This is a genomic window from Cyanobium sp. LEGE 06113 (assembly GCF_015207615.1).
The window spans coordinates 56,274-109,484 of the sequence record NZ_JADEWM010000006.1 but is presented as its reverse complement, the minus strand read 5'-3'; the positions used below and the strand labels follow the sequence as shown (position 1 = coordinate 109,484).

The following is a 53,211-nucleotide window of genomic DNA, read 5'->3' as shown; positions in this document are numbered from 1 at the left end:
GGGAGGCGGGGGCCATCAGAGCGGCACCGGAGCGGTGGGGTAGAGCGGCAGCACCGGCTGCCAGGGCGCCGGCACAGCAGCGGCGTGGGCCTCGGCGCTCAGGTCAAGCAGCTGCACCACGTCGCGCTCCACATCCACCTCCGCCGCCAACACCGGCAGATCGGGCTCCGCAGCGCGCAGGGCCTCGCTGTCCTCATAGAGCCGGGGCTCACGCCGTTGCGCCATGCCCCCCAGGGCTTCGGGGCAGGGACCATAGACACCGGCCACGACGCCCCGGCGCGGCAACGCCTGGCTCAGCCAGGTGGGCCCGGCCAGGTGCAGGCGCCGGGCCACCAACAGAAAGCTGCCCACGCCATCGAGGGGAATCTCCAGCTGCTGGGCGAGGGTGCGGGCCAGCACCACCGTGAGCCGGGTGCCGGTGAAGCCGCCCGGCCCCGTGGCCACGGCCAGCCGCGCCAGGGCTGGCCAGGACTGGGCAGGCAGCAGCGACTCGACGCTCTCGAGCAGGGCGCCGGAGAGATCCCGGCCCAGGGGGAACTGCCGCACCTGGTCAGGGATGTCGTCCTCAAGGCTGCGGAGGCCGACGCCAAGCACCGGGCTGGAGCTGTGCAGGGCCAGGAGCCAGCTCATCGAGGGCAGGCCTCCCCGGGGCGCAGGCGCTGCCAGCGGCCGGGATCGGCCGCGAAGGAGTCGCAGGCCCGCACGTCCCACTCCACGCCCACACCCCCGGCCGCCAGGTCGAGCACCTGCACGTGGATGCGGGGCTGGGAGGGGCGGAAGTCGGGCTCGGCGCTGAGGTGGGGCACACCGTGCTGCCGCTCCACCGCGTGGTAGGCCTGACAGCGGTCGACCCAGCGGCAGTTCACGCAGATGCACATCCCGGCCAGGCCGCGCCAGGCGCCCATTGTGGCGGGCAATCTGCCGGCTGACGAGCGGGCGGTGCGGCTGTGGGAGCGGCTGGCGCCCCAGCACTGGCCCGTGCCCCCGGACCACTTCCCCGCCGGCTGCGCCCTGGTGGGGGGAGCCGTGCGCGATGCCCTGCTGGGCCGCCTGGCGCCCTGCCCCGACCTTGACCTGGTGGTGCCGGGCCCAGCGATCAGCCTGGGGCGGCAGCTGGCCCGCCGCTGCGGCGGCACCTGTGTGGTGCTGGACTCCGAGCGCGACATCGCCCGGCTGGTGCTGCGGGGCTGGACCCTCGACCTGGCCCGGCAGGAGGGCAACAGCCTCGAGCAGGACCTCCGCCGCCGCGACTACACCGCCAACGCGATCGCCCTGCCCCTGGCCCCCGGCAGCCCCCTGCTGGATCCCACCGGCGGCCTCGGCGACCTCAGAGCCGCTCGCCTGGCCGCCGTGAGCGAGGCCAACCTGCTGGCCGATCCGCTGCGGCTGCTGCGCGGTCTGCGCCTGGAGGTGGAGCTGGAACTCGTGCTGGAGGCGCGCAGCCGCAACTGGATCCGGCGCCACGGGGCAAGGCTCGCCGAGGTGGCCGGCGAGCGGGTGCTCACCGAACTGGAGAAACTGGCCACGGCCCCCGGCGGCGAGCGGGGCCTGGCCGGATGTGCCGGGCTGAGTCTGCTGGCCCCCTGGGGGGCCGATGCCACGGCTGAGCCCGTGCTGCTGAGCCTCAGCCTTGAGCAGGCCGAGGCCTGCGGGCTCGGCAGCGCGGCTGCCTGGGCCCTGCCGCTGGCCCGGCTGGCGGCGCTGCTGCCGCCTGAGGCCCTGGGCCAGCTCCGGGCCAGCCGTCAGCTGCAGCAGCGCAGCGGACGGCTGCGCCGGTGGTGGCGGCGGCTGACACAGGCCGCGGCGGGAGCCGCGCTCACGGAGGCCGAGCAACTTCAGCTGCACCTGGACCTGGAGGCAGACCTGCCGGCCCTGTTGCTCTTCCTGCCGGCGCCCCAGGCGAAGCAGCAGATGGAGCGCTGGCATCTGGCGGAAGACCCTCTCTTCCACCCCAGCTCTCCTCTCAACGGCGTGCAGCTGCAGCAGGCCCTCGGGCTGGCGCCGGGGCCCGAACTGGGAGTGCTGATGAGGCATCTCACCCAGGAGCGGGCCTTCGGCCGGATCCCGCCGCAGGATCCGGCGGCCAGCAGGGCGGCTCTGATCGCCGCCAGGGCCTGGCTCGACCGGCGGCATGGTTAACTTCCAGATGTCATAGGCGTGTGTCCGAGGTTTTCCTCGCCTGCGAAACGTTTTCCTATCCCTTCCCCTGCCATGAGCATTCGTCTCTACGTCGGCAACCTGCCGCAAGCTTTTGATGCCAAGGAGCTCGAGGCTCTGTTCACGGCCATCGGGGAAGGGGTGCGCTTCAAGGCCGTCAATGATCGCGACACGGGCGCCTGCCGCGGTTTCGGCTTCGCCAACGTGGACGACCAGAAGCTGGCCGACGCCGTGATCGAGCAGCTCAACGGTAAGGACTTCGGTGGCAACACCCTGCGCATCGAGGTCTCCGAGCGCCGAGACGCCCGTGCCACCGCCACCGCCGACCGCCGTGGTGGCACCGGCAGCGCCCCCCAGCGCAAGGCCGTGAACAAGGTGGTCCACGCCGACCAGGTGGACAGCGAGGCCCCCGACCCCCGCTGGGCCGGCGAGCTGGCCAAGCTCAAGCAGCTGCTCGACAACCAGAAGGCCGCGGTCTGAACGCGGCTGGAGGCGGCCGGCAGCCATCCGTTCCCCGCCCCAGCCCGATGGTCACCTCTCCCTACCCCCCGGCCTGGCTGGCGGCCATGACCTGGCGGGGCTGGCGGGTGGCCTATCTGAGCGCGCCGGCCCTGAGCAGCACGCCGGCGGCGCCGGTGCTGCTGATCCATGGCTTCGGGGCCTGTAAGGAGCACTGGCGTCACAGCGTGGAGGCCCTGCGGCAACAACGGCCTGTGTATGCCCTTGACCTGATCGGTTTCGGGGCCAGCGACAAGCCCCGCTCCCGCCTGGGCGACGAACCCGAGCTGCCGGGCTCCCTGCGCTACGGCATGGAGCTCTGGGCCGATCAGGTGGTGGCGTTCATCGCCTCCCAGCAGTTGGACACGGTGCAGCTGGTGGGAAACTCCATCGGCGGCGTCGTCGCCCTGGCCGCCGCTGCCAAGCTGGAGCGCAGTGGCCGGCCCGCCCTGGGCGTGGTTCTGGTGGATTGCGCCCAGCGCGCCCTCGATGACAAGCGCCTGGTGGACCAGCCCGCAGGGCTGCGCCGCCTGCGCCCGGCCCTGAAAAGCGTGGTGCGCCAACGCTGGCTGACCCAGTTGCTGTTCCGCTCCTTCGCCCGGCCGGAGGCGATCCGCCGGGTGCTGCTCCAGGCCTATCCCAGCGGCCGCAACGTGGATGAGCAGCTGGTGGCGTTGCTTCTCACCCCGGCCCAGCAGCCCGGCGCCAGCGAGGCCTTCCGCGGCTTCGTGAATCTCTTCGACGACTGCCTGGCCCCGGACCTGCTGGACCAGCTGGCCACGCCCGTGACCCTGATCTGCGGTCAGGCAGATCCCTGGGAGCCAGTGGCCGAAGCCCGCCGCTGGCAGCGCTTCGCCTGTGTGCGGCAGCTGCATGAACTGCCGGGGCTGGGCCATTGCCCCCACGATGAGGCCCCGGAGCAGGTGAACCCGTTGCTGCTGGAGGCCCTAGCCGAAGCGGACCAGGGACTGAGCGCCCCGGCTGGTTAGCGCACCTGGGCCACAACGAAGGACAGCGGCAGGTCGAGCAGCTTGCCGGTGCGGGGCACATAGGCCCGCTTGTTGAACACGTCGTAGTTCTGCTGCTCGATCACATCGAGAATGCCGCGGTAGAGCCGCAGCGAGGCCCACACCGGCCAGCGGGCATCGGGAGCCAGCCAGCGCACGCCGGCCTCCGAGCGGGCAAACCACTGACGGGCCCGGGTCACCTGGAAGCGCATCAAGGCCCGCCAGTTGTCGTTGAGCACCCCCGCCAGAAGCTGCTCCTCGCCGTAGCCAAACCGCGCCAGCTCATCCTGGGGCAGGTAGATCCGCCCGCGGCTGCGGTCTTCGCCCACGTCGCGCAGGATGTTGGTGAGCTGGTTGGCGATGCCCAGGGCCACGGCCGCATCCGAGGTGTCTGGGGCAGCACTCCAGGGGGCCGACGTGTAGGCGGCGTCGCGGCCCATCACCTCCTGGGTCATCAGGCCCACCGTGCCGGCCACCCGATAGCAGTAGAGCTCCAGCTCGGCAAAGCTGGTGTAGCGCTGCCGGCTCAGGTCCATGCGCTGGCCCTCGATCATGTCCAGGTAGGCCTGCAGCGGCTGGGGATAGCGCTCAAGGGTGTCCTGCATGGCCAGATCCAGGCCGTCGTGGACCACCCCGTTGAACAGCTCCCTGGTGCGCAGCTCCCAGGCATCGAGACGCTCAGCCAGCTCCTGCGCGGAGCGCGCCTGGGCCTCGGCGCTGTCCATCAGTTCGTCGGTGCGGCGGCACCACACGTAGATCGCCCAGATCGCCCGGCGCTTGGCCGGAGGCATCAGCAGGGTGCCCAGATAGAAGGTCTTGGCCCACTCGGCCGTCTCCTGCCGGCAGTGTTCGTAGGCCTGAGCAAGGCTGGGGAGCACCACAGGTCGGCTGGGACGCTGGCCATGGTGGCAGAGCTGGGCGGTCATCCCCGCACCAGCCGCTGTGGACGGCAATCGAGCGTCATGGACGAGGAGGACAGGGCGAGACCCTCGGCTGCGGCGTGGCGGGGGGACAGGGCCTGGGGGGAAGCGGTGGTGATGGCAGAGCGGCCGGGGAGCAGGGGGCGGACCCGGGGTGGCACCGGGGCATGGCCTGGAGCGGAGCTCCGCACCAGAATCGTCAGGGCACCATCCTGACCCACGCTCCGCCGCCCGTTCAGGCTGCCGGGCTGAGCTGGCGCCCGGCAGGGGAGGACTGGAGCCCTTCAGCGGCAGCCGCCACCGCCTGGGCGCACTGCTTGCCACTGAGCACCGCCCCCTCCATGGAGGCCAGATAGCGCTGCATGGTGTAGTCGCCGGCCAGAAAGAAGTTGGCGATCGGCGAGGCCTGATCCGGGCGCAGTTTCTGGCAACCGGGCACCGTCTTGTAGACGGACAACGGCGTTTTGACCACGATCGACTTACGCAGCTGGGCCTGGTTCTCACCGGTGAAGTGCATCGGGAACAGGCGCTTGAGCTCCTCCATGGTGGCCGCCACGATCTCCTCATCCGGCCGGCCGATCCAGTCCTTGGCGGGGGCGAACACCAGCTCCAGCATCGAGCGGTTCGGATCTTCGTATTCGCGGCAGGTGTTGCTCATGTCGGCGTAGACACTGAGCAGGGGGCTGCGGCTGAACAGCAGGTGATCGATCGTGGTGAGCTTGCGGTCGAACCAGAGGTGGATGTTGATCACCGGCACTCCCTTGAGGCCATCGAGTTTCTGGAAGTACGGCATGGCCTTCCAGGGCTCCGGCAGCAGCAGCTTGAAGGGATCCACCGGCAGGGCACTCACGTAGCATCGGCCTCGAGGGTGTAGGCCTGCTTGCCGTTGATCCCGGCGATGCGAAAGCCCTGAACGGTGCCGTGCGGGTTCAGGGCGATCTCCCTCAGGGGCGCGTCGAGATGCACCTCGCCGCCGCGGGCGGTGACGTAGTCAACGATCGGCTGACACAGGCGCTGCGGTGGGTTGCCGTCGAGGAAGGCCATCTTGGAGCCATCGCCCTCCTGCAGGAAGCGATTCAGGGCGGTGAGCACCACGGTGCTGGAGATCTCATCGGGATCGATGAAGTTCAGCGCCTTGGCCATGGCGATGAACACCTCATCATTCACCCGCTCTGGAATGTTGTGGATCTGCAGCCACTCAGTCCAGGAATACTTATCACACTCTTCCACATAACCTTGCCCCCGCAGCATGGCCGGCACCAGGCCCAGCCCGAAGGAAATCTTCTCCGGCCAGGTGAGCATGTCGTTGTTGCCCAGAATCGCGGCCACACCGTTGAAGGGTGCTGGGATCTCCGGAAAATCAAACCGGCTGTAGGTGCCTGGCGTTTCCTTCTGATTGAAGATCATCGAGTGGCTCTTCCACTGCAGCCGATCTTCAATGTCCAGCTCCTTGAAGAGCTGGCGCATGTTGCGGTAAGCCCCGAAAAAGATGTGCAGCCCGGTCTCGTACCAGTCGCCGTCCTCGTCCTGCCAGGCGGCCACCTTGCCCCCGAGCACGTCGCGCGCCTCCACCACCACCGGAGTGTGACCGGCATCGCAGAGGTACTTGGCCGTGGCAAGACCCGCCAGTCCGGCACCGGCGATCGCGACCCGCATAGCCCAGGGAACAAAGAAGGTCAACCATAAAGGTGGCTGCCTGAGCAGCGCGGCGCCGGGGCCACGGCTGGCCGCGCCCAGGTGTTCCTAAAGTCGAAGCGTTGGCTGCGCCCCACATCCCCCCCCATGGCTGATTCCAGTTCCGCAGCCACGCTGCTGAAATCCACCACCCGCCACGTGCGCCTGTTCACGGCCCGGCTTGAGGGACAGGACCTGGTGCCCGACCCCAGCCAGCTCACCCTGGACGTGGATCCCGACAACGAATTCGTGTGGGAGCCGGCGGTGCTGGAGAAGGTGCAGCAGCACTTTCGCGAACTGGTGGCGGCCCATGCCGGCGCCGAGCTGAGCGAATACAACCTGCGCCACATCGGCTCCGAGCTGGAGGGCCAGATCCGTCAGCTGCTCCAGGCCGGCGAGCTGCGCTACAACCCCGACTGCCGCGTTCTCAACTACTCCATGGGCCTGCCCCGCACGCCTGATTCCCCGTGACTCGCGCCCCCCGCCGCTACGACGACGAGCGCCCCGGCGCCTACCGCCGGGCCGATACGCGACCGACGCGACCGGGAGATCGCTTCGACGACCGTGCCGGCCCTGATCGGTTTCGCCGCGACCGTGCCGGGCGCGATTCCGGCCGCTACGAGAGCGATCGCTACGAGGCGGAGCTGAACCGCAGGCGCGGCGGCGGTGGCGGCGGCGGCAGACCCGGTGGTGGCGGGCCAGGAGGCAGTGGCTCGGGGGGCGGCGTGCCGATTCAGCTGAACGTGGCCACCGTGGCCGTTCTGGCCGGTGTGCTGGTGGTGGGCATCGGCATCGGTACTGGCATCTCCAGCACCACCCAGGGCAACCAGGGCAACATCGCCAGCTCCCAGCAGCTCGACATGGCCGTGCCCGATCCGGAGTTCTGCCGGCAGTGGGGAGCCAGTGCCTTCGTGATGGACATCGAGCTGTACACCACGATGAACCCCAGCACCAGCTTCGTCACCCAGCCCGCGCTCAGGCCCGGCTGTGTGATCCGGCGGGAGAACTGGAGCGTGCTGGAGCGGGAGGGCGCCGTGACCGCCGAGCAGATGCGCCAGTGCAAGCAGCGCATGAACACCTTTGCCTATGTCGGCTCGGTGAAGGACCAGCCGATCGTGCGTTGCGTCTACCAGACCGACATCAGCGAGAACAAGTTCCTCACCAAGGGCGTGGCCGACGACACGGTGGGCATCACCCCTGAGGCCGACCAGTTCTGAGCCTGAGCCGCCGCTAGGTGGCGGCCGCCGTGGGGCTGGCCTCAGGGGCAGGCTGCTGCAGCGGACGGCGCAGGGGGCTGTCGGGGCTGGCGAAGGCGGGCAGCACCTCCTGCCGGAAGGCCTCCGAGGCCCTCGAGCAGTAGCGGGCCGGGTGGCTGATCAGTTTGAGCTGGCGACGCACCGACAGGTCGGCCACCTGCACCCGATGCAGGGTGGAGGCTGAGAGCTCCCTCTCGATCGACACCACCGGCAGAAAAGCCGCCCCCAGGCCCGACTGCACGGCGTTCTTGATCGCCTCGAAGGAGTTCAGTTCCATCTCGATCTTGAGGCGGCTCAGATCGAGGCCGGAGCGGGCCAGCAGCTGGTCCACCATCTTGCGGGTGGTGGACTGGGCATCGAGACAGACAAAACCCAGCCGGTAGAGGTCTTCCTTGGTGAGTTCCTGGAGGCGGGCGAGGGGATGCTTGGTGGGGAGCACCAGGGCCAGTTCATCACTGGCGTAGGGCACCACCTGCAGCAGCTCGTTGAGTTCGGGGGGCAGCTCGCCGCCGATGATGGCGAGATCCAGCTGGCCGTTGGCCACGCTCCAGCCGGTGCGCCGGGTGCTGTGCACCTGCAGCTGCACGGCCACATCGGGGTATTTCAGCCGGAACAGCCCGATCATGCGCGGCATCAGATAGGTGCCTGTGGTCTGGCTGGCACCCACCAGCAGGGAGCCCCCCTTGAGGTTGTGGAGGTCCTCAAGGGCGCGGCAGGCCTCCTGGCACTGGCTCAGGATCCGATCGCAGTAACTGAGCAGCAGATGCCCCGCCTCGGTGAGCTGGGCCTTGCGGCCGCCACGGTCGAACAGGGACACGCTGAGCTGCTTCTCCAGGTTCTGGATCTGGAGACTCACGGCGGGCTGGGTCACATAGAGGCTGTCGGCAGCCTTCTTGAAGCTGCCCTCACTGGCGATCGCCCGCAGGATCCGGAGCTGGTCAAGGGTGAAAGGCAGATCAGCCATAGGGCCCGCCGGCCAGCACCAGGGTGCAAGCCGCGACTCTAGGGGGCCTGCAGGACGCCAGAATCGCCAGCTTCACAACTTCCTCGGCCCGTGCCTCCAGCTCCCTTCACCACACCAGCTGGGTGATGCTGGCCCTGCTGCTGGCCTTCGCCGTGCTGCACAGCGGCGGCGCCTCCCTGCGCCAGTGGGGCGTGGCCCGCATCGGTGAGCGGGCCTGGCGCCTGATCTTCGCCGCCCTCAGCATTCCTGCCGCGGTGGTGGTGGTGGGCTACTTCCTGGCCCACCGCTACGACGGCGTGCGGCTCTGGGACCTGCAGGCCCAGCCCTGGATCGTGCCCGTGGTGTGGGTGGGAACGGCGATCAGCTTCCTGTTTCTCTATCCCGCCACCTACAACCTGCTGGAGATCCCGGCGCTGCTGAAGCCCCAGGTGCGGCTGTACGCCACCGGGATCATCCGCGTCAGCCGCCATCCCCAGGCCGTGGGCCAGGTGCTCTGGTGTGCCACCCACCTGCTCTGGATCGGCACGAGCTTCACCCTGGTGACCTGCGCCGGCCTGATCGCCCACCACCTGTTCGCGGTGTGGAACGGCGACCGCCGCCTCCACAACCGCTTCGGCCCCGCCTTTGAGGAGCTGCGCGCCAGCACCTCGATCCTGCCCTTCCGCGCCGTGCTCGACGGCCGCCAGCGCCTGGTGGCGTCGGAGTTTCTGCGCCCGGCCCAGCTGGGCATCGTGATCGCGGTGGGTCTGTTCTGGTGGTCGCACCGCTTCATCGGGGTGGGGGCCACGGCCTTTTCCCGCACCGCCCTGGGGCACTGGCTGGCCTGAGGCCAAACCACCAGGCCGTGCTGGCAATCCCCCATCGGCAGCGGCGCTCCCGGGCGCACTGCCTACACTCGGCCCAGCCCGTGCCCGCCGGATGCCTTCAACCGCTGAACTCGCCTGGTTGATCCCGGTGTTGCCCCTGGCAGGAGCCTGCCTGGTGGGCCTGGGTCTGATCAGTTTCAACCGCACCGTGAACCGGCTGCGCAAACCCGCCGCCCTGCTGCTGATCAGCTGCGTGGGCGCTGCCGCCGTGCTCAGCTTCGCCGTGCTGGCGGAGCAGCTCTCAGGGGCGGGCCCCACGGAGATCCTGTTCAACTGGGCCAGCGCCGGCAGCTTCAACCTGCAGATGGGCTTCCGCGTCGATCCCCTCGGCGCCGTGATGCTGGCCCTGGTCACCACCATCGCCCTGCTGGTGATGGTGTATTCCGATGGCTACATGGCCCACGACAAGGGCTATGTGCGCTTCTTCACCTACTTGGCCCTGTTCAGCAGCTCGATGCTGGGGCTGGTGATCAGCCCCAACCTGCTCGAGATCTACGTGTTCTGGGAGCTGGTGGGCATGTGCTCCTACCTGCTGGTGGGCTTCTGGTACGACCGCGACGGAGCCGCCAACGCCGCCCAGAAGGCCTTCGTGGTGAACCGGGTGGGCGACTTCGGCCTGCTGCTGGGGATCCTGGGGCTGTTCTGGGCCACGGGCAGCTTCGGTTTCGAGGAGATCGGCACTCGCCTCAGTGAAGCCGTGGGGGCGGGCACCATCAGTGCGGGCGTGGCGGTGATCCTGTGCCTGCTGGTGTTCATGGGGCCGATGGCCAAGTCGGCCCAGTTCCCCCTGCACGTGTGGCTCCCCGATGCGATGGAGGGCCCCACGCCGATCTCAGCCCTGATCCATGCCGCCACCATGGTGGCTGCTGGGGTGTTCCTGGTGGCCCGGCTCCAGCCGCTCTACGACGCCTTCCCGCTGGTGAACCTGGTGATCGCCGTGGTGGGCACCATCACCCTGTTTCTGGGGGCCTCCATTGCCCTCACCCAGATGGATCTCAAGAAGGGGCTGGCCTACAGCACCGTGAGCCAGCTCGGCTACATGATGCTGGCGATGGGCTGCGGCGCCCCGGTGGCTGGCATGTTCCACCTGGTGACCCACGCCTTCTTCAAGGCGATGCTGTTCCTGGGCTCCGGCTCGGTGATCCATGCCATGGAGGAGGTGGTGGGCCACGAGCCCGTGCTCGCCCAGGACATGCGCCTGATGGGAGGGCTGCGCAGGTTCATGCCCGTGACCAGCACCACCTTTCTGATCGGCTGCGTGGCGATCAGCGGCATTCCTCCCCTGGCCGGCTTCTGGAGCAAGGACGAGATCCTGGGCCAGGCCTTCAACAGCTTCCCGCTGCTCTGGGCCATGGGCTTCATCACCGCAGGGATGACCGCCTTCTACATGTTCCGGCTCTACTTCCTCACCTTCGAGGGCAGCTTCCGCGGCAACGACGCCGCGCTGCAGACCCAGCTTCTGAGCGCCGCCGGTGGGGGCTCCAATGAGGGCGACGAGCACGGCCACGCCCACGCCGAGCATCCGCACGAATCCGGTTGGCAGATGGCCCTGCCCCTGGCCGTGCTGGCGGTGCCTTCGGTGCTGATCGGCCTGCTGGGCACCCCCTGGAACAGCCGCTTTGCGGCCCTGCTGGAGCCGGAGGAGGCCGCCGAGATGGCGGCGCAGTTCAGCTGGGGCGAGTTTCTGCCTCTGGCGGGAGCGTCGGTGGCGATCTCCAGCGCCGGCATCGGCCTGGCGGTGGTCGCCTATGCCCTGCACAAGATCGACCTGGGCCAGGCCGTGGCCGGCCGCTTCCCGGCCGTGAACGCCTTCCTGGCCAACAAGTGGTATCTCGATGCCATCAACGAGAAGCTGTTCGTGAAGGGCAGCCGCAAGCTGGCCCGCTCGGTGCTGGAGGTGGACTCGAAGGTGGTGGACGGGGTGGTGAACCTCACCGGCCTGGTCACCCTGGGCAGCGGCGAGGGGCTGAAGTACTTCGAGACCGGCCGGGCCCAGTTCTATGCCCTGATCGTGTTCGGGGGCGTGGTGGGCCTCGTGGTGCTGTTCGGCTCGCTCGGCTGAGCCGATGGCCTGCCGGCCTTGCGTCTGATCCCGTCAGCCCTACGGACTGTGTGCCTCCCCCCACCGTAGGAGTGTTCACCTAGCGGGCATTTCTACACTCCGCCCAACGGAACTCTTGCCTTCAGTGCCTTTCCCCTGGCTCAGCGCCGCGATCCTGTTCCCGATCGGTGCGGCCCTGCTGATTCCCTTCGTGCCCGACAAGGGCGATGGCAAGCAGGTGCGCTGGTACGCCCTCGGCATCGCCCTCACCACCTTCCTGATCACGGTGGCCGGCTACCTCAACGGCTACGACCCCTCCGTGGAGGGTCTGCAGCTGGTGCAGCGGGTGGAGTGGCTGCCGGATCTGGGGCTGGCCTGGTCGGTGGGTGCCGACGGCCTCTCGATGCCGCTGATCCTGCTCACCAGCTTCATCACCGCCCTGGCCGCCCTGGCCGCCTGGCCGGTGACGTTCAAGCCGAAGCTCTTCTACTTCCTGCTGCTGGCCATGGACGGCGGCCAGATCGCGGTGTTTGCCGTGCAGGACATGCTGCTGTTCTTCCTGGCCTGGGAGCTGGAGCTGCTGCCGGTGTACCTGCTGCTGGCCATCTGGGGCGGCAAGAAGCGCCAGTACGCCGCCACCAAGTTCATCCTCTACACCGCCGGCAGCTCCCTGTTCATCCTGATCGTGGGCCTGGCGATGGCCTTCTACGGCGGTGACGTGAGCTTCGAGTACACGGCCCTGATGGCCAAGGAGTTCGGCACCAAATTCCAGGTGCTCTGCTACGCGGGCCTGCTGATCGCCTTCGGCGTGAAGCTGCCGATCGTGCCCCTGCACACCTGGTTGCCGGATGCCCACGGCGAGGCCACGGCGCCGGTGCACATGCTGCTGGCCGGCATCCTGCTGAAGATGGGCGGCTATGCGCTGCTGCGCTTCAACGTGCAGCTGCTGCCCGAGGGCCATGCCCAGTTCGCCCCCCTGCTGGTGGTGCTGGGGGTGGTGAACATCATCTACGCCGCCCTCACCTCCTTCGCCCAGAGGAACCTCAAGCGCAAGATCGCCTACAGCTCGATCAGCCACATGGGCTTCGTGCTGATCGGCATCGGCAGCTTCAGCGACCTGGGCACCAGCGGCGCCATGCTGCAGATGATCAGCCATGGCCTGATCGGCGCCAGTCTCTTCTTTCTGGTGGGTGCCACCTACGACCGCACCCACACCCTGCAGCTCGATGAGATGGGCGGCGTGGGCCAGAAGATGCGCAAGATGTTCGCCCTCTGGACAGTGTGCAGCCTCGCCTCCCTGGCCCTGCCGGGCATGAGTGGTTTCGTGTCCGAGCTGATGGTCTTCGTGGGCTTCGTCACCAGCGAGGCCTACACCCTCAGCTTCCGGGTGGTGATCGCCGCCCTGGCGGCCGTGGGCGTCATTCTCACCCCCATCTACCTGCTGTCGATGCTGCGCGAGATCTTCTTCGGCAAGGAGAACGCCGAACTGGCCTCCCACACCAACCTGGTGGATGCCGAGCCCCGCGAGATCTATGTGATCAGCTGCCTGCTGGTGCCCATCATCGGCATCGGTCTCTATCCGCGGATCATGACGGACAGCTACCGCGCCTCGATCGAGGCCCTGGTACTGCGGGAAAACGACGCCATGGCGAGGGTGATCGCCCCGCCCGCCAGCCGCCTGATCCGTCAGCAGCTGCTGCAGGCCCCTCCCCTGCCCCTGCCGGCAGCCCCGGCCTGAGCCGTGACGGCGATCGGAATTGTGCGTAAGCTGCCGCCCACGCCCTGGGGTGGAGCGACATGAAACAGCTGAACTTCCTGCTGATCTTCAGCTTCGGCCTGGCCACGGTGATGTTCACCCTGGAGAACACGGCCGCCACCACCGTGCACTTCCTGCCGGGTCTCAACGCCACCATGCCGCTGGCCGCGCTGCTGCTGGTGGTGGGCGGCATCGGCGCCACAGCGGCCTGGGTGTTCGCGGTGTGGACCGGGGTGGTGCGCAAGGTGGAAGCCCTGCAGACCCAGGGCGAGTACGAGGCCCAGCAGGTGCGCATCCAGGAGTTGGAGAACGACCTGCACCGCTACCGCGCCACCGTGGATGCCCAGTTGGCCCTGCTGCCCGCCGCCGGCGAAACGGCCGCCGTGCAGGACTCCAGCCTGGCCTCCTGATCAGGAGAGCTACCAACGGGGTGGTTGAGCATGGCCAACGCCGGTAGCGTGCCGAGACAGACCTTTGGACCACCGGGACGGGATTGGCAGACGGCGGCGCCAGACTGGCCATCCGGCTCTTGCAGGATGCGGCCGTCCAGGGGGATCTCGATCCCTGGGACGTGGATGTGATTGCCGTGATCGACGGCTTTCTGGATCAGCTGCGCCAGCGCATCACCGTGCCCCGGCTGGTTTCAGCGGCTGGGGCCAGCCGGGGAGGCAGCTATGAGCACGACCTGGCGGAGGCCAGCGAGGCCTTCCTGGCCGCCTCGGTGCTGGTGAGCCTCAAAGCCGAGCTGCTCGAGGCCAGCACCCTGCCCCTGGAGGAACCGCTGGATGACGATTTCGACGCCGCCTTCGACGCCGAGGGGGCCGACTGGGGAGGTGATCCTGCCCTGCAACTGCCGCGACGGCCGGAGCGCCACCTCTGGCGTCGCCCAGTGGCGCCGCCACCCCTGCAGCGCCCGGTGACGCTGGGCGAGTTGATCCGCCAGCTGGAGGAGATCGCTGAGCGGCTGGAGCAGGAGCCAGCGGGCCCCAGCCGTCAGCGTCACCGCCCCCACCGCTACAGCGATCGGGCGGCGATCGCCCAGGTGACGAACCTGGCCCACCGGGAGAAGCTGCCGGAGACCACCGCCGCCCTCAGCCAGTTCATGCTGAGCTGGGACCCAGCCCACGACTGGGTCGACTTCGAGGAGCTCGTCGGCGCCTGGGCCGAAGCCCCCCAGCCGGCCGGGACGGACGATGACCTGGACCGGGATCGGGTGGGGGTGTTCTGGGCCCTGCTCTTCCTCTGCCACCAGGGCAAGGTGGACCTGGAGCAGCCCGGCGGCCTGGGCGCCTGCCTGAGCCTGCGGCGCTGCGCGGCGGAGGCCCTGGGCGGCAGCGTGGCCCAGCTCTCAGCCGCAGGACCGCCCCCCCCGGCAGGGGTGGAGCAGCTGGTGGCCTGATCCTGCGCGTAAGGTGGGGCCCCCCGACCTCAGTGAGTACGCCCAGATGAAGGCGATGATTCTGGCGGCTGGCAAAGGAACAAGGGTGCGGCCGATCACGCACACCATTCCCAAGCCGATGATCCCCATCCTGCAGAAGCCCGTGATGGAGTTTCTGCTCGAGCTGCTGCGGCAGCACGGCTTCACCGAAGTGATGGTGAATGTGTCACACCTGGCAGAAGAGATCGAGAATTACTTCCGCGACGGCCAGCGCTTCGGGGTGGAGATCGCCTACAGCTTTGAAGGCCGCATCGAAGACGGTGAACTGATCGGCGATGCCCTGGGCTCCGCTGGAGGCCTCAAGAAGATCCAGAACTTTCAGACCTTCTTCGACGACACCTTCGTGGTGCTGTGCGGCGATGCGCTGATCGATCTCGACCTCACCGAAGCCGTGCGCCTGCATCGTGAGAAGGGCGCGATGGCGAGCCTGGTCACCAAGCGGGTGCCGAACGATCAGGTAAGCAGCTATGGCGTGGTGGTGACCGATGACGGCGGCAGGGTGCTCTCCTTCCAGGAGAAGCCTGCGTTGGCGGAGGCCGCCAGCAACATGATCAACACCGGCATCTACATCTTCGAGCCGGAAGTGCTCGATTTCGTGCCCAGCAACCAACCCTTCGACATCGGCTCGGATCTGTTCCCGAAGCTGGTGGCTGCTGGAGCGCCCTTCTACGCCCTGCCGATGGAATTCGAGTGGGTGGACATCGGCAAAGTGCCCGACTACTGGCAGGCCATCCGCAGCGTGCTCCAGGGCAAGGTGCGGCAGGTGCAGATCCCCGGCAAAGAAGTGCGGCCTGGGGTGTACACCGGCCTGAATGTGGCCGCCAACTGGGATCGGATCAGGGTGGAGGGGCCGATCTACGTGGGCGGCATGACCCGCATCGAAGACGGTGCCACGATCATCGGGCCGGCCATGATCGGCCCCAGCTGTCAGATCTGCGAAGCGCCGTGATCGACAACTCGATCATCTTCGACTACTCCCGCATCGGTCCCGGCGTACGCCTGGTCGAGAAGCTCGTGTTCGGTCGCTACTGCGTGGACCGCAACGGCGATCACTTCGACCTCCAGGAGGCCGCCCTCGACTGGCTGATCACCGATGCCCGCCGACAGGACGTGCTGTCGCCGAGTCCGCAGCAGAAGGCCCTGGCGGAACTGCTGGGCAACGATCTCACCCTCAACCAGGACCTGGTTCAGCCGCAGCGGGGCCCTGGCTAGGACGACACCTCCCTGCCCAGGGCCACAGCGGCAGGGGCAGGCGGAGCCGCCGAAAGGCCGTGGTCGCCGTGCTCAAGCCCTGCAGCCGGCTGCAGCGGAGCCAGCCCGGCCTGGGCGAGGATTCTGGGGATGAGCGCTTCCGCCTTGATCGCCATCACGTGAACCCCCTGGGCGATCTCCAGATAGCTGGCCACCTGTTCCGCAGCGATGGCCACCCCTTCCGCCGCAGGATCGGTCGCAGCGGCCAGACGATCGATCAGGCGCTGGGGAATGTTCGCTCCGGGTACCACCCGGTTGATGAACAGCGCGTTCTTCGCCGACTTGAGCAGAAACACACCGGCCAGCACCGGCAGCCCCAGGGGGGCGGCGATCTCGTCGACGAAGCGGCGCAGGGCGGTGGCATCCGTCACCATCTGGGTCTGCACAAAGCGGGCCCCGGCACGCTGCTTGCGGCGCATGCGGCTCTGAAGGCCGCTCCAGCTGGGGCTCTGGGGGTCGGCGGCCGCTCCGGCGAAGAACGCGGTGCCGCCATCCGGCAGCAGGCCACTCACCGGGTCCTGAGCGCTATTCAGCTGGGTCACCAGCTGCAGCAGCCGCACCGATTCGAGCTCATTCACGGGCCGGGCGCCGGGCTGATCCCCAGCCCTCACCGGATCCCCCGTGAGGCAGAGCAGATTGCGCAGGCCGAGGGCGTGGGCCCCCAGCAGATCGGCCTGAAGGGCAATGCGGTTGCGATCACGGCAGGCCATCTGCAGCACGGGCTCCAGACCGATGTCCAGCAGCAGACGGCAGAGAGCCAGGCTGCTCATCCGCATCACTGCCCTGCTGCCGTCGGTCACGTTGATGGCGTGCACCCAATGGCGCAGGGCTGCGGCAGCGGCCAGGGTGCGGCTGGGGTCTCCTCCCCGCGGCGGAGTGACCTCAGCCGTGATCGCCGGTTGCCCGCTGGCCAGGGCCTGTTGGAGCAGCAAGCCAAGCTTCCCATCGCAGGCCCCATCATGCGGCAGGGGCCTGCCTAGAGTGAAGAAGTGCCTATGGGCCTGGCGGAGATGGGCAGAGAGCTCCAGCAGCATCAGCCCCAGGAGCGCAACCTCTCCGAGCGGGAACTGGAAATCATCTCCCTGGTGGCTGAAGGGCTCACCAATCAGGAGATCGCGGGCCTGCTCACGATCAGCAAGCGCACCGTGGACAACCACGTGAGCAACATCTTCACCAAGACCGGCGCCAAAAACCGCGTGGCCCTGCTGAACTGGGCGATGGATCGGGGCAAGATCTGCCGTGATGGCTTCAACTGCTGCTCACTGGAGCATCAGCCTGACGAGGAAAGCTGAGCAGGTCTCGGCATGAGCGGGCAGTCCGCACCCCGCACAGGGTTTCGGGAGTCCCAGCCTCAGACCCCCGCCAAGGCAGCCCGGGGGGCGCTGGCAAGGGAGCCGCCCACCAGCACCGCCACGCTCTCGAGGCTGTAGCTGTCCTCAGGCAGCGCGAAGAGCTCGGCGTAGGCGAGACAGTCGTCCCGGTCCCGGCCAGCAAAGCGCAACACACCCTGGCTGTCGTAGAGACCGAGCACGCCCAGCTCCTTAAGAAAGTCTGTTGATTGTATCCGATGCCACCGCCCCCCTGTGCAGCCAGTGCGGCAGGCTCCGGCGCCGTTCAGGGCTCCAAGCCTGCAGGGGCTCGCGGGCCAGGGCGGCATTGCTGAGCTCGTGGCGCCCGGTCACCTCCTGGGCGCACCAGGGCGGCAGGGGGGGCAACTGGTCAGCCGACGCCAGCTCCACCTCCGCCAGCACCAGGGGGGCATTGGCCGCTTCGAACACATCTACCACCCAGTCACCACCGGGAAGGGCGAGGTGGTAGCGCCACTTGCTGATCTGGAAGGGGGCCAGGGCCAGCAGGGCCTGGGCATCGGCGAGAGGGATGGCGTACTCGAACTCCTGCCGCACCAGGCCATCGGGCTGCCCCGGGACTTCCCCAGGCAGACCAGAAGCCCCGCCGGCCGCCAGCGGAGCCTTGAGGGTGAGCCAGGCCTCGGCAGGCTCTCCCCCCAGCGCATCCTCCGCCCTGCTGGAGCGCACCCGCAGGGTGAGACCACCCGGGCCGCTCACCAGGTAGCCCTGCAACAGATGGTCTCGCCCAGTGATGTGCTGGCGCCACTCGTCACCGTGCACCAGGAACCGACGCTCGATCTCCAGGGCCATGGCTGGGGTCAGTTGTGGGAGGGTTCGCCGGCAATCAGGCTGCCAGCCCAGTGCAGCTTGTGGGTGAGGGTGCGGTAATAGGACGGGCTGCGCTCCAGCACGAGCATCAGCGCCGGATGGCCCGAGCGCTGCACCAGGGCCCGGTCACCCGGCTCCAGGGTGGTGGCCTGGGCTCCGTCCTGCCAGAGGTTGACCCGGCGACTCGACTCCCCCAGGGGCCACACCGACAGCTGGGCCCGGGGGGGCACCACGAGGGCGCGGCTGGAGAGGCTGATCGGGCAGATCGGCGTCACCACGATCGCCTCGATGCCGGGATGCAGGATCGGCCCACCGGCCGCCATGGCGTAACCGGTGGATCCGGTGGGGGTGGCGATGATCAGCCCATCGCCGCGGAACTGGTCCACCACCTCACCATCGATCTCCAGCTCCAGCACGCAGGTGGGCGAGCGTTCATCGAGGCCTGGACGGAAATAGACGTCGTTGAGGGCGAGATGGGTCAGCTCCGCGGCCGCCTCGACACCATCACCGCGGTCGATGTGGGCCTCCAGCATCATGCGCTGCTCCACCGCGAAGGCGTCCTCGCGCAGGATGCTCCAGAGGCTGCGCGGGTCATCGGAGGCGGTGCCGCGGCGTGGGGCCTCGCCATCGAGACGCAGCAGGTTGCGGTTGTGGGTGAGAAAGCCAGGTGACCGCCCACGTTGAAGCAGAGGATTGGAATGGCCAGAGGAGCCAGGTGGCGGGCGGCTCCCAGCACCGTGCCATCGCCGCCCAGCACGATGGCCAGATCCGGCAGTTCAGGCTCGGTGGCCAGCAGTCCCGGGAAGGGGTTGTTGACGGGGCCACTGGTGGCCATGGTCACGGTGGCTCCCTGGCTGCGCAGGTCCTGGGCACAGCGCTGGGCCTGGCGCTGGGCAGCCTGGCTGCCGGCCCTGGCGATCAGCCAGATGCGATCGAGCCGCATGGGGAGAGTTCAGGGATCACCAGCGCAGGAGGTTGAAACGCTCCATGTCCACGGTTTCGCGGTTGCGGTAGAGCGAGAGCAGGATCGCCAGACCCACCGCAGCCTCTGCAGCCGCCACGGTGATCACGAAGATCGCGAACACCTGGCCGCGGATCAGCTCACCATCGAGATAGCTGGAGAAGGCCATCAGGTTGATGTTCACCGCATTCAGCATCAGCTCGATGCTCATCAGCACCCGCACCGCGTTGCGGCTGTTGATCAGCCCCCACACGCCGGCGCAGAACAGCAGAGCCGCCAGCACCAGGTAGGCCTGAAGAGGAATCGTGGCGGAAAGACTGGGCTCCATGGTGGGGTGATGGTGACGGAGGGTGGACCGGTCGGGCCAGCTCAGGACGACGACTTGTCGAGCAACAGGGGATAACGGGACTGCTCGATCAGCTCCTGATCAGCAGCCTCACCGGTGGCGATATCGGAGCTGAACACATCGCGCCTGGCCAGGACGATGGCACCGATCATGGCCATCAGCAACAGCACGGAGGCGAGCTCAAACGGCAGCAGATAGTCGGAGAAGAGGTGCTCACCGATGCGGATGGTGGCCTCCTCACCGATCGGCGTGGGACCAGGCAGGTTCCAGGGCGTGGTGACAGCCACCCGGAAGAGCAGGGCAAACAGCCCGCCGCAGACCAGGCCCGACAGCCCCCGGCGCAGGGCCAGCCCCTTGATCACGGAGAGATCCTCCCGCTTGTTGACCAGCATGATCGCGAACAGGATCAACACGTTCACGGCGCCCACGTACACGAGCACCTGGGCCGCGGCCACGAAGCTGGCATTGAGCATCAGGTAGAGCCCGGCCACCGAGAGGAAGACGCCAGCGAGCAGGAAGGCGGAATAAACGATGTTGGGCAGCAGCACAACGCCCAGGGTTCCGGCCACCAGGGTGCTGGCGAGGATGGCGAAGCAGATGAACTGGGTGCTGGAGGCAATGGTCATCAGCTGTCACTCTCCGAAGCGGGCTTGTCCTTGGGGGCCGGGGCTGAGGCGGGCATCGCAGCGAGCACCTGCTCAGGCAGCTGCCCCGCTCGAGGCGTGGTGTCGGGCACGCCGTGGGGATCCATCTCTCCCTTGGGCAGGTAGGCGAGCTCCCGCAGGGCCACCACAGCGGGGTCGCTGGTGACGCTGGTGGGCAGGCGTCCGAGCGCCACGTTGTCGTAATTGAGGCTGTGGCGGTCAAAGGCGGAGAGCTCGTACTCCTCCGTCATCGAGAGGCAGTTGGTGGGGCAGTATTCCACACAGTTGCCACAGAAGATGCAAACTCCGAAATCAATCGAATAATTACTGAGCTCTTTTTTCTTGGTGGCTTTGTTCATCGTCCAATCCACCACAGGCAGATTGATTGGGCACACCCTCACGCACACTTCGCAGGCAATGCACTTGTCGAACTCGAAATGAATGCGGCCGCGATAGCGCTCCGAGGGGATCAGCTTTTCGTAGGGATACTGCACCGTGACCGGCCTGCGGCGCAGGTGATCAAAGGTGACCGCCAGCCCCTGGGTCATGTATTGGGCGGCACCCACCGCATCGCGGCTGTAGTCGCCGACTTTTTTGAGAAACCCGAACATGCGCTTGAAGGCGGTTGGACGACGGGGCTGGTCTGGTCGAAGCACGACCATGATGACTCAGGAGAGCCGAAGCTGAAGGCTCAGCCGCCGAAGACGGCGGGGAAAGCCAGCTTGAGACCAGCGGTGACGAGCAGGTTGACCAGGGCGATCGGCAGCAGGAACTTCCAGCCCAGGTCAAGGAGTTGGTCGATGCGCACCCGGGGAGTGGTCCAGCGCAGCAGGATCGCCAGGAACACCAGCAGGTAGGCCTTCAATACGGTCATCACGATCCCCACAGACCCCGTGATCACCTGCACCAGCGGCGCATCGATCGGCTGACCCAGCCAGCCCGCCAGCCATTCCACCGGCAGCGGGAAGCCCCAGCCCCCCAGGTAGAGAACCGACACCAGCAGGGCCGAGAGCACCAGGTTGATGTAGCTGCCCAGATAGAAGAGGGCGAACTTCATGCCGGCGTACTCGGTCTGATAGCCAGCCACCAGTTCCTCCTCCGCCTCGGGGAGATCAAAGGGAAGGCGCTCGCATTCGGCCAGCACGCAGATCCAGAAGATCACGAAGCCCACGGGCTGGCGCCAGATGTTCCAGCTGAGGATGCCGGCCCCGTTCTGCTGGGCCACGATGTCCACGGTGCTGAGCGAGTTGCTCATCATCACCACGGCCAACACGGCCAGGGCTAGCGGAATTTCATAGCTGATCGACTGGGCCGCCGCCCGCAGGCCACCCAGCAGCGAGTACTTGTTGTTGGAGGCGTAGCCGCTCATCAGCAGGCCGATCGGCTGGATGGAACTCAGGGCAATCCAGAGGAAGATGCCGATCCCCACATTGCTGATCACCAGGTGCTCGCCGAAGGGCACCACCAGCCAGCTGAGAATCACCGGGATCAGCACCAGCACCGGGCCGAGGGTGAACAGCAGGCCGTCGGCCCGGGCGGGAATGATGTCTTCCTTGAACAGCAGCTTGAGGCCATCGGCCATGGGCTGCAGCATCCCCAGGGCTCCGGCATATTCGGGGCCGATCCGCTGCTGCACGGCGGCGGAGATCTTGCGCTCCAGCCACACGTTCACCAGCACCCCCACCACGGCGGCGACCAGCACCAGCAGCATGGGCAGGGGCAGCCAGAGCAGGCGCGCGGCCCCCGGGCTGAGGCCCAGACCCTGGAGCAGAGCAACGAAACTGGCCTCGAGATCAAGGCCAGGACCAGGTGGGAGGGCGGTGGCCGGGACGAGCCCCAGCACCGAGGCCAGACCTGGCCCTGAGGGGCTCAGCATGACGGCGTCTCAGATCGCAGCAACTTAGCGGGCTTCCAGGGGGATCCACTCACGTGGTGCAGACCCGGTGTAAATCTGCGACGGTCGGAAGATGCGGTTTGCACCAAGCTGCTCCTTCCAGTGGGCCAGCCAACCGGCCGTGCGGGCGATGGCGAAGACGGGGGTGAACAGATCGCGGGGGATGCCGAGCTTGCGATACACGAGGCCGGAATAGAAGTCCACGTTGGGGTAGATGCCCTTCGGGCCCAGCCGGGAGCTGGCCTCCTCCTCCACCTTGCGGGCCAGGTCGTAGAGGGGATCGTGGCCGAAGCGGTCGAACAGCTGCTCGGCCAGCCCCTGCAGGATCACGGCGCGGGGGTCCTTCACCTTGTATTCGCGGTGACCGAAGCCCATGATCTTCTGCTTCTCGGCGATGGCCCGGTCGAGCCAGGGCCCCACCCGGTCCTCGCTGCCGATCGCTTCCAGCATGGCCAGCACGTCCTCGTTGGCACCGCCGTGCAGGGGACCGGCCAGCGTGCCCACCGCCGAGGCCACCACGGCGTAGGGATCGGTGAGGGTGCTGGCCGTCACCCGGGCGCTGAAGGTGCTGGCGTTGAGGCTGTGCTCGGCGTGCAGGATCAGGCAGGCATCAAAGATGCGGGCCGCCAGCGGGTCGGGCTCCCGCTCCATGAGCATGTAGAGGATGTTGGAGGCAAAGGCGAGGTCGTCGCGGGGCTGGATCGGGTCCTGGCCTTTGCGGATCAGCTGGAACGCCGCCACCATGGTGGGGATCTTGGCGATCAGCCGCACCACCGCCTCGGTGATGTACTCGGGGTTGTCGAGGGCGCGCCGCGAATAGAAGAGGCCCAGGGAGGCCGCGCTGCTCTGCAACGCATCCATCGGGTGGCCGGTGGCCGGGAAGCACTTCATCATGTCGCGGATGCGGAAGCTCACCCGGCGGTGCATCTGCACCTCCTGCTCGAACTGGCGCAGGCCTTCGGCGGTGGGCAACTCGCCCCAGATCAGCAGGTAGGTGGTTTCCAGAAAGGAGCTGTTGGCCACCAGGGTCTCGGCGTTGAAGCCCCGGTAGGTGAGCCGCCCGCGCTGACCGTCGATATCGCAGATGGCCGACTGGGTGGCGGGCACCCCCTCAAGACCTGGACGGAAGGGCGGCGCGGCGGACTGCTCCCTGACGCCAGCGGGACGGTTGGTGGTGACGCGCTCAGCCATGCCTCGAGGTCCAATGGCCAGAACTTACGGCTGGAGGCCGACCTCGCGCCGTGCCCGCTCGCACAGGAGCTGCCTCGGAGCCATCAGCAGCCGCAGTTGCCAACAGCCGGGCGCCACGGCATCGGAGCAGCGCAGCAGGGCCACACCGGCCTTCTTGAGGGCGATGCTGCCGCAGGCTGCACCGATCAGCCGGGCCGCCAGGCCGCCGAGATCGGGCTCATGGCCCACCAGCAACAGCCGCTGCTCTGCTTCCTGAGCCTCCAGCCGAGCCAGCAGCAGTGCCAGGGCCTCCCCGCCCGGAGCCAGGGCCTCGCTTGCCTCGAGGCTGGCTGCCAGCCCAGCCGCAAAGGCGATGTCGGCCGTCTGGCGAGCCCGGGCCAAGGGGCTGGTGATGAGCCGATCGCCCCCCAGGCCGAGGCGGCTGAGCTGGTCCACCACCTGCCGGGTGCGCCGCCACCCCTCGGGGGTGAGCTGGCGCAGGCCATCGTCCCGACCGGGGCAACGCTCCTCGGCGATGCCGTGGCGCAGCAGCAAGAGCTCAGCCAAAACCCAGGTCCAGCCTGAGGTGCAGGCCATCACCAGACTCCGGCTCCAGCCCCAGCGCCAAGCCGTCCACGCCGCCATCGAGGGGTTGGCCCGCGAGGCTGTTGAGCAGCCGCCAGACCGGCCAGCGGCGCAACCGGGCCCTGGCGGTTTCAGGGCCGCTGGCCCACTGCAGGGGCGCTTCGGGCAACTCCAGGGCGTCCAGGGCCCGCAAGCGATCCCGGGGAACGGGGCCTCCCTGGCGCCGTTGCTCCAGCACGGCCAGGGTCTGCCCCCACCACGCCTGGTCGGACTCCAGCTCCCGCGCTCCCGCCAGGCTGACGCTGAGCTGGGGGCCGCTGCGACGCTGGCGTCCGGATCCCTCTTGGGCGTCGAGCCGGGTCCACACCTGCTGGCTGCCTCCATCTGGGCGCTGCAGCATGGCGGTGACCAACCCCAGCTGGTCCAGGGCAGGCTGCAGCGCTGCCGGTTCGGGCTGATCGGCCGGGGTGGCCAGCAGCCAGCCCTGGGGTCCCTGGCTCCAGAGCAGCGGACCCGCGTCGGCCGCCAGCACCGCACCCGGCAGGGGTCCGCCTTCAGGTTGCTGCAACAGCTGTTGCAACAGCTGGTTCCAGGCTTCGGGCCAATGTGCCGGATCCTGGAGCAGGGCCAGGCTGTCGGGGTCGCCCCGCAGCCCTGCCATCAGCGCAGCGGCCCGGGCCGGATCGAGGCGGGAGGTCCAGGCGGTCTGCACTGGGGCGGCGGCCGGAACCGGCTGCGCGGGATCGGCAGGTGGTGGGGGATCTGTACGCAATGCAAGATCTGCGGGCTCGGCCTGCTCAACCTGGGGCACCACCTGCAGATCGAGCTGGGGGGATGCTTCGGGCGTCAGCGCCAGCAGCGCCTCCAGCTCCAGCCGCCGACCGCTGGGGCGCAGGGCCAGCGTGCCCGACTGCAGCGGCAGGGCGGAGGGCCTGGCTGCGCCCCCAGCGGCCGGCAGGCCCAGCCACGCTTCCAGGCCAGCCGGCCGGAGCTGCAGGAGCAGGGTGCCCCGGCCCAGGCGCTGCACGGCCTGGCGGAAAGAGGGGTCGGCCGCCAGGTTGAGTTCGTCGATCTGCGACACGTCGAGGGCCTGCTCCAGCACGCCCCGCCCAGAGGCCAGCAGCACGAGGTCGTCGTCGATCAGGGCCGTGGCGATCGGCACGGGCTGGCTGCCCAGCAGGGCCCCCCGGCCACTGATCACTCCCATGCCGCGGTAGCTCGACACCTGCAGATCCGTGCCGGCGAGGCTGCGGGTCTGCCAGAAGCGCTGCAGAAAGCGGCGGGCACCGTCGCCATCGCGGCTGTGCAGGGCCAGCAGCCAGCCATCGGGGGGCTGGCCGGGTTGACTCGCCACCAGGGCCAGACCGGTTTCGGCGCCGAGCCAGCTGGCCAGCTCCCCCGGGTAGTCGAGGCCGGCAGCCGCGAAGGCCCCGTCGCGCAGCCGGGCCACCGCCTCAGCGGCCTGGCGGCGCTGGCGGACCGGCGCCTGGGCGCGGGCGTAGTCGACGGGCTGCTGGGGATCGCTCAGCAGGAACAGCCCCAGGGCGGCCGTGCGCGGCACGAAGCGGGCCGAGCTGGGCACCACCAGGGCGCGCCGCTGGAGCTGCAGGGGGGAGCGCTGCCACAGAAGCCAGCCCGCACCAGCGGCCAGGCCCAGCAACAGCAGGGTGACCGCCAGCACCACCGCCAGGAAGGGACGGGCTTTCATGCGTCCAGGCAGGCCGTCATGCAGACGCAGCAGGATGCGCCCATCCTGCACCGAACACCAGCCCGTGGACATGCCGATCAGCATCAAGGCCCGCGACCTGCAGCAGCGTCTGGCCGCCGGCGAGGCCATCCAGCTGGTGGACGTGCGCGAATCCGAGGAGCTGGAGCTGGCCCGTCTGCCCCTGCCGGTGATCCATCTGCCCCTCAGCCGCTCCCAGGAGTGGCTGGGTGACCTGCCCGCCCGGCTGCAGCGCGACGTTCCGGTGGCCGTGCTCTGCCACGCGGGGGTGCGCAGCTGGCAGTTCGGCTGCTGGCTGATCCAGGAACACGGCTACGACGCCGTCTGGAACCTGGTGGGCGGCATCGATGCCTGGAGCACCCAGGTGGACCCCGCCGTACCGCGCTACTGAGCACCGCTCTACTGGCGCTGCCGAGGCCTGCGTTACCGAGCGTCCACGCTGACGGCGTAACCCCCTCAGCCCTCCCTACCATCCAGCCACTCCGGATCGGGGGCTCGTCTTGGCGCAGAACCTCTCTCCCCGTCAGCAGGAGGTGCTGCGCCTGGCCGTGCGCCACTACGTGGACACCGTGGAGCCCGTCGGGAGCCAGACCCTGGTGCGCCGCTTCGCCCTGCCGGCCAGCTCCGCCACGGTGCGCTCGGCCATGGGGGTGCTGGAGCAGCGGGGGCTGCTGACCCAGCCTCATACCTCGGCCGGCCGCATCCCCAGCCAGCTGGGCTACAGAGAGTATGTGGACCGGCTGCTGCCCGCGCCGGGGGCCGCGGCCCAGCAGCTGGACCGGGAGCTCGCCGGCCTCAGCCTGCACTGGACGGCCCTCGACGATCTGCTCGTGCACCTCGGGCGGCGCCTGGCGGACCTCACCGGCCTGCTGAGCCTGATCACCCGCCCGATCAAGACGCAGCAGCGCCTGCAGGAACTGAGGCTGGTGGCCAGCGGCGACAGGCTGATCGTGTTTCTGGTGAGCGGCTCAGTGGCCGGCGGCAGCCTCAACCTGCGGCTGCCGCCCAGGGCCACGCCCGAGCTGGCCCGGCTGGAGGACTGGATCAACCGGCAGTTGCGGGCCCATCCCGAGCAGCCGATTGCCTGGCAGCAGTTACCGCAAGAGCTGCGCAGCAGCGGCCACCTGCTGCGCCAGGCCCTCGACCAGCAGCAGCCGCTCGCAGCGCCGGGCGCCAGTGCCGTGGCCAGCGGCATGGGTGGGCTGCTGGCCCAGCCGGAGTTCAGCCAGACCGCCACGCTGCGGCCCCTGGTGCAACTGGTGGAGGCCACCCCCTACGAGCTGCTGGGTCCCCCGACCGACGCCATCTGGATCGGCCAGGAACATCCCCATGGCGCCCTGAAGGCCTGCGCCGTGGTGCAGGCCGGCTACAGCAGCCTGGACGGGGCCCGCGGCCATGTGGCCCTGGTGGGGCCGATGCGCATGGCCTATGCCACCGCCCGGGCCGCCGTGCAGTCGGTGGCTGCCACGCTGACGCGGATGCTGAGCTGATCAGCTAGCGGGCTGCCAAGCTGCAGAGAAGCAGCAGCTGAGCCCCTCATCCCCAGCGCCCGATTCCATGGACCCCGTTCCTGCCGCAGGCCAGACCGCACACCGGCAGACCCCACACCGGCAGAGCGTTGAGACTTCCGCCCAGCCGTCCGGGGTGCAGGCATGACCTATTGCGTCGCCTTTCTGCTGGATTCGGGGCTGGTGTTCGCCTCGGACTGCCGCACCAATGCCGGGGTCGATTACATCTCGACCTACAGCAAGATGCACGTGTTCCAGCCGTCGCCGGACCGGCTGTTCGTGCTGCTGGCCGCCGGCAACCTGGCCACCACCCAGGCGGTGCTGAACCAGATTCAGAGGGAGCTGAGGGAACAGGGGGTGGGACCGATCGGCGCCACCCAGACGGGGAAGCCGGTGGGCAGTGGGCCTGGGCTCAGCGGCGAAGCGGGCGATCCGCCCCTGCAGACCAGGGTGTTCGCCGGACTGGATGCCGCCGGCCAGGCGCGACCCACGGCGAAGGTGCAAGAGGCCGGCCAGCCCCCTGACGCCACGGTGCCGCGTTGCGAGGCCCCCAGCCAGGAGGCTCAGGACAGCCCTCCCGAGCCCGACGCTGCGGGCCCGAATCTGCTGACGGCCCGCTATCTCTTTGAGGCAGCCGACTACGTGGGGCGCACCAGCGTGGCGGTGCAGGACCGCCACAAGGCATCGCTGCACCAGTCGGGCGCCAGCGCCGAGGCCACCTTCATCCTGGGCGGCCAGATCGAGGGGGACCGCCACGGCCTCTATCTGATCTACCCCCAGGGCAATGCGGTGATGGCCACACGGGAAACGCCGTTCCTGCAGATCGGCGAGAGCAAATACGGCAAGCCGCCCCTCGACTTCGTGGGCCACTGCGGCCTCTCGCTCGAGGACGCCGCCCGGCTCTGCCTGATCTCCCAGGTGATCACGCGCCGCTCGAACCTCTCGGTGGGCCCGCCCTTCGAGCTGGCGCTGATGCCCGCCAATGAGCTGCGCATCTCGCGGCGCATCAAGCTCAAGAAGGGAGCCCCCGAGATCAGCCGCTCCATGGAGGTGTGGGCCGGCTGCATGCAGGAGGGCCTGCAGCGGCTACCGCGCTTCGCCTGGGAAGAACATCCGCTGTAGCCGGCCTCCCGACCCGGCAGCCGGCCACCGGTCTCAGCCCCGCAGCTGATCCCCCAGCCGGTCGGCCACGGTGTTCACATCCTTATCGCCGCGGCCGGAGAGATTGAGCACCACTTCGGTGCCGGGCGCCAGGGTGGGGCAGAGGGCGTCGAGGGCCGCGAAGGCATGGGCGGTTTCCAGGGCCGGAATGATCCCCTCCAGCTCGCTCACCAGCCGCAGGGCCGAGAGGGCATCGTCGTCGGTGACGGCCAGGTAGTCGGCCCGGCCGATCTCGCGCAGGTAGCTGTGCTCGGGGCCGACGCCGGGGTAGTCGAGGCCGGCACTGATCGAGTGGGCCTCCTGCACCTGGCCCTCGGCGTCCTGGAGCAGCAGGCTCATGGCGCCGTGCAGCACGCCGATGCGGCCCTCGGTGATGGTGGCGGCGTGGCGGCCGCTGGCCACCCCCTCGCCGGCCGCCTCCACGCCGATCAGGCGCACGGCGGTGTCCTGCACGAAGGGATGGAACAGACCCATGGCGTTGGAGCCGCCGCCCACGCAGGCCACCAGCACATCCGGCAGCCGCCCGAAGGCCTCCTGGCACTGGGCCTTGGCCTCCTTGCCGATGCAGGCGTGGAAGTCGCGCACCAGCATCGGATAGGGATGGGGGCCCGCCACCGAGCCGAGGATGTAGTGGGTGCTCTCCACGTTGGTCACCCAGTCACGGATGGCCTCGCTGGTGGCGTCCTTGAGGGTGGCGCTGCCGGCGGTCACCGGCTGCACCGTGGCGCCCAGCAGGCGCATGCGGAACACGTTGAGGGCCTGGCGGCGCATGTCCTCGGCGCCCATGTACACGACGCACTCGAGGCCGAAGCGGGCGCACACGGTGGCGGTGGCCACGCCGTGCTGACCGGCGCCGGTCTCGGCGATCACCCGCTGCTTGCCCATGCGCAGGGCCAGCAGGGCCTGGCCGAGGGCGTTGTTGATCTTGTGGGCGCCGGTGTGGTTGAGGTCCTCACGCTTCAGCCACAGGCGCGGACCGCCCTCGGGGCGGGCGTAATGGGCCGTGAGCCGCTCGGCCTCATACAGCGGGGTCGGCCGGCCCACGTAGGTGCGCAGCAGGTGGTTGAGACGGCCGGTGAAGGCGGGATCGGCCCAGGCCTCGGCGGCGGCAGCCTCCAGCTCCGCCAGGGCCGGCATCAGGGTTTCCGGCACGTACTGGCCGCCGAAGCGGCCGAAGCGGCCCGCCGGGTCAGGGCGCACGGCAGGCACCAGGGAGGGCGCCGGGGCTGGGGGGACGGTGCTGGTCACGCTGGGGCCACCGGAACGGATCGGTGGCCCCAGCGTAGGCAGGAAGGCAGACCGAACCAGCGCCGGCTGCGGGAGGATGGCATCATCGGCCCCAGTGCCGCACTGCAGCGATCCAGCCGGAGGAGGCGATGGGCAGCAAAGGCAGCTGGCAGGAGTTTGAGAGCCTCGAGCGGCCGGCCAGCCAGGAGCGCCCGACCGCAGCCCCCACCCCCAGGGCTCAGCAGCGGGTGCGGGTGCAGCGCACCAAGGCCGGCAAGGGCGGCAAGCTGGTGACCGCCATCAGCGGGCTGGAGGCACCGGAGGCCGAACTCAAGGCCCTGCTGAAGCAGCTCAAGGCCGCCGCGGGCACCGGCGGCAGCGCCAAAGGCGGCGTGATCGAATTGCAGGGCGACCAGGTGGCCACGGCCCTGGCGGCCCTGGCGGCGGCCGGCTACCGGCCCAAGCAGGCTGGGGGCTAGCTCTGGGAGCTCCGGGGGGCGGCGGCGCTAGGCCAGCTTGGTTTCGACCAGGTGGGTGGAGGACAGCCAGGCCCCGCGGGCGTCGTAGCGGCGGATCAGGCGCTGACGCTGCGTGGGAGAGGACAGCCAGCCCGCCTCGACCTCAAAAGCCTGACGATGGCTCACCTGCAGCGGCACCCGACTGCAGCCGCCATCGGGCAGGAGATGGAGGCGCTGGGGCAGCGGCGCCTCGATGGCCACCACGCTGCCCTGAAGGGTGCCATCGAGGCTGCTCAACTCGCCGCCGAGATCCGTGCTGAAGCGCAGGCCATCACCAGGCAGGCGCTCAATGCGGCTGGTGCAGAGCGCCGTGCTGGGCACCGGCCACTCGGCCTCCACCGTGGCGGCCTGGCCCTGCCAGGTGCCGATCAGATGCTCCGGGCTGAGCGGTGGGAGCTCGCCGGCGTTGCTGCCGGCCCGGGTCTCGCGGATCAGCACCAGCGACTCGAAGACCCCTGTCTCGCCATGCAGCTGCACCAACCGCCAGCGGCGATCCGGACCCACGAAGCCGAACTCGGCGCCGGAGCGTGTCGCAGGAGCGATCTGGAGCGAGCCCTTGGAAAAGCTGCCGTTGTCGAAGAAGGTCACCTGCTTGCCCAGGGAGCGGTACTCCTGCTGGTGGTCGGAGCTGGGAGGCCCGCTGGTGTCGCCGCCTGCGAAGCGGCGCAGGCGGAACTGCACACAGGCACCCCCTTCATGGCTCTCGAGGCTCAGGATCGAGGCGGTGGAGCGCAGCAACGCCCCATGGGCGTCGAGGTCGGCGAAGCTGCCGTGCCACTCGCCAAGGTTCTGGAGAAAGTTCTGCCACTGGGTGCCCATGGCTGCGGCCACTGGCGGCCCAAAGGGCGGGATGCTAACGATGTGGTCCATTCGAAGTCCTGGAGCGGCGCCACCGATGGCCAGGGTCCAGCACCTGCGGCGGAAGCACGGCCTGCTCACAGCCCAGGAGAGCCAGCGCTGGTGGCGCCACTGGCGCGAGCCCTATCTGCTGGCGCTCTCGCTCTCCTGGCCCCTGTTTCTGGGCCTGCTGGCCCTGGTGTACCTGGCGATCAACCTGCTGTTCGCCAGCCTCTACCTCGCCGACCCGGCTGGCCTGGCCGGGACGGCCGCAGGCCGCGCCAGCTTTGCGGAGGCCTTCTTCTTCAGTGTGCAGACCCTGGGCTCGATCGGCTACGGCGCCCTCCATCCCGTGAGCCTTTACGTGAACCTGCTGGTGGTGGCGGAATCCTTCAGCGGCCTGCTGTTCATCGCCCTCAGCACCGGCCTGGTGTTTGCCCGCTTCTCGCGCAGCAGCGCCCGCATCCGCTTTTCGAAGCTGGCCGTGGTGCACCGCTACAACGGCCTCCCCACCCTCAGCTTTCGGCTGGCCAACGAGCGTGGCAACAACATTCTCGAGGCGCGGGTGCGGGCCTACCTGTCGCTGGATGAGATCAGCCATGAAGGTCATCACATGCGGCGATTGCTGCCGCTGCCGCTGGAGCGCGACCAGGGCATCGCCTTCCTGCTGGTGTGGACAGCGCAGCACCGCATCGATGCCAGCAGTCCCCTGCACGGGCTGAGTGTGGAGGCACTGGAACGGCTCAATGCCGAACTGGTGGTGTCCTTCAGCGGTGTCGATGAAACCATCGAAAGGCCGATTCACAGCCGCTGCAGCTGGCCGATGAGCCGGATCGGCTTCGGCCTCTGCTTCCTGGACATGGTGGAGGTGGAGCAGGTGAAGGATGGGGACGACCGACACCGCATCGACTGGTCGGCCTTTGATCGCACCCGGAACTGCCCCCTGAAGCCAGCGGCGAGCCTCAGGTCCTGAAGGGCCTCACTGGGCCAGCGGCGACCAGGCCATGGTGGCGTTGAACTGTTCGCACCAGATGATCAGAGAGCCGTAATCGGCCAGATCAAAGCCAGCAGGCAGTTCATAGGTCTGGGCTCCGGAGGCGGCGCGCAGTGGGGCGATCACCGTGTAGGTGCCCTCCTGGAGCGGGTAGGCCGGCGGCTTGCTGTCCGCCAGCGGATCGGCGTCACGGCCGAAGGTGACCTTGAGGTCGGGCGCGTGCGGCTGGTGCTGAAGTCCTCGCTGAGCATCAACAGGGTGCGCTCGCCCTCCCGGCGGATGGTGAAACCGCCCTCCACTGGCTTTTCCGCCTCGCGGAACGATCCGCTGTGGAGCTGCTTGGCGGGCTTGTCGGCCATGGCCACCACGGGGGCAGCCTCGGGAGCGGCGGCCTCCTTCTGGGAGGCGGTGGCGCAGCCGGTTCCAGCCAGAGCCAGGGCGAGGGTGAGCAACAGGGCGGGGCGGGGGGAGAGAGACACAGGGAGATCGGTAGACAGTCAGAACAACTACCGCCCAGCCTCACGACTGGATGGGCCAGACTTACGGTTTAGGGCTTTGTTGCTCCCGGCTGCTGATGGCGAACCAGGCCTTTTCCACTGTCCATCGCATGGTCTGGAGCAGGGTGGTGGCTGCCCTGGTGGTGCTGTATCTGCTGGTGGCGTCCCCCCCGCCGCTGCTGCCCGGCTGGGCGCTCGAACTGGGGGAGGCGGTGGGCTTGATTCTGTTGGCCACGGCCGCCTTCGGCAGGCTCTGGTGTCTGCTGTTCGTGGCCGGCCGCAAGAATGAACAGGTGGTGCGGGAAGGTCCCTACTCCGTCGTCCGCAACCCGCTCTACGTGTTCAGCCTGCTGGGGGCCGTGGGCTTCGGACTGGCCGTGGAAAACCCTCTGTTGGCGGCTGTGCTGGGGCTTGGCTTCATCGCCTACTACCACTTCGTGATCCGCAGTGAAGAGCGCTTTCTGCTCTCGGCGTTCGGCAAGAACTACAGCGCCTACCTGAATCAGGTGCCCCGCTGGATTCCCAGCTTCAAGCTCTATCACTCCCCCAGGACCATTGAGGTGGATACCACCAAGGTGCTGCGCGGCATCGGCGATGCCATGTGGTTTGTGTGGGCCTTTGTGCTCTGGGAACTGGTGGAGGTGATGCGCTCCTCGGTTCTGCCGATGCTGCGGGCCTGACGAGCAAGCAGGGGGGCGAGGCCACCGGGGCCGCCAAAATCAGTTAGTATCAGGAGATACATTCCCGCTTGGCGGGGCCACTGGTATCCCTGCCCGGTTCTGGCGATCGGCAGACCATTCGGTCGTCTCCCCTGAGTCTTCAGAACCGAATCAACTCCCGTGGTTTCCCCTTTCAGGGCCCTGCGTGGACCGATGGTGCAGGACGCCCCATCGGCCCCCAGGGTCTTCGCTTCAGCCTCCCCTGCCGCCGCCATCCCTGCGGTGATCTACTGCGAGGGGCAGTTCGGCGTGGCCGATGGCAAGACGGCCCACGGCCTGATGCGGCACAGCGAGCGCTACCGGATCGTGGCGGTGATCGACAGCCTGCTCGCGGGCCGCGATGCCGGCGAGCAGCTCGATGGGGTGGCCAATGGCGTGCCCGTGGTGGCAGACCTGGCGGCTGCCTTTGCCCTGGGCGGGGCAGCCCCGCAGAGCCTCATCTACGGCATGGCCCCCGCCAATGGCCTGTTCAGCCCGACCGACCGGGTTGTGCTGCTGGACGCCATGCGCGCCGGCCTCAGCCTGGTGAGTGGCATGCGCGAGTTCCTGGGCGATGACGCCGAGTTCGCGGCCACCGCCGCCCGCCACCAGGTGAGCATCGAGGACGTGCGGCGCCCGCCGGCCCTCAAGGATCTGCGCCTGTTCAGCGGCACGATCGCCAGGGCCCACTGCCGGCGTATCGCCGTGCTCGGCACCGACGGCGCCATCGGCAAGCGCACCACCGCCACCGTGCTGGTGCAGGCCCTCAACGACCACGGCATCCACGCCGTGCTGGTGTCCACGGGGCAGACTGGCATGATCCAGGGCGGGCGCTACGGGCTGCCGCTCGATGCCATTCCCTCCCAGTTCTGCTCCGGCGAGGTGGAGGCCGCGGTGGTGCAGGCGTTTGATACCGAACGCCCCCAGGTGATCGTGATCGAGGGCCAGGGCGCCCTCAGCCATCCCGCCTACCTCTCCTCCACGTTCATCCTGCGGGGCAGCCAGCCCCAGGCCGTGATCCTGCAGCACGCGCCGATGCGGCGTCAGCGCTGTGATTTTCCGCAGGAGGCCATGCCCACGCCTCAGAGCGAGATCGCCCTGATCGAGGCCTTCGCCCCCACCCGCGTGATCGGCATGACCCTCAACCATGAGGGCATGGACGTGGCCGAACTCCCGGCTGCCATCGCCCTGTATGAGGCCGAGCTGCACATTCCCGTCAGCGATGCCCTGGCCTGCCCGCCCGAGCGGCTGGTGCAGATGGTGATGCGAGCCTTCCCGGAACTGGGAGCACCGCCGGCGGCGCTGGCGTGAGCGCCCCGCGGCTCGAGATCGATCTCGGCCAGCTCCACCACAACGCCACCAGCCTGGTGAGCCGCCTGGCCCGCCGCGGGATCGCGATCACGGCCGTGGGCAAGGCCGTGCTCGGCCTGCCGGAGATCGTGGCCACCTGGCTGGCGGCGGGGGTGGGCTCGATCGGCGATGCGCGCCTGGACACCATTGAGAGCCTGGTGAGCGGCGGCGTGAAGGCCCCGATGCTGCTGGTGCGCACACCGATGCTCAGCCAGGTGGAGCGGGTGGTGGCCGGCGTCGGCGTGAGCTGCAACAGCGAAGCGGTGGTGCTGGAGGCCCTGGCGGCGGCGGCCGAGCGCCAGGGGCGACGCCACGGCGTGCTGCTGATGGTGGAGCTGGGCGATCTGCGCGAGGGGATCCTGCCCCAGGACCTGGCGGGGATCGCGGCGCTCACCCTGGGGCTGCCCTGGCTGAGACTGGTGGGGATCGGCGCCAACCTGGGCTGCCAGCACGGGGTGGCTGCCGATGCCACCAACATGGCCGAGCTCTCGGCCCTGGCCGAGGCCCTGGAGGCCCGCTTCCACATCCATCTGGAGCTGATCTCGGGGGGCAACTCCGCCAACCTTGCCTGGCTGGCCGGGGGCGGTGATCCCGGCCGGATCAACCATCTGCGTCTGGGGGAGGCCCTGCTGCTGGGCCGCGAACCCCTGGGGCGGCGCCCCATCTGCGGCCTCCACACCGACGCCTTCCGCCTGGTGGGCGAGCTGATCGAAGTGAAGACCAAGCCGAGCCGGGCCTGGGGCCGCCGCGGCCTCACCAGCTTCAGCCCCGAGGACAGCGCCCAGCCGCCGCCCCTGCCCCCGGACCGCGGCCCGCGGCAGCGCGCCCTAGTGGCCCTCGGCCACCAGGATGCCGATCCGGCCGGGTTGGAGCCTCCAGCCGGCATGGCGATCCTGGGGGCCAGCAGCGACCACCTCGTGCTGGAGGCCGATCGCCCCCTGAGCGTGGGTGAGGAGATCGGCTTTCGCCCCAGCTACAGCGCCCTGTTGCGCGCCATGACCAGCCCGTTCGTGGCCCGCCAGTGCCGGAGCGTCAGCGCTGACCCAGCAACTCCAGCCAGCTTGGGGACGGCTCGCCGGCGATCGGGATCGTGAACGACTCGAGCGCAAAGCCACGGGCATCCAGGCTGCAGAAGGGCCCACTGGCAGGCCAGGGGGGAAGGTTGATCGGCGGGGTGAGCACCACGGGACGTGGCGTGGAATCCAGGTTGAACATGGGCAGGCCTCATGCCCAGTCAGGCTGGTCGGGGCCCTCCGCCCTGGCTGCTGCCTGGATGGCGACTCCACGGTGTCGCCGCACACACGGGCCTGCGGCAGCGCCCCCCCTGGCGCTGGCAGTCTTGGGCCATGGCGGCCCCTGTTCCACAGCAGACCTCAGCAGAAGCCCGCAGCCTTTGCGTGGTGGGTGTCGACGTGGGCGGCGAGCGCAAGGGCTTCCACGCCGTGGCCCTGCGGGGCGGTGGCCTGCAAGGCCGCCACACCACCTCCGACGCCGCCGAGCTGGCCCAGTGGTGCCGCAGCCTCGGCGCCAGGCTGATCGGCGTGGATGCTCCCTGCCGTTGGAGCACCGATGGCCGCGCCCGTCCCGCTGAGCGGGAGCTGATGGCCGAGGGGATCCAGTGCTTCGCCAGCCCCAGCCGCGAACGGGCCCTGGAGCACCCCAGCAACTACTACGGCTGGATGCTGAGGGGCGAGGCCCTCTACCGGGCCCTGGAGCCCAGCCATCCCCTGGCCAGCGGACTGCCCAGCCCAGGCCAGCGCTGCTGCTTCGAAACCTTTCCCCATGCGATCACCTGCGAGCTGCACCGGTCCCTCGGCCTGGAGCCGGCGGCAGCGTCGCGAAAGCGCTTGGAGCGGCGGGCCCTTCTGGAGTTGTGCGGATTGGCCTGTGGTCAGCTCTCCAGCATCGACTGGATCGATGCTGCCCTTTGCGCCCTTGCCGCCGATCAGGCTGCCAGAGGTGGCCCCTGCCGCGTCTATGGCGAGGTGAGCAGCGGCGTGCTGATCGTGCCGACTCAGGTGCCAAGCCGCCCCAACCCTTGAGCCAAGCCATGAAAGCCTTCCTCTATCACCACTACGGCTCTGCCGATGTCCTCCGCTTGGAGGAGATCGATCAGCCCGTTCCCCAGGCCAACGAGGTGCTGATCAAGAGCCATGCCACCACGGTCAGCTCCGGGGACTGGCGCCTGCGCAGCCTGGAGGTGCCGGCCGGTTTCGGCTTGATCATCCGCCTGGTGGCAGGGCTGAGGCGGCCCCGGCAACCGATCCTGGGATCGGAGCTGGCGGGGGTGGTGGAGGCGATCGGTGAGGACGTGACGCGCTTCCAGGTGGGTGATGCGGTGTTCGCCTTCAGTGATCTCGCCCTCGGATGCCACGCGGCCTACCGCTGCCTGCCGGAGGACGGCGGCGTGGCGCGCAAGCCCAGCGGTCTGAGCTTTGAGGAGGCCGCCGCCCTCTCCTTCGGCGGCACGACGGCTCTGGATTTTCTGCGCCGGGCTCGCCTGAAACCCGGCGAGCGGCTGTTGATCCATGGCGCTTCTGGGAGCGTCGGCAGCGCCGCCGTCCAGCTCGCCTGCCACCTGGGGGCCGAGGTCACCGGCGTATGCAGCAGCGCCAATCTGGAGCTGGTGCGCTCTCTCGGGGCCCACCAGGTGATCGATTACAGCTGCGACGATTTCGCCCGCAACGGCCAGACCTATGACGTGATCCTCGATGCCGTGGGCACGGCTTCCTTCTCCCGCTGCCAGGCCTCGCTGCGGCCCGGAGGGCGGCTACTGCTGCTGGTGGCGAGCCTGCCCGCCCTGCTGCTCAGTGGCTGGCAGACCCTCACCACGGACAAGCGCGTGATCGCCGGGCCGGCCAGCGTGAAGCCCGGCGACCTGGAGCAGCTGGCGGAGCTGGCCGAGGCAGGGGCGTTTCGGCCCGTGGTCGGCCGCTGCTATCCCTTCGAGCAGCTCCCGGAGGCGCACCGTTATGTGGACAGCGGCCACAAGCGGGGCAATGTGGTGATCAGCCTGGCGACCTGAGCCCCTGCAGCAGACCTTCAGGCCAGGGAATGCAGCCCGATCGGATTGCCTTCGGTGTCGATCACCACCGAGATGAAACCGAACGCTCCGATCGCCATCTTGGGACGCAACACCGTGCCTCCAGCTGGCACAACGCGGCCCTCCTCAACAGCGCAGTCCTGACAGGTGAAGTACACCATGGTGCCGCCCTTGCCGGGCTCGCAACCCTCCATCTGCATCAACGCTCCGCCTGATCCCACCTTGTCGTCCTGCATCGGGAAGCACCAGTAGGCCATCCCCGGCGTGGAAAAGTCTTCAAAGCCCACCTGGAACACAGCCGTGTAGAAGGCCTTGGCGCGCTCCATGTCGGCAACATTGAGCTCAAACCAGGTGATGGGGTTAGAAGTCATGGCTCACGTGTGTAGTCTTTGATATGAAATTAGGCCTGCCGGAAGCTCGCTTCAAGTCTGCAGAACCAAACGTCATGGCGCGTGCGAGATGCGAGCGCACCCGCAGTGAAGGTTTCAAAGCTGGTGAGCACAAAACCTGCCAGATCCGTTGCTCCACCACTCATCACAACGGCGAGCGGCATGACATCCATGCCAAACCTGATCAGGGAGAAGCCATCGGGTCAGCGCGCGAGCAGCCAGCGCAGGGCAGAGAGCCCGATGATCAGCCCGATGCCGCTGTTCCACAGCAGGCTGCGGTGCCGGCGCAACCGCTCCAGCCAGTGCGGCAGCCGACTGCCATTTTGCAACAGCAACATGGTGGCGACCAGCAGCAAGGCAGTGGGCAGCAGCAGTGCCAGCAGCAGGTCTGCGGCCATGGTGGTGGGGGGCGACAGCCTCCCCAGCTTGGCTGCTGGGCTGGATGGCGCCATCGCTTTGCCTCGGACAAGGGCTTCGGGGTCAGCCCCCCAGACCCGAACTCGGCCCCTTGCGCCCCAGGGCCGGGCGCAGAGCTGAAACAATGCCCCCCACACCCCCTGCTCCTCGCGCTCCTGATGGCCGCTGCTCCCGCTCCCAACCCCGCCTACGGCGCCCTCACTGACCAGGGCAAGTCGACCAACATCGTGTGGCACCACTCCACGGTGACCAGGGAGTCCAGGGCCCACCAGCGCGGCCACCGCAGTGCCATCCTCTGGTTCACGGGGCTGAGCGGCTCTGGCAAGAGCACCCTCGCCAACGCGGTGAACTCAGCCCTGTTTGAGCAGGGGCTGGCCTGCTACGTGCTCGATGGCGACAACATCCGCCATGGCCTCTGCACCGACCTCGGCTTCTCGGACGCCGATCGAGTGGAGAACATCCGCCGGATCGGCGAGGTGGCCAAGCTCTTCCTCGATGCCGGCGTGGTGGTGCTCACCGCCTTCGTGTCACCGTTCCAGGCCGACCGTGAGCGGGTACGGGCCCTGGTGCCCGCCGGTGATTTCATCGAAATTCACTGCGCCGCAGACCTCAGCGTCTGCGAGGAGCGCGACACCAAGGGCCTCTACGCCAAGGCCCGCGCCGGGGTGATCAAAGAGTTCACCGGCATCTCCAGCCCCTACGAAGCCCCCGAATCCCCGGAGCTTCGGGTGGACACGGGCCATGCTGAGCTGGAGGGCTGCGTGGCCCAGGTGCTGAGTTTCCTCGATGCCAACGGCATCATCCCCGCCGCCAGCTGATTCAGAGATCGCCTGGGGCCTCAGGGGCTGAGCGGCTCCGCAGGAATGGTCCGGCGTGACGCGAGGCTCACATCCAGAAACGTCTTGCTGCAACTCGCCACCGGCACGGCCAGGAGCAGACCCAACAGCTCCCCCAGGCCCATCAGGCTGCCCAGCCGGGCCCCTAACGGCAGGCAGATCAGCAACCAGGCGGGCTGCAGCCCCACGATGCTGCCCATCAGACGGGGCTGGATCACCTGATCCACCACCTGGCCCACGGCAATGGCCACCGCCAGCACCTCCAGACCGGTGCGGGGGTCGTTGAGCGCCACCAGGCCGCTCACCAGCACGATCGTGAGGGCGCTGGCATAGGGCACCAGGGTGGTGAAGCCGATCGCCACGGCGAACAGCACCCCATAGGGAATGGCCAACAGGGTGAACACCACGATCTGCAGGCCGCTCAGGATCATCGCCAGCACCACCTGCCCGGCGAAATAGCCCCGGAACGTGCGGCTCAGGGTGTGCACCACCAGGGATCGGACACCTGCCGGCAGCCACTGGGCCAGGCCAGCGCTGATCGACTCCCCGCCGAGCAACAGAAACACCGCCAGCACCAGCACGATCACCGTGTTCACGGTGAGACCGACGGTTGCCCCGAGCAGACCCAGCAGCCGCTGGCTCAGCTGGCTGGCCAGCTTGCTGAAGCGGGTCAGGAGTTCACTGCTGAGGTTGCCGAAATCCGTGGGGATCCCCTGCTCCTGAGCCCAACCCTCCAGCGCATCGAGCCACACCTCTCCCTGGGCCAGCCAACCCGGCAGCGCTGCGATGAGTTCGGCCAGCTGATCAATCAGGCGCGGAACCAGCCAGAGCAGGGCCAGGGCCAGTAACCCCATCGCCAGCCCCAGCACCAGCACCATCGCCAGACTGCGAGGCAGGCCCCGCTGGCGCAGCCAGCGGCTGGGGATATCCAGCAGGAAGGCGATGAGAGCGGCGGTGAGGAAGAGGGCTGGGAACGGCGCCAGCGGCAGCAGCAACTGACGCAGCACCCAGAGGTTGAGCACGAGCAGGGGCAGGGCCAGGCCGATCTTCAGCCAGGGGGGGAGGACCAGACGCTCGAGCATCGCGGGGTGATCGCAAGGGGGAGAAAGAACGCCTCAGTCCATCTGGGCCAGGTAGGCCTCGCTGCCCAGCTGGCCGAGGCGCCCATCCTTGGCGCGCACCTGGCCATGCAGTTCAGCGCGGTAGGCCAGCAGGGCCTCCGCCAGCCGCCCATCGGCCGTGGCCAGGATCTGCACCGCCAGCAGGCCGGCGTTGGTGCCGTTGCCGATCGCCACCGTGGCCACCGGAATCCCGGCGGGCATCTGCACGATCGAGTGCAGCGAATCCACCCCGGAGAGGGCCCGGCTCTGCACCGGCACGCCGATCACCGGCAGGGTGGTGAGCGCCGCCACCATGCCGGGCAGGTGGGCCGCACCGCCGGCGCCGGCGATGATCACCTTGAGCCCCCGCCCAGCCGCCTGCTGCGCGAAGGCCACCATCTCCAGCGGTGTGCGGTGGGCGGAGAGCACCCGCACCTCGACCGCCACGGCAAAGCGCTGCAGCACCACCACCGCCGGCTGCATGGTGGGCAGATCGGAATCGCTGCCCATCACCACGGCCACGCGGGGTTCGGAGCTGGAACGGTCGCTCAAGGGGGCGGGCGCAGGATGGTCGCATTCTCCCGTGTGCCGCTGCGATGCGCTGGATCCGCAACGTCCGCCTGCCCCAGGCCCGCCGCTGCAGCCACGGCCGGCAGCAGCGCTGGCGGCTCGGCCTCGACGCTCACGACTGGATCGAGGTGCTTGAGCCCATCGACCCCGGCAGCAGCGTGGCCGGCGACGACTGGCAGGGCGACTGGCTGAGCCCTGCCGGGGTGGACCTGCAGATCAACGGCGGCCTCGGCCTCGCCTTTCCGGAACTCACGCCCGCCGATCTGCCCCGGCTGCTGGAGCTGCTCGAACTGCTGTGGCGCGATGGGGTGGAGGCGATCTGCCCCACCCTCGTGACCTGCGACAGCGCCGCCCTGCGCCAGGCCCTGGCCGTGCTGGATCGGGCCCGCCAGCAGCACCGCGACGGCCGCTGCCAGCTGCTCGGCGCCCACCTGGAGGGGCCCTTCCTCCACCCGGCTCGCCGGGGCGCCCACCCCCGGCAGCACCTGGTGGCCCCCAGCCTGGAGGCCCTGGCAGCGCGCATCGACGGCTTCGAGGACCAGATCGATCTGATGACCCTGGCTCCCGAACTGGAGGGCGCCGGCGCCGTGATCGCGGCCCTGCGCGAGGCAGGGGTGGTGGTGAGCCTGGGCCACAGCAGCGCCGATGAGCACCAGGCCGCCGAAGCGTTCAGAGCCGGCGTGGGCATGCTGACCCACAGCTTCAATGCCATGGCGGGCCTGCAGCACCGCAACCCGGGCCCGATCGCCGCGGCCGTGCTCGATGGCGGCGTGGCGCTGGGGCTGATCGCCGATGGCGTGCACGTGGCGCCGTCGATGGTGCTGCTGCTGCAGCGCCTGGCTCCCGAGCAGCTGGTGCTGGTGAGCGATGCCCTGGCCCCCTACGGCCTCGGCGAGGGCCGCCACCGCTGGGACGAGCGGGTGCTGCTGGTGCAGAACGGCTGCTGCCGCCTGGAGGACGGCACCCTCGCCGGGGTGACCCTGCCGCTGCTGAACGGGGTGCGGCGGCTGGTGGACTGGGGCGTCGCGGCTGAGCAGGCGATCGCCGCGGCCACGATCACGCCCCGGCGGGTGCTCGGAGATGGCCGCGACACCGCCACCATGCTGGTGGGCTCACCCCTGGCGGAGACCCTGCGCTGGAACTGGGAGGAGGGGGGAACCCTGGCTGGCGGCGCTGCGCCTGAGCAGCCGCGGACCTGCGGGGCCCTGGGCCGCTCCTTAGGATCCGAGCCACTTTCTTCTGCCCCGATGCCTGCTGAGTCCACGGCCGTTGAGAAGGACGAGGTGAAGGGCTACTTCGAAACCACGGGTTTCGAGCGCTGGAACCGGATCTACAGCGACAGCGAGGACGTCAACAAGGTGCAGCGGAACATCCGCCTGGGGCACCAGAAAACAGTGGACAACGTGCTGGCCTGGTTGCAGGAGCAGGGTGATCTCTCCGGCCGCAGCTTCTGCGACGCCGGCTGCGGCGTGGGCAGCCTCAGCCTGCCCCTGGCCGGACTCGGCGCCGGCAGCATCGCCGCCAGTGATCTTTCCGAGGCCATGGTGGCGGAAGCCGCCCGCCGGGCCGCCGCTGCCGGCCTCAGCACCAGCCAGCTGCAGTTCCACGCCTCCGACCTGGAGAGCCTCACGGGGCGCTACGACACCGTGATCTGCCTGGATGTGTTCATCCACTACCCCCAGGCCGCTGCCGAGGACATGGTGCGTCATCTGGCCGCCATGGCCGAGAAACAGCTGATCGTGAGCTTCGCCCCCTACACCCCCCTGCTGGCGCTGCTCAAGGGCATCGGCCAGCTGTTCCCCGGGCCCAGCAAGACCACCCGGGCCTACACCCTGCGGGAGGAGGGCATTGTGAAGGCCGCCGCTGAAGCCGGCTTCACCCCCGTGCGCCGCAACCTCAACCAGGCCCCCTTCTATTTTTCGCGGCTGATCGCCTTCGAGAGGCAAGGCTGAAGCCTGGGCTCAGCCGGGCTCCAGCAGCAGCGCCTGACTGTCCTGGAACAGGATCGGCTCGCGGCCGGCCAGCTGCGCAGCACTGGGCTCCAGCCCGGGAGAGGCCAGCAGCAACCGCCAGGGCCCGGCCTGCTCCGGAAAGAGCTCGGGCAGGCCGAGCGCCATCGCCGCACCGCCCATGTGGGCCACCAGGGCCACGGTGGAGGCTTCAGGTTCAGGAGCCCGGCGCATCCCGTAGAAGATCGTCGTGGAGGGCGTGGTGAGCAGATCCAGCCGCTCGTCGTTGCTCAGGTTCTCGGCCAGCCAGGGCCGGGAACGGCGGAACTCGCGCAGGGCCAGGTTGAAGCCGGCCTGAACCGGATCCACCCGATCGGCATGGAGCCAGATGTTGCAGGCGGCATGCATGTCTTCCATGAAATGGCGGGCAAAGGCCTTCAGCCAGGCCACGTCCACCACCGCCGTGGTGCCGTCGTCGCCGGTGGGCACCCCGGCCTGGCAGGCCAGGGCGATCTGCTCGAGGTCGTAGTCGTTGGCAGCGATGGAGCCGGTCAGCAGGGCCAGAAACTGGCGCAGCTGCGCCAGCTCAGCGAAGCCCAGCTGCTTGATCGCCTGGAACAGCCCGTCGGCGGCGTACAGCGCGTCGCTGAGCTGCCAGTCGAGGAAACCCGGAGCCTCCTCCGCCACCACCTTGACGCCGAAGCGGTCGTCGGTGTTGCGAAAGAAGCCCCAGGGCGCCCGCATCAGGCAGTGGATGAAATCCATGGGCAGGCCCGGACCGAAGCCATAGGTGAGGGCCCCGATCGCGCCGTTGTCGTAGGCGTTGGCCAGCACCTCCGGCAGCGTGCTGCCCAGGTGGGGATTGATCGGCTCGCCGGGATCCACCTGGGTGCCGCGCCGCAGGGTGTCGTGGTTGCCGCAGCCGGTGACCCAGCGGGACCCCAGCTGCATCTTTTCGCAGACCCGCCGCCACTTGCGGGCCCAGAAGCCATGCAGGGCCGGGGTGTTGTGGGCAAAGATCATGGGGCCCCACTGAAAGGCGTCGGGACGCTGCTCCACCAGGTCGCGGTAGCTGGACACCTCTTCCCAGCCCTCAGCCGGCCAGGGCCGGCCGTCTTCATAGATCACAAAGGGCCGCCAGCGCGCCGGGCCGATCTCCTGCACCAGATCGCCCATGCTCAGCAGGTAGGGATCGTCGTAGGCGACCCGGCCGGTGATCGGGTCGAAGTACTTGAAATCCTGGCCGCCGTCGATGCGGATGCCATCGGCGCCGGTGTTGACCTTGCGGCGCTGCATCTCCAGCAGGATCGCCCGCACCTCAGGGTTCTGGTGGTTCACATCCTGGCCATACATGTTCGGCCCCTTGAGAAAGCGGCCGTTCAGCAGGTCGATGGCCTGGTTGTCGGCGTGGCCATAGACCAGGTCGTACACCACTCGGATCGCGCCGGTGGGGAAGGTGTGCAGTTCGCTGATGAAGGCCACCAGCTCATCGGGCCGCAGGGTTTCGAGCAGGGCCGGATTGGTGGCGGCGCTGCCGAAGATCACGATGTCGTAGCCCCAGTTCTCCAGGTTGGGGCGCCGCAGCCGCACCCGCACATCCCCCGCCTCAGCCACGATCCCCTCGGTTTCGGGATCGAGCACGTCCTCATCGTCCGGCCGCAGGCTGAAGTGGTCGTCGTCACCCCCTTGTCCGGAGCGCACCTCCACCGTGGGTTCGGTGGGCAACAGCTGCACCGCGTCGTAGCCGATCAGGTTGGTTTCGGCGGGGGTCAGCGCCTCGCCGCAGCGCAGTTTCGCGGCCAGCTTGCGGTAGAGCTGCGTGAGCCCGGAGAGGTAGCCATTGGGTGAGGCCGTGCGCACATGCAGCTGCAGGATGTTGCAGGGGGCCGGAATGGTGACGGGCTCATCGGCGATGAGGGCGTCGTAGTAGGCGTGATCGGCCCGGCGGGCCTGCAGACCCTCCAGGTCATAGATCTCGGCAGGGGCGTAGACGCCGTAGGGGAAGGAGTTGCCGAGGCAATCCCCCAGGGCGGTCAAGGCATTGGTATCAGGGCTGAGGTAGCGCAGCCAGTAGAGCGAACCGATCGTGGTGGCATCGCCGACCCGCAGGCCACTGATCACGCCCCAGTGGTAGTCACCCCACTTCTCGAGCTGCAGGTAGTCACGGTGGAAGCGCACCGTCTGCTCGGCCAGGGAGGGATCGATCGTCTGGCGGGGGGTGAACACTTCCAGCTGGATGTTCTTCGGCTGGATCACATCGCCGGAGAGTTCCGGGGTCCAGAAGCCGATCTCCACCAGCCCGTCGGGGCGCACGTGGGCCCCGAGCCGCGTGGCCAGCAGCCGCGCCTTCTCGAACAGGGTGCCCTCACCGGCCTCCACCGCCTCGGCCCAGGCCAGCAGCGCGGCGGTGGGCTCGGATTCCAGCTGGATGGAGGCGTCCCGTTGGAGGCTGGCAGAGGAGGACTGGGGCATGGCCTGGCGTCGGGAACGGCCGGGGGCTCACCCTGGCATGGGGTCGGGGTCAGAGGCGCTGGCCCCATCGGCGGAACCGAGCAGGGGCGGGGGCAGCGGCGCCTCCAGCGCCAGCACCTGCCGCCCGCCCGGCAGGGGCAGCCACAGCCGGTGGGCGTGGAGCCGGTAGCCGCCCTGCCCCGGCAGCACCGTGGGCCGGACCCCGCCACCCGGCAGGTAGAGGGGATCGCCCAGCAGGGGGGCGCCGAGGGCGGCGGCATGGATGCGGATCTGATGGGGCCGGCCGCTGGCGATCACCACAGCCACAAGACAGCCCTCAGCGCGGCGCTCCAACAGGGTGAAGTCGCTCTCAGCCGCCAGGGCTCCGTCGCCGCCAGCAGCCCAGATCCGGCCCAGCAGGGGGTGCGGGAGCCGGCCGATCGGGGTGGTGACCCGCCGGCAGGAGCCCACGGCCAGCGACGCGGGCAGGGGAGCCGTGAGGGCGCGGTAGAGCTTGCGGCATCTGCCCGGGGCAGCCCCGGCGGCCGGGGGAGCCGCGGTGCTCTCCCGCAGCAGGGCACTGAGCCAGGCCCGGGTGGCCTGACGGCGGGCACACACCAGCAGGCCTGAGGTGAAGCGACCCAGCCGGTGAACCGGGCGCGGCAAGCCGGCGGCAGCGTCAAGCTGGCCCTCCGCCACCTGCCGCTCCAGCAGGCGCAGCACGGTGTGCTCCAGGAAGCCACCGGCCGGCAGGACCGGCAGACCGCTGGGCTTGTCGATCACCAGCAGGTCGCCGTCATCGAACAGGGGGCTGGGCAACCCCGGCACGGCGGCCTCCTGCCAGGGGGGGCGATGCCACACCAGCCGATCCCCCGGGCCCAGGGGCCCATCGGCCTGGAGGCGCTGGCCGTTCCTGCAGATCTCAGCGGCGGCGAGCCGCTGCCGCCACAGGGCCCGGGAGGAATGGGGGTAGCGGGCGGCATAAAAGCCGCTCAGGCTGGATTGGTGCGGGGGGTCGCCAGACGGATTCACCAGGTCGGCCGGCCGTACCCGGTCGCGATAGGCATGCCCCTGGTTGAGGGCGGCCGGCAGCCACGCTCCGGGTTGCCCTTCAGGCTTCACTCCACCAGGCCATGTTCCAGGGCGTAGCGCACCAGCTCAGTGCGGCTGGCGGTGCCGGTCTTGATGAACAGGCGGCTCACGTACTTCTCCACGTTGCGGATCGAGGTTTCCAATCGCCGGGCGATCTGCTTGTTCATCAGGCCCTCCGCCACCAGTTGCAGCACCGAGGCCTCACGGGGGGTGAACACCAGGTCACTGCTGCCCGGGGAGGATTTCGCCTGGCCGCCGCTGGCCAGCAGCGAGCGGATCTCGGTGATCTGCTTGGCCATCTGGCCGATGTCGGCATCGGCGAAGCGGGCGGCCTCGGCCAGCAGCCGCTCCTGCCGGCGCACGGCATTGCGCACCCGGGCCACCAGCTCGTCGGGATCGAAGGGCTTGGGGATGTAGTCGTCGCAGCCGGCCTGGAAGCCGGCGATGCGGTCAGCGGTCATGCCCTTGGCGGTGAGGAAGATCACCGGGGTGCCGCCGAGGCGCTCATCGGCACGCAGCTTGCTGAGCAGGCCGTAGCCGTCGCAGCGGGGCATCATCACGTCGCTGATCACCACGTCGGGCAGCAGCTCTTGGGCCTTTTCCCAGCCCTCCTCGCCGTCGGCGGCGGTGGTCACCGCGAAGCCCTCATCCTCCAGGTAGGCCTGCACGGCCGTGCGCAGGCCGGGCTCGTCGTCGACAAGCAGCAGACGCGCCGGCGCCGGGGGGGTCTCGGCGGTGCTGGGGTCGGGCCCGGGGTCAGGGGAGGCGGGCGCTGCGAGGGGGTCGGTGCTCATGCCGTGCAGTCTGCAGAGCCTCAGCGGGGTCGTCCAGGCAGCACCTGCTCGGATTCCCGCAACGTGGTGCTGTAGCCCAGCTCCAGAGCGGTGGCCTTGAGCTCAGCGGGGTCGCGGCCCGCCTGCTCCGGATGGCAGACAGCCCACCACACCAGGTGATCCACCCGATTGGCGGGGGTGATCACGCCGCCGGGGTTGAGGGAGCGGATCACCAGCCGCCCCCCGTCCTCGGTGATCCACATCGGCTCCTCTTTGTCGCAGCGCACGGTGTCCGTCTGGATCGACACATCCGGCCCCAGCTGCCGCCAGAGCTGCATCCGCCAGAGGCCCGCGATGGTGGCATCGGGCTTGGGACCGTAGACCCCAAGCACCAGCATCCCCTCCGGACGGGGCCGCTCATCGAGCACCACCAGCCCCGGCGGCCGCTCCACCGCCGTGGCCTGGGCCTGGGCCGCCGGCGGCGGCGGCGGCAACATGCTGCTCAGGAGGGCAAGGCCGGTGGCCGCCAGGGCCCAGGGCCCCCACGTCGTTGGCAGCATGGTGGGCGGCTCGGCTCCCCATGCTCGCCTATCTCGACCACCAAGCCAGCACCCCCTGCGATCCGGCGGTGCTGAACGCCATGGAGCCCTGGTGGCGGGAGCACTGCGCCAACCCCTCCAGCCGCCTGCACCGCGAGTCCCTGACGGCGGCTGCGGCGGTGGAGCGGGCTCGGGCCCAGGTGGCCGCGGCCCTCGGGGCTGAGCCCGGCGACGTGGTGTTCACCAGCGGCGCCACCGAGGCCAACAACCTGGCCCTCAAGGGGGTCTGCGAGGCGGCCCTGGCCCAGGGCGGCGAGCGGCGGCGGCTGCTGACCCTGGCCACCGAGCACCGGGCCGTGCTGGATCCGCTGCGCTACCTCGAGCGCCACGGCTTCCCACTCACGGTGCTGCCGGTGGACTCCGGCGGTCTGGTGCAGGAGGAGCTGCTGGCGGCGGCCCTGGGCCCGGATGTGCTGCTGGCCTCCGTGATGGCGGCCAACAACGAGATCGGCGTGCTGCAGCCGATCAGCACCATCGCGGCCCACTGCCACCACCACGGCGTGCTGCTGCATGTGGATGCCGCCCAGGCCGCAGGCCACATCCCGCTGGCGATGGCGGAGCAGGGGGTGGATCTGCTCAGCCTCAGCGGCCACAAGTGCTACGGGCCCAAGGGGGTGGGGGCCCTGCTGGTGCGTCAGGGGGTGGCGCTGGCGGCCCAGTTGCACGGCGGCGGCCAGGAGCAGCAGCGGCGTGCCGGCACCGTGGCCGTGCCGCTGGTGGTGGGCTTGGGGGAAGCCCTCAGCCGGGCCGTCGCCGATCAGCAGGAACGGGCAGCGCGGCTCGGCAGCCTGCGCGATCAACTGCGCCAGGAGCTGCTGGCGCTGGGGGGCATCACGCTGAACGGGGCCGCTGCGCCGCGTCTGGCCCACAACCTCAACGTCACGGTGGGCGGGGTGGACGGCGCCGCCCTGCACCGGCTGCTGCGCCGGAGCATCGCCGTGAGCAGCGGCTCGGCCTGCAGCCAGGGGTCCCCCTCCCACGTGCTGGCGGCCTGGGCCGCAGCCGCAGCGAGGCCGCCGCCTCGATCCGCTTCGGGCTCGGCCGCAGCACCGGTGCGGCGGAGATCGAACGGGCCGTGGCCAGCGTGGAGGCGGCGCTGCGCCAGCTGCGCCCCTGACGGGCACTGTTCGGTGGCGAAGACCGCACCGGGCTGCTCAAACCCGCAGGCTGGTGAGCAGCACAAAGCCGGCGGCGCCCACCAGGGCCAGCAGGGCCTGGGCCACCTTGCTCACCAGCATCCCGGCCACCACGGCCAGGCCCACCACCAGAGACCGCCGCAGCCGCAGCAGCCCGATCGGCCCCAGGGCCGTGGGGGCCGTGATCAGCTCCCCGAGGCTGGCCCCGAGCAGCGGGCCCAGCAGGCCCCCAGCAGCGGGCCGCCCACGGGCAGGGCCGGCAGCAGGCCCAGCAGCCCCACCAGCAGGCCGAGCCCGGCGCCGATGTAGGCCCAGCGGGTGGCCTTCAGCCGCGCCGGCCCCAGCACCAGCCCCAGGGCGTCGGCGCCCCAGCCCAGCAGCAGCAGCAGGCAGGCGAGGGCGAAGGGCGGCCAGGCGGCACTCCAGCCCACCGCCCAGACCCACAGCCCAGCCCCCAGGGGCAACAGCGCCAGCCCCGGCAACAGCGGCAGCAGGGTGCCGGGAATGGCCAGCAGCTGGATCACCAGGGCGGCCCACCAGAGGCCATCCACCAGGGTGAGCGCAGGCAACGTGACCCCTGTCACCGCGAGACCACTCATGGCCGCCGGCGCGCCAGGCGGACCTTGGCCGAGCGGCTGCGGGGATTGGCCTCGGCCTCCTCGGCACTGGCCACCAGCGGCTTGCGGCTGATCCGCTCCAGCAGCGGATCACTGCGGAAGGCCGTCTTGACCCGGCGGTCTTCGAGGGAGTGAAAACTGATCACCGCCAGCAGCCCTCCCGGCAGCAGCCAATGGGGCACCTGCTCCAGCCAGCGCTCGAGCACCCCGAGCTCATCATTGACGGCGATGCGGAGGGCCTGAAAGGTGCGGGTCGCCGGATGCAGCCGACCCCGGCGGGCCGCCGGCGGGTAGCAGCCCCCCACCAGCCAGGCCAGCTCGGCGGTGGTGCGCGGCTGGCGCGGGTCGTCCCACGGCCCCTGCTCCTTGATGCGGCGGGCGATGCGCCGCGACAGCCGCTCCTCGCCGTAGCCATAGATCAGATCGGCCAGGGCGCCCTCGTCGAGGCGATCCAGAAGAGCGGCGGCCGTCTCCCCGTCGCAGGGGTTCATGCGCATGTCGAGGGGACCCTCGCTGCGGAAGCTGAAACCCCGCTCAGCCACGTCCAGCTGAGGACTGCTGACGCCGAGATCGGCCAGCACCGCCAGGGCGGGTGCGGGCGGTCGGTAGTCGGCGAAGTTGGTGGCCACGATCTCCACCCGGTTGCCGAAGGGGGCGAGGCGCTCGGCGGCGGCGGCGCGGGCGCTCGGGTCCTGGTCCAGCCCGATCAGGCGCAGGCCTGGATGGGCCTCCAGCAGCAGGGCGCTGTGGCCGCCGCCGCCGAGGGTGCAGTCGATCAGCAGGCCGCCACCGGGATGCTGCCCCAGCAGCTCCCCCAGGGGCTCAAACCCCGCCAGCACCTCTGCCGCCAGCACGGGCCGGTGCTCAAACCCGGGCGGATCGGGGGGCAGCTCAGGTGGCAGGGGAACAAAGCGGGGCGCCAAACCTTCCTAAGATCCCGACACTCTTCCTCCGCCCCCCCGGCCCCATGACGCAGCTGGAAACGCGCACGGAGCCGATGGTGGTCAACTTCGGCCCCCATCACCCTTCGATGCACGGGGTGTTGCGGCTGGTGGTGACCCTCGACGGCGAGGACGTGGTGGACTGCGAGCCGGTGATTGGCTACCTGCACCGCGGCATGGAGAAGATCGCCGAAAACCGCACGAATGTGATGTTCGTGCCCTACGTGAGCCGGATGGACTATGCGGCCGGCATGTTCTACGAGGCGATCGTGGTCAACGCTCCCGAGCGGCTGGCCAATGTACCGGTGCCCCGGCGCGCCAGCTACATCCGGGTGCTGATGCTGGAGCTCAACCGCATCGCCAACCACCTGCTCTGGCTTGGACCCTTCCTGGCTGATGTGGGCGCCCAGACACCGTTCTTCTACATCTTCCGCGAGCGGGAGATGATCTACGACCTCTGGGAAGCGGCCACCGGCCAGCGGCTGATCAACAACAACTACTTCCGCATCGGCGGAGTGGCCGCCGATCTGCCCTACGGCTGGCTGGAGAAGTGCCTGGATTTCTGCGACTGGTTCGGCCCCAAGATCGACGAATACGAGAAACTGATCACCAACAACCCGATCTTCCGCAAGCGCATCGAGGGGCTGGGGGCGATCACGCGTGAGCAGGCGATCAACTGGAGCCTCTCGGGGCCGATGCTGAGGGCTTCCGGCGTGCCCTGGGATCTCCGCAAGGTGGATCACTATGAGTGCTACGACGATTTCGACTGGTCGGTGGTGACGGCCCAGGAGGGTGACTGCTTCGCGCGCTACCGGGTGAGGGTGCAGGAGATGCGCGAGTCGCTGAAGATCCTGCGCCAGGCCTGCGCCATGATCCCCGGCGGCCCCACTGAAAACCTGGAGGCCAGGCGCATGGCGGAGGGCAAGGGTGGCGAGGCCAGCGGCTTCGACTACCAGTACGTGGCCAAGAAGGTGGCCCCCACCTTCAAGATCCCCTCCGGCGAGCTCTACACCCGGCTGGAATCCGGCAAGGGCGAGATCGGCGTGTTCATCCAGGGCAACGACGACGTCACCCCCTGGCGCTTCAAGATCCGCGCCGCAGACCAGAACAATCTGCAGATCCTGCCCCACATCCTCAAGGGCGCCAAGGTGGCCGACATCATGGCCATCCTCGGCTCCATCGACGTGATCATGGGATCGGTCGATCGCTGAACTCGGAGCGTCCCGAAGCCCGCGCCGCCGCTTCCTGAGCCAACTGCAACGGGCCGGCTTTCTCCTGCCCGCCGGCCTCACCGGCTACCTCTGGTTCAAGGGCCTGCATCCCTCCCTACCGGGTTGGCCCTGTCCGCTGCGAGCCCTCACGGGACTTCCTTGCCCCAGCTGCTTTCTCACCCGCGCCACCAGCTCCAGCCTGCAGGGGAACTGGTCGGAGGCCCTGGGGCAGCATGCCTTCGGACCGCTCGTGGCCGGAGCCCTGCTGGTGTGGTCGCTGCAGGCGATCCGGCACCGACGGCTCTGGCCTGGCGGCCTCAGGCTCAGACCCTGGCAGGGGGGCGCCGGCATCGCCCTGCTGCTGGGCTACTGGGGGGTGCGGATGGTGCTGCACTACCGCCTGGGGATCCCAGCCTTCCCCAGCCCATGAGACGCGCCCCTCAGCTCAGCACGCCCCGGTGATAGGCCACGTTCTGGATGTAGAAGCTGGAGACGGGAACCGCCACCAGGGCCCCCAGGCCGCAGGTGGCCACGGACACAACGGCGACGACCAGGCCCGTGAGGATCTCGATCCCCACGAATTCCCAGCCCCGCTGGGAGCGGTAGACGGCCTGAAACGAAGTCCGCAGGGCATCGAGCACCGGCAGGTCGGTGTTGAACACCTTGTTGACGTACACAGGTCCCACCAGGGCCACGGCAATCCCGGGCAAGACGCACAGCAGCAGGCCGATCACCACGGCAACGGTGAACAGCACCCCCGCCAGCAGATAGCGCCAGGGGCGTGCCCACAGAGCCTGGAACGCCGCCTCGATGCCGATGGTGTCTCCGGTGGCGTAGTGAATGGCCGGGACGGCGGTGAACAGCACGCCCACCAGGCTGGAGAGGATCGAGAAGGGCAGCTGACCCAGCTGGCCCACGACCAGCGCCGTTCCGGCAGCGGCATCGGACATGTCCTCGCCGCCGGCCGCGGCGAACACGATCAGGTTCACGATCAGATAGATCGCCACCCCCACCCCACTGATCACCGCCGTGGCCACCCAGATCAGCAGCATCGTGGGCACATGGGCCAGGAAGGCTTCCCAGGCACGGATCAGGGTGGGCTGTTCGGTGGCGGCGGGGGAAGCCAAGGGCTTGGAGGCGCACTGTGGCGACTGTACGAACCCCCGGCGGGACTAAAACGCTGGGGTGACCACCGCCCGGCGTCATGGAACCCTCCCATTGGTTGCAGCTCAGCCGCACGGTGCGCTTCGGGGACACCGACGCCGCCGGGGTGATGCACTTCCAGCGCCTGCTGGGCTGGTGCCATGAGGCCTATGAGCAGAGCCTGGAGCGCTTCGGCCTGGCGGCGGCGGAGGTGTTCCCCACCCCCGGCAGCTCCCTGGCCGTGGCCCTGCCGATCGTGCACTGCCGGGCCGATTTCCTGCGTCCCCTGGTGTGCGGCGATGGGCTGGCGATCGCCCTGAAGCCGCGACGGCTCGATCCAGGCCGCTTCGAGGTGGGTTACAGCTTCTGCTGCAACGGCGATTCCGTGGCCCGGGGGCTCACCTGCCACGTGGCGATCGAAACAACAAGCCGCCGGCGCTGCCCCTTGCCGGCGGCGCTCAATCGCTGGCTGGAGGCCTCGAGCCTGGGGGGGGTGCAGCCGCTGTAGCCCAGTACAGAGCGGCCAGCTGCAGGGGCAGCAGGCTGGCCAGCACGGCGAGGAGGTGCAGAGAGCCGTCCTGGGGAATGGAGCCGAAGGCCCCAACGCTGATGCCGGCCGCAGCCAGCAGGATCAGCCCGCTGAAGCGCCGGGCCGGTTTGGCTGGAGCCGCCATCAGAACCAGTCCTTGACGGCATCGATGTAGGTGACCTGGAACTCCTCGTTGGTCTTGGTGAGGTAGAGGATCCCCTCGATCAGCCCGATCACCCCCATCACGAAACTGGCGATGCCACAGGTGACCACGCCCCCGGCCAGGGACACCAC

Annotated in this window: 58 protein-coding genes and 4 pseudogenes (2 of these 62 running past the window's edge); 28 read left to right on the top strand and 34 right to left on the bottom strand. The window is 69.1% G+C overall.

Features of this window, described 5'->3' with window-relative positions; translation table 11 throughout:
- The 3 genes in view from IQ220_RS11410 to IQ220_RS11400 are tightly spaced (each overlapping or abutting the next) and all read right to left on the bottom strand, a layout consistent with a single transcriptional unit that may run on beyond the window.
- Nucleotides 1-16, bottom strand: partial view of a YdcF family protein gene (locus tag IQ220_RS11410; RefSeq protein WP_193915078.1) — the beginning only. Its footprint begins 593 nt before the window's first position; 16 of the gene's 609 nt are visible here — the first part of the coding sequence; the start codon lies at nt 14-16; the stop codon falls past the left edge of the window.
- Nucleotides 16-630, bottom strand: coding sequence for a tRNA (adenosine(37)-N6)-threonylcarbamoyltransferase complex dimerization subunit type 1 TsaB (gene tsaB / locus IQ220_RS11405; protein WP_193915076.1), 615 nt, complete (start codon nt 628-630; stop codon nt 16-18). The genes IQ220_RS11410 and tsaB overlap by 1 nt, the downstream gene beginning before the upstream one ends.
- On the bottom strand, nt 627-878 hold the full coding sequence (locus IQ220_RS11400; RefSeq protein ID WP_193815066.1) for a Ycf34 family protein: 252 nt from the start codon (nt 876-878) through the stop codon (nt 627-629). Before IQ220_RS11400 ends, tsaB begins: the two co-directional genes overlap by 4 nt.
- Between IQ220_RS11400 and IQ220_RS11395 the strand changes: the two genes are divergently transcribed.
- The 3 genes from IQ220_RS11395 (at nt 871) to IQ220_RS11385 (ending at nt 3,644) form a co-directional block, all read left to right on the top strand.
- Nucleotides 871-2,139 (top strand): CCA tRNA nucleotidyltransferase, encoded by a 1,269-nt coding sequence (locus IQ220_RS11395; RefSeq protein WP_193915074.1) that lies wholly within the window; start codon nt 871-873, stop codon nt 2,137-2,139. The two genes, IQ220_RS11400 and IQ220_RS11395, sit on opposite strands and share 8 nt — an antisense overlap.
- A gap of 72 nt (nt 2,140-2,211) precedes the next feature.
- Nucleotides 2,212-2,637 carry an RNA-binding protein gene (locus IQ220_RS11390; protein WP_186698400.1) on the top strand — a complete coding sequence of 142 codons (426 nt, stop codon included), beginning with the start codon at nt 2,212-2,214 and terminating at the stop codon, nt 2,635-2,637.
- 47 nt (nt 2,638-2,684) lie between these two features.
- Nucleotides 2,685-3,644 (top strand): alpha/beta fold hydrolase, encoded by a 960-nt coding sequence (locus tag IQ220_RS11385; protein ID WP_186698399.1) that lies wholly within the window; start codon nt 2,685-2,687, stop codon nt 3,642-3,644.
- On the opposite strand, the gene IQ220_RS11380 is transcribed toward IQ220_RS11385, so the two are convergent.
- Together IQ220_RS11380 and pds are read right to left on the bottom strand one after the other, a co-directional pair.
- Nucleotides 3,641-4,588 (bottom strand): phytoene synthase, encoded by a 948-nt coding sequence (locus IQ220_RS11380; RefSeq protein WP_193915072.1) that lies wholly within the window; start codon nt 4,586-4,588, stop codon nt 3,641-3,643. The two genes, IQ220_RS11385 and IQ220_RS11380, sit on opposite strands and share 4 nt — an antisense overlap.
- Before the next feature lie 229 nt (nt 4,589-4,817).
- Nucleotides 4,818-6,238, bottom strand: a pseudogene (gene pds / locus IQ220_RS11375) (15-cis-phytoene desaturase).
- Nucleotides 6,239-6,364: 126 nt separating this feature from the next.
- On the opposite strand from pds, the gene IQ220_RS11370 reads away from it, so the two are divergent.
- On the top strand, nt 6,365-6,727 hold the full coding sequence (locus IQ220_RS11370; RefSeq protein WP_186698394.1) for an NAD(P)H-quinone oxidoreductase subunit M: 363 nt from the start codon (nt 6,365-6,367) through the stop codon (nt 6,725-6,727).
- Nucleotides 6,724-7,473, top strand: coding sequence for a DUF3172 domain-containing protein (locus IQ220_RS11365; RefSeq protein WP_370566442.1), 750 nt, complete (start codon nt 6,724-6,726; stop codon nt 7,471-7,473). Before IQ220_RS11370 ends, IQ220_RS11365 begins: the two co-directional genes overlap by 4 nt.
- Nucleotides 7,474-7,486: 13 nt before the next feature.
- Here the strand turns inward: IQ220_RS11365 and IQ220_RS11360 are convergent, their stop codons facing one another.
- Complete coding sequence (locus IQ220_RS11360) at nt 7,487-8,476, bottom strand: LysR family transcriptional regulator (protein ID WP_186698392.1); 990 nt, start codon at nt 8,474-8,476, stop codon at nt 7,487-7,489.
- A gap of 125 nt (nt 8,477-8,601) precedes the next feature.
- Between IQ220_RS11360 and IQ220_RS11355 the strand changes: the two genes are divergently transcribed.
- From IQ220_RS11355 to IQ220_RS11330, 6 genes and pseudogenes are all read left to right on the top strand, one after another.
- Nucleotides 8,602-9,303 (top strand): NnrU family protein, encoded by a 702-nt coding sequence (locus IQ220_RS11355; RefSeq protein WP_186700073.1) that lies wholly within the window; start codon nt 8,602-8,604, stop codon nt 9,301-9,303.
- Between the two features lie 91 nt (nt 9,304-9,394).
- Entirely contained in the window at nt 9,395-11,404 is a 2,010-nt protein-coding gene (locus tag IQ220_RS11350) for an NAD(P)H-quinone oxidoreductase subunit 5 (RefSeq protein WP_193915070.1), read from the top strand.
- 124 nt (nt 11,405-11,528) lie between these two features.
- On the top strand, nt 11,529-13,121 hold the full coding sequence (locus IQ220_RS11345) for an NAD(P)H-quinone oxidoreductase subunit 4 (RefSeq protein WP_193915162.1): 1,593 nt from the start codon (nt 11,529-11,531) through the stop codon (nt 13,119-13,121).
- A 59-nt stretch (nt 13,122-13,180) separates the two neighbouring features.
- Complete coding sequence (locus IQ220_RS11340) at nt 13,181-13,549, top strand: LapA family protein (protein ID WP_193915068.1); 369 nt, start codon at nt 13,181-13,183, stop codon at nt 13,547-13,549.
- 83 nt (nt 13,550-13,632) lie between these two features.
- Entirely contained in the window at nt 13,633-14,538 is a 906-nt protein-coding gene (locus tag IQ220_RS11335; RefSeq protein WP_186698385.1) for a segregation/condensation protein A, read from the top strand.
- Nucleotides 14,539-14,584: 46 nt separating this feature from the next.
- Nucleotides 14,585-15,789 (top strand): annotated as a pseudogene (locus IQ220_RS11330) (sugar phosphate nucleotidyltransferase).
- On the opposite strand, the gene IQ220_RS11325 reads toward IQ220_RS11330, so the two are convergent.
- Nucleotides 15,786-16,760: a methylenetetrahydrofolate reductase gene (locus IQ220_RS11325; protein ID WP_228009146.1), complete on the bottom strand. Its 975-nt coding sequence runs from the start codon at nt 16,758-16,760 to the stop codon at nt 15,786-15,788. The pseudogene IQ220_RS11330 and the gene IQ220_RS11325 sit on opposite strands and share 4 nt — an antisense overlap.
- 78 nt (nt 16,761-16,838) lie before the next feature.
- Between IQ220_RS11325 and IQ220_RS11320 the strand changes: the two genes are divergently transcribed.
- A complete protein-coding gene (locus IQ220_RS11320; protein WP_186698381.1) occupies nt 16,839-17,120 on the top strand; it encodes a response regulator transcription factor in 282 nt (93 codons plus the stop codon).
- Nucleotides 17,121-17,179: 59 nt separating this feature from the next.
- On the opposite strand, the gene IQ220_RS11315 is transcribed toward IQ220_RS11320, so the two are convergent.
- From IQ220_RS11315 to IQ220_RS11270, 10 genes and pseudogenes are all read right to left on the bottom strand, one after another.
- Nucleotides 17,180-17,359 (bottom strand): hypothetical protein, encoded by a 180-nt coding sequence (locus IQ220_RS11315; RefSeq protein ID WP_186698379.1) that lies wholly within the window; start codon nt 17,357-17,359, stop codon nt 17,180-17,182.
- 10 nt (nt 17,360-17,369) lie between these two features.
- Nucleotides 17,370-17,987 carry a CYTH domain-containing protein gene (locus tag IQ220_RS11310; protein WP_193915064.1) on the bottom strand — a complete coding sequence of 206 codons (618 nt, stop codon included), beginning with the start codon at nt 17,985-17,987 and terminating at the stop codon, nt 17,370-17,372.
- Nucleotides 17,988-17,995: 8 nt separating this feature from the next.
- Nucleotides 17,996-18,948 (bottom strand): annotated as a pseudogene (locus IQ220_RS11305) (NAD(+) kinase).
- Between the two features lie 16 nt (nt 18,949-18,964).
- Nucleotides 18,965-19,294, bottom strand: coding sequence for an NADH-quinone oxidoreductase subunit NuoK (gene nuoK / locus IQ220_RS11300; RefSeq protein ID WP_186698373.1), 330 nt, complete (start codon nt 19,292-19,294; stop codon nt 18,965-18,967).
- A 41-nt stretch (nt 19,295-19,335) separates the two neighbouring features.
- On the bottom strand, nt 19,336-19,938 hold the full coding sequence (locus tag IQ220_RS11295) for an NADH-quinone oxidoreductase subunit J (protein ID WP_193915062.1): 603 nt from the start codon (nt 19,936-19,938) through the stop codon (nt 19,336-19,338).
- The gene (ndhI, locus tag IQ220_RS11290; protein WP_186700069.1) at nt 19,938-20,567 is read right to left on the bottom strand and encodes an NAD(P)H-quinone oxidoreductase subunit I; all 630 of its coding nucleotides are present in this window, start codon (nt 20,565-20,567) and stop codon (nt 19,938-19,940) included. The genes IQ220_RS11295 and ndhI overlap by 1 nt, the downstream gene beginning before the upstream one ends.
- An 80-nt stretch (nt 20,568-20,647) precedes the next feature.
- Complete coding sequence (nuoH, locus tag IQ220_RS11285) at nt 20,648-21,832, bottom strand: NADH-quinone oxidoreductase subunit NuoH (RefSeq protein ID WP_225875747.1); 1,185 nt, start codon at nt 21,830-21,832, stop codon at nt 20,648-20,650.
- 24 nt (nt 21,833-21,856) lie between these two features.
- The gene (locus IQ220_RS11280; RefSeq protein WP_193915060.1) at nt 21,857-23,041 is read right to left on the bottom strand and encodes a citrate synthase; all 1,185 of its coding nucleotides are present in this window, start codon (nt 23,039-23,041) and stop codon (nt 21,857-21,859) included.
- Between the two features lie 24 nt (nt 23,042-23,065).
- Nucleotides 23,066-23,587: a phosphohistidine phosphatase SixA gene (gene sixA / locus IQ220_RS11275; RefSeq protein ID WP_225875746.1), complete on the bottom strand. Its 522-nt coding sequence runs from the start codon at nt 23,585-23,587 to the stop codon at nt 23,066-23,068.
- A complete protein-coding gene (locus IQ220_RS11270) occupies nt 23,580-25,385 on the bottom strand; it encodes a DUF3352 domain-containing protein (RefSeq protein WP_228009145.1) in 1,806 nt (601 codons plus the stop codon). Before IQ220_RS11270 ends, sixA begins: the two co-directional genes overlap by 8 nt.
- Here IQ220_RS11270 and IQ220_RS11265 point away from each other — a divergent pair.
- From IQ220_RS11265 to IQ220_RS15825, 3 genes are all read left to right on the top strand, one after another.
- Nucleotides 25,384-25,722: a rhodanese-like domain-containing protein gene (locus IQ220_RS11265; protein WP_225875744.1), complete on the top strand. Its 339-nt coding sequence runs from the start codon at nt 25,384-25,386 to the stop codon at nt 25,720-25,722. The genes IQ220_RS11270 and IQ220_RS11265 overlap by 2 nt on opposite strands.
- A gap of 109 nt (nt 25,723-25,831) precedes the next feature.
- Entirely contained in the window at nt 25,832-26,821 is a 990-nt protein-coding gene (locus IQ220_RS11260; RefSeq protein ID WP_193915057.1) for a heat-inducible transcriptional repressor HrcA, read from the top strand.
- A gap of 162 nt (nt 26,822-26,983) precedes the next feature.
- Nucleotides 26,984-27,961 (top strand): 20S proteasome subunit A/B, encoded by a 978-nt coding sequence (locus tag IQ220_RS15825; protein ID WP_225875743.1) that lies wholly within the window; start codon nt 26,984-26,986, stop codon nt 27,959-27,961.
- Nucleotides 27,962-27,994: 33 nt separating this feature from the next.
- Here the strand turns inward: IQ220_RS15825 and trpB are convergent, their stop codons facing one another.
- Entirely contained in the window at nt 27,995-29,248 is a 1,254-nt protein-coding gene (trpB, locus tag IQ220_RS11250; RefSeq protein WP_186698360.1) for a tryptophan synthase subunit beta, read from the bottom strand.
- Nucleotides 29,249-29,376: 128 nt separating this feature from the next.
- On the opposite strand from trpB, the gene IQ220_RS11245 reads away from it, so the two are divergent.
- Nucleotides 29,377-29,706: a translation initiation factor gene (locus IQ220_RS11245; RefSeq protein WP_186698358.1), complete on the top strand. Its 330-nt coding sequence runs from the start codon at nt 29,377-29,379 to the stop codon at nt 29,704-29,706.
- Between the two features lie 27 nt (nt 29,707-29,733).
- Here the strand turns inward: IQ220_RS11245 and IQ220_RS11240 are convergent, their stop codons facing one another.
- A complete protein-coding gene (locus tag IQ220_RS11240; protein ID WP_193915055.1) occupies nt 29,734-30,564 on the bottom strand; it encodes a DUF3598 family protein in 831 nt (276 codons plus the stop codon).
- Nucleotides 30,565-30,640: 76 nt separating this feature from the next.
- On the opposite strand from IQ220_RS11240, the gene IQ220_RS11235 reads away from it, so the two are divergent.
- Entirely contained in the window at nt 30,641-31,555 is a 915-nt protein-coding gene (locus IQ220_RS11235) for an ion channel (RefSeq protein WP_193915053.1), read from the top strand.
- A 6-nt stretch (nt 31,556-31,561) separates the two neighbouring features.
- Here the strand turns inward: IQ220_RS11235 and IQ220_RS16115 are convergent, their stop codons facing one another.
- Nucleotides 31,562-31,753, bottom strand: a complete 192-nt coding sequence (locus tag IQ220_RS16115) for a DM13 domain-containing protein (RefSeq protein ID WP_255510951.1) — start codon at nt 31,751-31,753, stop codon at nt 31,562-31,564.
- Complete coding sequence (locus tag IQ220_RS16110) at nt 31,699-32,055, bottom strand: hypothetical protein (protein WP_255510940.1); 357 nt, start codon at nt 32,053-32,055, stop codon at nt 31,699-31,701. Before IQ220_RS16110 ends, IQ220_RS16115 begins: the two co-directional genes overlap by 55 nt.
- Before the next feature lie 128 nt (nt 32,056-32,183).
- Between IQ220_RS16110 and IQ220_RS11225 the strand changes: the two genes are divergently transcribed.
- The 5 genes from IQ220_RS11225 (at nt 32,184) to IQ220_RS11205 (ending at nt 37,146) form a co-directional block, all read left to right on the top strand.
- Nucleotides 32,184-32,753, top strand: coding sequence for an isoprenylcysteine carboxylmethyltransferase family protein (locus tag IQ220_RS11225; protein WP_193915051.1), 570 nt, complete (start codon nt 32,184-32,186; stop codon nt 32,751-32,753).
- A 192-nt stretch (nt 32,754-32,945) separates the two neighbouring features.
- Nucleotides 32,946-34,082, top strand: a complete 1,137-nt coding sequence (locus IQ220_RS11220) for a DUF1611 domain-containing protein (RefSeq protein ID WP_186698347.1) — start codon at nt 32,946-32,948, stop codon at nt 34,080-34,082.
- Nucleotides 34,079-35,215: an alanine/ornithine racemase family PLP-dependent enzyme gene (locus tag IQ220_RS11215; protein WP_193915049.1), complete on the top strand. Its 1,137-nt coding sequence runs from the start codon at nt 34,079-34,081 to the stop codon at nt 35,213-35,215. Before IQ220_RS11220 ends, IQ220_RS11215 begins: the two co-directional genes overlap by 4 nt.
- Before the next feature lie 252 nt (nt 35,216-35,467).
- Nucleotides 35,468-36,163: a DUF429 domain-containing protein gene (locus IQ220_RS11210; RefSeq protein WP_193915047.1), complete on the top strand. Its 696-nt coding sequence runs from the start codon at nt 35,468-35,470 to the stop codon at nt 36,161-36,163.
- Between the two features lie 8 nt (nt 36,164-36,171).
- A complete protein-coding gene (locus tag IQ220_RS11205) occupies nt 36,172-37,146 on the top strand; it encodes an NAD(P)-dependent alcohol dehydrogenase (protein ID WP_193915046.1) in 975 nt (324 codons plus the stop codon).
- A gap of 17 nt (nt 37,147-37,163) precedes the next feature.
- Here the strand turns inward: IQ220_RS11205 and IQ220_RS11200 are convergent, their stop codons facing one another.
- Nucleotides 37,164-37,535 (bottom strand): VOC family protein, encoded by a 372-nt coding sequence (locus IQ220_RS11200; protein WP_193915044.1) that lies wholly within the window; start codon nt 37,533-37,535, stop codon nt 37,164-37,166.
- Nucleotides 37,536-37,756: 221 nt separating this feature from the next.
- A complete protein-coding gene (locus IQ220_RS11195) occupies nt 37,757-37,951 on the bottom strand; it encodes a hypothetical protein (RefSeq protein WP_193915042.1) in 195 nt (64 codons plus the stop codon).
- Between the two features lie 177 nt (nt 37,952-38,128).
- Here IQ220_RS11195 and cysC point away from each other — a divergent pair, with 177 nt between their 5' ends.
- Nucleotides 38,129-38,788 (top strand): adenylyl-sulfate kinase, encoded by a 660-nt coding sequence (gene cysC / locus IQ220_RS11190; RefSeq protein ID WP_193915040.1) that lies wholly within the window; start codon nt 38,129-38,131, stop codon nt 38,786-38,788.
- Nucleotides 38,789-38,808: 20 nt separating this feature from the next.
- On the opposite strand, the gene IQ220_RS11185 is transcribed toward cysC, so the two are convergent.
- On the bottom strand, nt 38,809-39,888 hold the full coding sequence (locus tag IQ220_RS11185; protein ID WP_193915038.1) for an AI-2E family transporter: 1,080 nt from the start codon (nt 39,886-39,888) through the stop codon (nt 38,809-38,811).
- A 33-nt stretch (nt 39,889-39,921) separates the two neighbouring features.
- On the bottom strand, nt 39,922-40,458 hold the full coding sequence (gene purE, locus IQ220_RS11180) for a 5-(carboxyamino)imidazole ribonucleotide mutase (protein WP_255510938.1): 537 nt from the start codon (nt 40,456-40,458) through the stop codon (nt 39,922-39,924).
- A gap of 1,265 nt (nt 40,459-41,723) precedes the next feature.
- On the opposite strand from purE, the gene bchM reads away from it, so the two are divergent.
- A complete protein-coding gene (gene bchM / locus IQ220_RS11170) occupies nt 41,724-42,428 on the top strand; it encodes a magnesium protoporphyrin IX methyltransferase (protein WP_186698330.1) in 705 nt (234 codons plus the stop codon).
- A gap of 9 nt (nt 42,429-42,437) precedes the next feature.
- Here the strand turns inward: bchM and gghA are convergent, their stop codons facing one another.
- From gghA to IQ220_RS11150, 4 genes are read right to left on the bottom strand one after another with little or no spacing between them, the layout of a single operon-like run.
- Nucleotides 42,438-44,897, bottom strand: coding sequence for a glucosylglycerol hydrolase (gene gghA, locus IQ220_RS11165; protein ID WP_193915036.1), 2,460 nt, complete (start codon nt 44,895-44,897; stop codon nt 42,438-42,440).
- A 27-nt stretch (nt 44,898-44,924) separates the two neighbouring features.
- Entirely contained in the window at nt 44,925-45,998 is a 1,074-nt protein-coding gene (locus tag IQ220_RS11160; protein ID WP_370566441.1) for a pseudouridine synthase, read from the bottom strand.
- Nucleotides 45,995-46,762 carry a response regulator transcription factor gene (locus tag IQ220_RS11155; RefSeq protein ID WP_225875741.1) on the bottom strand — a complete coding sequence of 256 codons (768 nt, stop codon included), beginning with the start codon at nt 46,760-46,762 and terminating at the stop codon, nt 45,995-45,997. The genes IQ220_RS11160 and IQ220_RS11155 overlap by 4 nt, the downstream gene beginning before the upstream one ends.
- Before the next feature lie 20 nt (nt 46,763-46,782).
- Nucleotides 46,783-47,301: a hypothetical protein gene (locus IQ220_RS11150; RefSeq protein WP_228009144.1), complete on the bottom strand. Its 519-nt coding sequence runs from the start codon at nt 47,299-47,301 to the stop codon at nt 46,783-46,785.
- Nucleotides 47,302-47,321: 20 nt separating this feature from the next.
- Between IQ220_RS11150 and IQ220_RS11145 the strand changes: the two are divergent.
- Nucleotides 47,322-48,263 (top strand): annotated as a pseudogene (locus tag IQ220_RS11145) (cysteine desulfurase family protein); the annotation flags it as partial.
- A gap of 398 nt (nt 48,264-48,661) precedes the next feature.
- Here the strand turns inward: IQ220_RS11145 and IQ220_RS11140 are convergent.
- Nucleotides 48,662-49,075 (bottom strand): DUF456 family protein, encoded by a 414-nt coding sequence (locus tag IQ220_RS11140; protein WP_228009143.1) that lies wholly within the window; start codon nt 49,073-49,075, stop codon nt 48,662-48,664.
- Nucleotides 49,072-49,995, bottom strand: coding sequence for a 16S rRNA (cytosine(1402)-N(4))-methyltransferase RsmH (gene rsmH, locus IQ220_RS11135; RefSeq protein WP_370566455.1), 924 nt, complete (start codon nt 49,993-49,995; stop codon nt 49,072-49,074). Before rsmH ends, IQ220_RS11140 begins: the two co-directional genes overlap by 4 nt.
- 65 nt (nt 49,996-50,060) lie before the next feature.
- Here rsmH and IQ220_RS11130 point away from each other — a divergent pair, with 65 nt between their 5' ends.
- Nucleotides 50,061-51,245: an NAD(P)H-quinone oxidoreductase subunit H gene (locus tag IQ220_RS11130; RefSeq protein ID WP_186698320.1), complete on the top strand. Its 1,185-nt coding sequence runs from the start codon at nt 50,061-50,063 to the stop codon at nt 51,243-51,245.
- On the top strand, nt 51,238-51,675 hold the full coding sequence (locus IQ220_RS11125) for a DUF2752 domain-containing protein (RefSeq protein ID WP_370566454.1): 438 nt from the start codon (nt 51,238-51,240) through the stop codon (nt 51,673-51,675). The genes IQ220_RS11130 and IQ220_RS11125 overlap by 8 nt, the downstream gene beginning before the upstream one ends.
- Before the next feature lie 10 nt (nt 51,676-51,685).
- Here IQ220_RS11125 and IQ220_RS11120 read toward each other — a convergent pair whose 3' ends face one another.
- Nucleotides 51,686-52,372, bottom strand: a complete 687-nt coding sequence (locus IQ220_RS11120; protein WP_186698318.1) for a hypothetical protein — start codon at nt 52,370-52,372, stop codon at nt 51,686-51,688.
- A gap of 77 nt (nt 52,373-52,449) precedes the next feature.
- Here IQ220_RS11120 and IQ220_RS11115 point away from each other — a divergent pair, with 77 nt between their 5' ends.
- Entirely contained in the window at nt 52,450-52,896 is a 447-nt protein-coding gene (locus IQ220_RS11115) for a thioesterase family protein (RefSeq protein WP_193915034.1), read from the top strand.
- Here IQ220_RS11115 and IQ220_RS11110 read toward each other — a convergent pair.
- Nucleotides 52,847-53,062, bottom strand: a complete 216-nt coding sequence (locus IQ220_RS11110) for a hypothetical protein (RefSeq protein WP_186698314.1) — start codon at nt 53,060-53,062, stop codon at nt 52,847-52,849. The two genes, IQ220_RS11115 and IQ220_RS11110, sit on opposite strands and share 50 nt — an antisense overlap.
- A protein-coding gene (locus IQ220_RS11105) for a TM2 domain-containing protein (RefSeq protein ID WP_193915033.1) crosses the window boundary here: on the bottom strand, nt 53,062-53,211 show its 3' portion. Its footprint extends 129 nt past the window's final position; only the last 150 of its 279 coding nucleotides appear in the window; its start codon lies beyond the right edge, outside the window — the gene reads right to left on this strand; the stop codon is at nt 53,062-53,064. The genes IQ220_RS11110 and IQ220_RS11105 overlap by 1 nt, the downstream gene beginning before the upstream one ends.

What these genes read in the sequence shown, in the direction of transcription:
- tsaB (WP_193915076.1), bottom strand. Translation starts at nt 630, where the DNA reads ATGAGCTGGCTCCTGGCCCTGCACAGCTCCAGCCCGGTGCTTGGCGTC.
- IQ220_RS11395 (WP_193915074.1), top strand. Translation starts at nt 871, where the DNA reads ATGCACATCCCGGCCAGGCCGCGCCAGGCGCCCATTGTGGCGGGCAAT.
- IQ220_RS11400 (WP_193815066.1), bottom strand. Translation starts at nt 878, where the DNA reads ATGTGCATCTGCGTGAACTGCCGCTGGGTCGACCGCTGTCAGGCCTAC.
- IQ220_RS11390 (WP_186698400.1), top strand. Translation starts at nt 2,212, where the DNA reads ATGAGCATTCGTCTCTACGTCGGCAACCTGCCGCAAGCTTTTGATGCC.
- IQ220_RS11385 (WP_186698399.1), top strand. Translation starts at nt 2,685, where the DNA reads ATGGTCACCTCTCCCTACCCCCCGGCCTGGCTGGCGGCCATGACCTGG.
- IQ220_RS11380 (WP_193915072.1), bottom strand. Translation starts at nt 4,588, where the DNA reads ATGACCGCCCAGCTCTGCCACCATGGCCAGCGTCCCAGCCGACCTGTG.
- IQ220_RS11370 (WP_186698394.1), top strand. Translation starts at nt 6,365, where the DNA reads ATGGCTGATTCCAGTTCCGCAGCCACGCTGCTGAAATCCACCACCCGC.
- IQ220_RS11360 (WP_186698392.1), bottom strand. Translation starts at nt 8,476, where the DNA reads ATGGCTGATCTGCCTTTCACCCTTGACCAGCTCCGGATCCTGCGGGCG.
- IQ220_RS11355 (WP_186700073.1), top strand. Translation starts at nt 8,602, where the DNA reads ATGCTGGCCCTGCTGCTGGCCTTCGCCGTGCTGCACAGCGGCGGCGCC.
- IQ220_RS11350 (WP_193915070.1), top strand. Translation starts at nt 9,395, where the DNA reads ATGCCTTCAACCGCTGAACTCGCCTGGTTGATCCCGGTGTTGCCCCTG.
- IQ220_RS11340 (WP_193915068.1), top strand. Translation starts at nt 13,181, where the DNA reads ATGAAACAGCTGAACTTCCTGCTGATCTTCAGCTTCGGCCTGGCCACG.
- IQ220_RS11320 (WP_186698381.1), top strand. Translation starts at nt 16,839, where the DNA reads ATGGGCAGAGAGCTCCAGCAGCATCAGCCCCAGGAGCGCAACCTCTCC.
- IQ220_RS11310 (WP_193915064.1), bottom strand. Translation starts at nt 17,987, where the DNA reads ATGGCCCTGGAGATCGAGCGTCGGTTCCTGGTGCACGGTGACGAGTGG.
- nuoK (WP_186698373.1), bottom strand. Translation starts at nt 19,294, where the DNA reads ATGGAGCCCAGTCTTTCCGCCACGATTCCTCTTCAGGCCTACCTGGTG.
- IQ220_RS11295 (WP_193915062.1), bottom strand. Translation starts at nt 19,938, where the DNA reads ATGACCATTGCCTCCAGCACCCAGTTCATCTGCTTCGCCATCCTCGCC.
- ndhI (WP_186700069.1), bottom strand. Translation starts at nt 20,567, where the DNA reads ATGTTCGGGTTTCTCAAAAAAGTCGGCGACTACAGCCGCGATGCGGTG.
- nuoH (WP_225875747.1), bottom strand. Translation starts at nt 21,832, where the DNA reads ATGCTGAGCCCCTCAGGGCCAGGTCTGGCCTCGGTGCTGGGGCTCGTC.
- IQ220_RS11280 (WP_193915060.1), bottom strand. Translation starts at nt 23,041, where the DNA reads ATGGCTGAGCGCGTCACCACCAACCGTCCCGCTGGCGTCAGGGAGCAG.
- IQ220_RS11265 (WP_225875744.1), top strand. Translation starts at nt 25,384, where the DNA reads ATGCCGATCAGCATCAAGGCCCGCGACCTGCAGCAGCGTCTGGCCGCC.
- IQ220_RS11270 (WP_228009145.1), bottom strand. Translation starts at nt 25,385, where the DNA reads ATGTCCACGGGCTGGTGTTCGGTGCAGGATGGGCGCATCCTGCTGCGT.
- IQ220_RS15825 (WP_225875743.1), top strand. Translation starts at nt 26,984, where the DNA reads ATGACCTATTGCGTCGCCTTTCTGCTGGATTCGGGGCTGGTGTTCGCC.
- IQ220_RS11245 (WP_186698358.1), top strand. Translation starts at nt 29,377, where the DNA reads ATGGGCAGCAAAGGCAGCTGGCAGGAGTTTGAGAGCCTCGAGCGGCCG.
- IQ220_RS11240 (WP_193915055.1), bottom strand. Translation starts at nt 30,564, where the DNA reads ATGGGCACCCAGTGGCAGAACTTTCTCCAGAACCTTGGCGAGTGGCAC.
- IQ220_RS11235 (WP_193915053.1), top strand. Translation starts at nt 30,641, where the DNA reads ATGGCCAGGGTCCAGCACCTGCGGCGGAAGCACGGCCTGCTCACAGCC.
- IQ220_RS11225 (WP_193915051.1), top strand. Translation starts at nt 32,184, where the DNA reads ATGGTCTGGAGCAGGGTGGTGGCTGCCCTGGTGGTGCTGTATCTGCTG.
- IQ220_RS11220 (WP_186698347.1), top strand. Translation starts at nt 32,946, where the DNA reads ATGGTGCAGGACGCCCCATCGGCCCCCAGGGTCTTCGCTTCAGCCTCC.
- IQ220_RS11210 (WP_193915047.1), top strand. Translation starts at nt 35,468, where the DNA reads ATGGCGGCCCCTGTTCCACAGCAGACCTCAGCAGAAGCCCGCAGCCTT.
- IQ220_RS11205 (WP_193915046.1), top strand. Translation starts at nt 36,172, where the DNA reads ATGAAAGCCTTCCTCTATCACCACTACGGCTCTGCCGATGTCCTCCGC.
- IQ220_RS11200 (WP_193915044.1), bottom strand. Translation starts at nt 37,535, where the DNA reads ATGACTTCTAACCCCATCACCTGGTTTGAGCTCAATGTTGCCGACATG.
- IQ220_RS11195 (WP_193915042.1), bottom strand. Translation starts at nt 37,951, where the DNA reads ATGGCCGCAGACCTGCTGCTGGCACTGCTGCTGCCCACTGCCTTGCTG.
- cysC (WP_193915040.1), top strand. Translation starts at nt 38,129, where the DNA reads ATGGCCGCTGCTCCCGCTCCCAACCCCGCCTACGGCGCCCTCACTGAC.
- IQ220_RS11185 (WP_193915038.1), bottom strand. Translation starts at nt 39,888, where the DNA reads ATGCTCGAGCGTCTGGTCCTCCCCCCCTGGCTGAAGATCGGCCTGGCC.
- bchM (WP_186698330.1), top strand. Translation starts at nt 41,724, where the DNA reads ATGCCTGCTGAGTCCACGGCCGTTGAGAAGGACGAGGTGAAGGGCTAC.
- gghA (WP_193915036.1), bottom strand. Translation starts at nt 44,897, where the DNA reads ATGCCCCAGTCCTCCTCTGCCAGCCTCCAACGGGACGCCTCCATCCAG.
- IQ220_RS11155 (WP_225875741.1), bottom strand. Translation starts at nt 46,762, where the DNA reads ATGAGCACCGACCCCCTCGCAGCGCCCGCCTCCCCTGACCCCGGGCCC.
- IQ220_RS11150 (WP_228009144.1), bottom strand. Translation starts at nt 47,301, where the DNA reads ATGCTGCCAACGACGTGGGGGCCCTGGGCCCTGGCGGCCACCGGCCTT.
- IQ220_RS11140 (WP_228009143.1), bottom strand. Translation starts at nt 49,075, where the DNA reads ATGAGTGGTCTCGCGGTGACAGGGGTCACGTTGCCTGCGCTCACCCTG.
- IQ220_RS11130 (WP_186698320.1), top strand. Translation starts at nt 50,061, where the DNA reads ATGACGCAGCTGGAAACGCGCACGGAGCCGATGGTGGTCAACTTCGGC.
- IQ220_RS11115 (WP_193915034.1), top strand. Translation starts at nt 52,450, where the DNA reads ATGGAACCCTCCCATTGGTTGCAGCTCAGCCGCACGGTGCGCTTCGGG.
- IQ220_RS11110 (WP_186698314.1), bottom strand. Translation starts at nt 53,062, where the DNA reads ATGGCGGCTCCAGCCAAACCGGCCCGGCGCTTCAGCGGGCTGATCCTG.